This window comes from Povalibacter sp. (genome assembly GCF_036520495.1).
Lineage (GTDB): Bacteria > Pseudomonadota > Gammaproteobacteria > Steroidobacterales > Steroidobacteraceae > Steroidobacter.
Map to the genome: position 1 here is coordinate 115,344 of NZ_DATDJO010000018.1, position 57,671 is coordinate 173,014.

General features: G+C 63.0%; 47 protein-coding genes and 3 riboswitches (2 of these 50 cut by a window edge). Of the genes, 33 read left to right on the forward strand and 14 right to left on the reverse strand.

The window, feature by feature from the left end; all coding sequences use genetic code 11:
• Window positions 1–2,210: the 3' portion of a phosphoenolpyruvate carboxylase gene (gene ppc / locus VIZ63_RS05795; protein ID WP_331608581.1), read on the forward strand. The gene continues 469 nt to the left of window position 1, outside the view; the window shows 2,210 of its 2,679 coding nt (coding positions 470–2,679); its start codon lies off the left edge, out of view; the stop codon is at window positions 2,208–2,210.
• Window positions 2,211–2,427: 217 nt separating this feature from the next.
• Here the strand turns inward: ppc and VIZ63_RS05800 are convergent, their stop codons facing one another.
• From VIZ63_RS05800 to VIZ63_RS05815, 4 genes are all read right to left on the reverse strand, one after another.
• On the reverse strand, window positions 2,428–3,090 hold the full coding sequence (locus VIZ63_RS05800; protein WP_331608582.1) for an ABC-type transport auxiliary lipoprotein family protein: 663 nt from the start codon (window positions 3,088–3,090) through the stop codon (window positions 2,428–2,430).
• Window positions 3,087–4,022, reverse strand: a complete 936-nt coding sequence (locus tag VIZ63_RS05805) for an MlaD family protein (protein WP_331608583.1) — start codon at window positions 4,020–4,022, stop codon at window positions 3,087–3,089. Before VIZ63_RS05805 ends, VIZ63_RS05800 begins: the two co-directional genes overlap by 4 nt.
• A gap of 18 nt (window positions 4,023–4,040) precedes the next feature.
• Window positions 4,041–4,799 carry an ABC transporter ATP-binding protein gene (locus VIZ63_RS05810; protein ID WP_331608584.1) on the reverse strand — a complete coding sequence of 253 codons (759 nt, stop codon included), beginning with the start codon at window positions 4,797–4,799 and terminating at the stop codon, window positions 4,041–4,043.
• Window positions 4,800–4,930: 131 nt separating this feature from the next.
• Complete coding sequence (locus VIZ63_RS05815; protein ID WP_331608585.1) at window positions 4,931–6,049, reverse strand: MlaE family lipid ABC transporter permease subunit; 1,119 nt, start codon at window positions 6,047–6,049, stop codon at window positions 4,931–4,933.
• A 138-nt stretch (window positions 6,050–6,187) separates the two neighbouring features.
• Between VIZ63_RS05815 and VIZ63_RS05820 the strand changes: the two genes are divergently transcribed.
• Window positions 6,188–7,276, forward strand: coding sequence for a mechanosensitive ion channel family protein (locus VIZ63_RS05820; protein ID WP_331608586.1), 1,089 nt, complete (start codon window positions 6,188–6,190; stop codon window positions 7,274–7,276).
• Here VIZ63_RS05820 and VIZ63_RS05825 read toward each other — a convergent pair.
• Window positions 7,273–8,685 (reverse strand): alpha,alpha-trehalose-phosphate synthase (UDP-forming), encoded by a 1,413-nt coding sequence (locus VIZ63_RS05825; protein WP_331608587.1) that lies wholly within the window; start codon window positions 8,683–8,685, stop codon window positions 7,273–7,275. The genes VIZ63_RS05820 and VIZ63_RS05825 overlap by 4 nt on opposite strands.
• A gap of 337 nt (window positions 8,686–9,022) precedes the next feature.
• Between VIZ63_RS05825 and VIZ63_RS05830 the strand changes: the two genes are divergently transcribed.
• The 4 genes from VIZ63_RS05830 (at window position 9,023) to VIZ63_RS05845 (ending at window position 14,588) form a co-directional block, all read left to right on the forward strand.
• Window positions 9,023–10,000, forward strand: a complete 978-nt coding sequence (locus VIZ63_RS05830) for a malate dehydrogenase (protein ID WP_331608588.1) — start codon at window positions 9,023–9,025, stop codon at window positions 9,998–10,000.
• Between the two features lie 313 nt (window positions 10,001–10,313).
• Entirely contained in the window at window positions 10,314–12,722 is a 2,409-nt protein-coding gene (locus VIZ63_RS05835; RefSeq protein ID WP_414703776.1) for an acyl-CoA dehydrogenase, read from the forward strand.
• A gap of 137 nt (window positions 12,723–12,859) precedes the next feature.
• Window positions 12,860–13,282, forward strand: coding sequence for a DUF4399 domain-containing protein (locus VIZ63_RS05840; protein WP_331608590.1), 423 nt, complete (start codon window positions 12,860–12,862; stop codon window positions 13,280–13,282).
• A 118-nt stretch (window positions 13,283–13,400) separates the two neighbouring features.
• Window positions 13,401–14,588, forward strand: a complete 1,188-nt coding sequence (locus VIZ63_RS05845; RefSeq protein ID WP_331608591.1) for a DNA polymerase IV — start codon at window positions 13,401–13,403, stop codon at window positions 14,586–14,588.
• Between the two features lie 4 nt (window positions 14,589–14,592).
• Here VIZ63_RS05845 and VIZ63_RS05850 read toward each other — a convergent pair whose 3' ends face one another.
• The gene (locus tag VIZ63_RS05850) at window positions 14,593–15,297 is read right to left on the reverse strand and encodes a hypothetical protein (protein ID WP_331608592.1); all 705 of its coding nucleotides are present in this window, start codon (window positions 15,295–15,297) and stop codon (window positions 14,593–14,595) included.
• 152 nt (window positions 15,298–15,449) lie between these two features.
• On the opposite strand from VIZ63_RS05850, the gene VIZ63_RS05855 reads away from it, so the two are divergent.
• From VIZ63_RS05855 to VIZ63_RS05880, 6 genes are all read left to right on the forward strand, one after another.
• On the forward strand, window positions 15,450–16,052 hold the full coding sequence (locus tag VIZ63_RS05855; protein WP_331608593.1) for a FlhC family transcriptional regulator: 603 nt from the start codon (window positions 15,450–15,452) through the stop codon (window positions 16,050–16,052).
• A gap of 209 nt (window positions 16,053–16,261) precedes the next feature.
• Window positions 16,262–17,221 carry an NAD(+) diphosphatase gene (gene nudC, locus VIZ63_RS05860; protein WP_331608594.1) on the forward strand — a complete coding sequence of 320 codons (960 nt, stop codon included), beginning with the start codon at window positions 16,262–16,264 and terminating at the stop codon, window positions 17,219–17,221.
• 106 nt (window positions 17,222–17,327) lie between these two features.
• Window positions 17,328–18,176, forward strand: a complete 849-nt coding sequence (locus VIZ63_RS05865) for an NRDE family protein (protein ID WP_331608595.1) — start codon at window positions 17,328–17,330, stop codon at window positions 18,174–18,176.
• Entirely contained in the window at window positions 18,173–19,987 is a 1,815-nt protein-coding gene (locus tag VIZ63_RS05870) for an autotransporter assembly complex protein TamA (RefSeq protein WP_331608596.1), read from the forward strand. Before VIZ63_RS05865 ends, VIZ63_RS05870 begins: the two co-directional genes overlap by 4 nt.
• A gap of 30 nt (window positions 19,988–20,017) precedes the next feature.
• A complete protein-coding gene (locus VIZ63_RS05875) occupies window positions 20,018–23,800 on the forward strand; it encodes a translocation/assembly module TamB domain-containing protein (protein WP_331608597.1) in 3,783 nt (1,260 codons plus the stop codon).
• A gap of 135 nt (window positions 23,801–23,935) precedes the next feature.
• Complete coding sequence (locus VIZ63_RS05880; protein WP_331608598.1) at window positions 23,936–24,811, forward strand: alpha/beta hydrolase; 876 nt, start codon at window positions 23,936–23,938, stop codon at window positions 24,809–24,811.
• Between the two features lie 105 nt (window positions 24,812–24,916).
• Here the strand turns inward: VIZ63_RS05880 and VIZ63_RS05885 are convergent, their stop codons facing one another.
• The gene (locus VIZ63_RS05885) at window positions 24,917–25,531 is read right to left on the reverse strand and encodes an NUDIX hydrolase (protein WP_331608599.1); all 615 of its coding nucleotides are present in this window, start codon (window positions 25,529–25,531) and stop codon (window positions 24,917–24,919) included.
• Window positions 25,532–25,674: 143 nt separating this feature from the next.
• Between VIZ63_RS05885 and rarD the strand changes: the two genes are divergently transcribed.
• The 13 genes from rarD (at window position 25,675) to VIZ63_RS05950 (ending at window position 39,437) form a co-directional block, all read left to right on the forward strand.
• Window positions 25,675–26,595, forward strand: a complete 921-nt coding sequence (rarD, locus tag VIZ63_RS05890) for an EamA family transporter RarD (RefSeq protein ID WP_331608600.1) — start codon at window positions 25,675–25,677, stop codon at window positions 26,593–26,595.
• Window positions 26,596–26,684: 89 nt separating this feature from the next.
• Window positions 26,685–27,137 carry a hypothetical protein gene (locus tag VIZ63_RS05895; protein WP_331608601.1) on the forward strand — a complete coding sequence of 151 codons (453 nt, stop codon included), beginning with the start codon at window positions 26,685–26,687 and terminating at the stop codon, window positions 27,135–27,137.
• 68 nt (window positions 27,138–27,205) lie between these two features.
• Complete coding sequence (argG, locus tag VIZ63_RS05900; protein ID WP_331608602.1) at window positions 27,206–28,429, forward strand: argininosuccinate synthase; 1,224 nt, start codon at window positions 27,206–27,208, stop codon at window positions 28,427–28,429.
• Between the two features lie 33 nt (window positions 28,430–28,462).
• A complete protein-coding gene (locus tag VIZ63_RS05905; RefSeq protein ID WP_331608603.1) occupies window positions 28,463–29,545 on the forward strand; it encodes a hypothetical protein in 1,083 nt (360 codons plus the stop codon).
• A gap of 4 nt (window positions 29,546–29,549) precedes the next feature.
• Complete coding sequence (argC, locus tag VIZ63_RS05910; RefSeq protein ID WP_331608604.1) at window positions 29,550–30,611, forward strand: N-acetyl-gamma-glutamyl-phosphate reductase; 1,062 nt, start codon at window positions 29,550–29,552, stop codon at window positions 30,609–30,611.
• A 7-nt stretch (window positions 30,612–30,618) separates the two neighbouring features.
• Window positions 30,619–31,803, forward strand: a complete 1,185-nt coding sequence (locus VIZ63_RS05915; protein WP_331608605.1) for an aspartate aminotransferase family protein — start codon at window positions 30,619–30,621, stop codon at window positions 31,801–31,803.
• A 21-nt stretch (window positions 31,804–31,824) separates the two neighbouring features.
• Window positions 31,825–32,823: an N-acetylornithine carbamoyltransferase gene (locus tag VIZ63_RS05920; protein WP_331608606.1), complete on the forward strand. Its 999-nt coding sequence runs from the start codon at window positions 31,825–31,827 to the stop codon at window positions 32,821–32,823.
• A 99-nt stretch (window positions 32,824–32,922) separates the two neighbouring features.
• Entirely contained in the window at window positions 32,923–33,843 is a 921-nt protein-coding gene (argB, locus tag VIZ63_RS05925) for an acetylglutamate kinase (protein ID WP_331608607.1), read from the forward strand.
• A gap of 175 nt (window positions 33,844–34,018) precedes the next feature.
• Window positions 34,019–35,206 (forward strand): argininosuccinate lyase, encoded by a 1,188-nt coding sequence (gene argH, locus VIZ63_RS05930; RefSeq protein WP_331608608.1) that lies wholly within the window; start codon window positions 34,019–34,021, stop codon window positions 35,204–35,206.
• Between the two features lie 112 nt (window positions 35,207–35,318).
• Window positions 35,319–35,738: a hotdog fold thioesterase gene (locus tag VIZ63_RS05935; RefSeq protein WP_331608609.1), complete on the forward strand. Its 420-nt coding sequence runs from the start codon at window positions 35,319–35,321 to the stop codon at window positions 35,736–35,738.
• A gap of 48 nt (window positions 35,739–35,786) precedes the next feature.
• Window positions 35,787–36,062, forward strand: coding sequence for an LPS translocon maturation chaperone LptM (gene lptM, locus VIZ63_RS05940; protein WP_331608610.1), 276 nt, complete (start codon window positions 35,787–35,789; stop codon window positions 36,060–36,062).
• A 3-nt stretch (window positions 36,063–36,065) separates the two neighbouring features.
• The gene (gene polA, locus VIZ63_RS05945) at window positions 36,066–38,798 is read left to right on the forward strand and encodes a DNA polymerase I (RefSeq protein WP_331608611.1); all 2,733 of its coding nucleotides are present in this window, start codon (window positions 36,066–36,068) and stop codon (window positions 38,796–38,798) included.
• A 108-nt stretch (window positions 38,799–38,906) separates the two neighbouring features.
• The gene (locus VIZ63_RS05950) at window positions 38,907–39,437 is read left to right on the forward strand and encodes an outer membrane beta-barrel protein (protein WP_331608612.1); all 531 of its coding nucleotides are present in this window, start codon (window positions 38,907–38,909) and stop codon (window positions 39,435–39,437) included.
• A 345-nt stretch (window positions 39,438–39,782) separates the two neighbouring features.
• On the opposite strand, the gene yihA is transcribed toward VIZ63_RS05950, so the two are convergent.
• Entirely contained in the window at window positions 39,783–40,367 is a 585-nt protein-coding gene (yihA, locus tag VIZ63_RS05955; protein WP_331608613.1) for a ribosome biogenesis GTP-binding protein YihA/YsxC, read from the reverse strand.
• Between the two features lie 140 nt (window positions 40,368–40,507).
• Here yihA and VIZ63_RS05960 point away from each other — a divergent pair, with 140 nt between their 5' ends.
• From VIZ63_RS05960 to VIZ63_RS05975, 4 genes are all read left to right on the forward strand, one after another.
• Entirely contained in the window at window positions 40,508–41,110 is a 603-nt protein-coding gene (locus tag VIZ63_RS05960; protein ID WP_331608614.1) for a c-type cytochrome, read from the forward strand.
• 31 nt (window positions 41,111–41,141) lie between these two features.
• A complete protein-coding gene (locus VIZ63_RS05965) occupies window positions 41,142–42,023 on the forward strand; it encodes a DsbA family protein (RefSeq protein WP_331608615.1) in 882 nt (293 codons plus the stop codon).
• An 87-nt stretch (window positions 42,024–42,110) separates the two neighbouring features.
• On the forward strand, window positions 42,111–43,091 hold the full coding sequence (locus VIZ63_RS05970; RefSeq protein WP_331608616.1) for a magnesium transporter CorA family protein: 981 nt from the start codon (window positions 42,111–42,113) through the stop codon (window positions 43,089–43,091).
• 134 nt (window positions 43,092–43,225) lie between these two features.
• Window positions 43,226–44,062, forward strand: coding sequence for an NYN domain-containing protein (locus VIZ63_RS05975; protein ID WP_331608617.1), 837 nt, complete (start codon window positions 43,226–43,228; stop codon window positions 44,060–44,062).
• A 3-nt stretch (window positions 44,063–44,065) separates the two neighbouring features.
• Here the strand turns inward: VIZ63_RS05975 and VIZ63_RS05980 are convergent, their stop codons facing one another.
• Together VIZ63_RS05980 and VIZ63_RS05985 are read right to left on the reverse strand one after the other, a co-directional pair.
• Window positions 44,066–45,034 (reverse strand): endonuclease/exonuclease/phosphatase family protein, encoded by a 969-nt coding sequence (locus VIZ63_RS05980; RefSeq protein ID WP_331608618.1) that lies wholly within the window; start codon window positions 45,032–45,034, stop codon window positions 44,066–44,068.
• Between the two features lie 80 nt (window positions 45,035–45,114).
• Window positions 45,115–45,591 carry a hypothetical protein gene (locus tag VIZ63_RS05985; RefSeq protein WP_331608619.1) on the reverse strand — a complete coding sequence of 159 codons (477 nt, stop codon included), beginning with the start codon at window positions 45,589–45,591 and terminating at the stop codon, window positions 45,115–45,117.
• A 504-nt stretch (window positions 45,592–46,095) separates the two neighbouring features.
• On the opposite strand from VIZ63_RS05985, the gene VIZ63_RS05990 reads away from it, so the two are divergent.
• From VIZ63_RS05990 to VIZ63_RS06005, 4 genes are all read left to right on the forward strand, one after another.
• Complete coding sequence (locus VIZ63_RS05990; RefSeq protein ID WP_331608620.1) at window positions 46,096–48,393, forward strand: ATP-binding protein; 2,298 nt, start codon at window positions 46,096–46,098, stop codon at window positions 48,391–48,393.
• 45 nt (window positions 48,394–48,438) lie between these two features.
• Complete coding sequence (locus VIZ63_RS05995; protein ID WP_331608621.1) at window positions 48,439–48,858, forward strand: response regulator transcription factor; 420 nt, start codon at window positions 48,439–48,441, stop codon at window positions 48,856–48,858.
• Window positions 48,848–49,297, forward strand: coding sequence for a chemotaxis protein CheX (locus tag VIZ63_RS06000; RefSeq protein WP_331608622.1), 450 nt, complete (start codon window positions 48,848–48,850; stop codon window positions 49,295–49,297). Before VIZ63_RS05995 ends, VIZ63_RS06000 begins: the two co-directional genes overlap by 11 nt.
• A gap of 65 nt (window positions 49,298–49,362) precedes the next feature.
• A complete protein-coding gene (locus VIZ63_RS06005) occupies window positions 49,363–51,270 on the forward strand; it encodes a TonB family protein (RefSeq protein WP_331608623.1) in 1,908 nt (635 codons plus the stop codon).
• Window positions 51,271–51,378: 108 nt separating this feature from the next.
• Here the strand turns inward: VIZ63_RS06005 and VIZ63_RS06010 are convergent, their stop codons facing one another.
• From VIZ63_RS06010 to VIZ63_RS06025, 4 genes are all read right to left on the reverse strand, one after another.
• Entirely contained in the window at window positions 51,379–52,665 is a 1,287-nt protein-coding gene (locus VIZ63_RS06010; RefSeq protein ID WP_331608624.1) for an NTP/NDP exchange transporter, read from the reverse strand.
• Between the two features lie 173 nt (window positions 52,666–52,838).
• A complete protein-coding gene (locus VIZ63_RS06015; protein WP_331608625.1) occupies window positions 52,839–54,686 on the reverse strand; it encodes a putative Ig domain-containing protein in 1,848 nt (615 codons plus the stop codon).
• Between the two features lie 171 nt (window positions 54,687–54,857).
• Window positions 54,858–54,942, reverse strand: a riboswitch (cyclic di-GMP riboswitch).
• 160 nt (window positions 54,943–55,102) lie between these two features.
• Window positions 55,103–55,190: riboswitch (cyclic di-GMP riboswitch) on the reverse strand.
• Between the two features lie 191 nt (window positions 55,191–55,381).
• Window positions 55,382–56,587: a fibronectin type III domain-containing protein gene (locus VIZ63_RS06020; RefSeq protein ID WP_331608626.1), complete on the reverse strand. Its 1,206-nt coding sequence runs from the start codon at window positions 56,585–56,587 to the stop codon at window positions 55,382–55,384.
• A 109-nt stretch (window positions 56,588–56,696) separates the two neighbouring features.
• Window positions 56,697–56,785: riboswitch (cyclic di-GMP riboswitch) on the reverse strand.
• A gap of 170 nt (window positions 56,786–56,955) precedes the next feature.
• Window positions 56,956–57,671, reverse strand: partial view of an HD domain-containing phosphohydrolase gene (locus VIZ63_RS06025; RefSeq protein WP_331608627.1) — the final stretch only. The gene runs 1,618 nt beyond the window's last position; the window shows 716 of its 2,334 coding nt (coding positions 1,619–2,334); its start codon lies off the right edge, out of view; the stop codon is at window positions 56,956–56,958.

The window sequence follows — 57,671 nt, forward strand, 5'->3', positions numbered from 1 at the left end:
ACCTGGGCCGCGAGGAAACGCCCGAGGGCGATGCCATCGATGCCGCGATCCTGCGGCAGATCGCCCTGTTGTGGCAGACGCGACCGCTGCGGCGCGAGCGGCTCTACGTGGCAGATGAAGTCGAGATCGCGCTCACCTATCTGCGCGATGTCTTCATGCCGGTGCTGCCCGGACTTTACGCGCGCTGGGAGCGTGCGCTTGCGCATCGGCCGAAAAGCTTTTTGCGTCTCGGCAGCTGGATCGGCGGCGATCGCGACGGCAATCCGAATGTGACCGCCGCGTCGTTGCTGCTGGCACTGGGTCGTTCGTCGCAGGCCGTCCTGGAAAGCTATCTCGATCAACTGCACGCACTCGGACAGGAGCTGTCCCTGTCGACCGAACTTGCGAACGCCAGTGAAGCCGTACTGGTGCTGGCGAAGAACAGCGGCGACACCAGTCCCGGGCGCGCCGACGAACCCTACCGGCGCGCCGTCATTGGGATCTACGCCCGGTTGACCGCTACTTATAAGAAGCTGCTCGGGCATGCACCGCCGCGTCCGGCATCCTCGACTGGCGAACCGTACGAGAACGTCGAAGCGCTGCGGACCGATCTGGTGTCTATCGCAGTGTCGTTGCGCGAAGGTGGTGCAGGCCTGCTGGCCACGGGCGGCGCACTGGGACGATTGATCCGCGCCGTCGAAACGTTCGGCTGGCATCTGGCGACGCTCGATCTGCGACAGAACTCCGACGTGCACGCACGCGTCGTCGCCGATCTGCTCAAGGTCGCCGGGGTCGAACAGGACTACCTCGCGCTGGACGAAGCGGCGCGCGTGACGCTGCTGCGTACCGAACTGGCAAGCGAACGGTTGCTGGCCAGTCCCTTTGCGACGTACGCCGATGAGACGCGATCGGAACTCGCCATCGTGCATGCCGCCGCAAAGGCGCACGAAATGTACGGTGCGGCGGCCATCACGACGTACATCATCTCCAAGTGCGAAAGCGTCTCCGACATGCTGGAGGTGAATGTCCTGCTGAAAGAAGCGGGGCTGTATCGACCGAATCAGCCGGGCTCCGCCGGGATCATGGTGGTGCCGCTGTTCGAGACCATCGGTGATCTGGAGCGCGCCGCGAACATCATGCGTGCCTGGCTGGCCTTGCCCGAAATCCGGCAGGCGGCCGACCAGCGCGGTTACCAGGAAGTCATGGTCGGCTATTCCGACTCCAACAAGGACGGCGGTTATCTCACTTCGGTCTGGAGCCTCAATCGCGCCACGCGTGAACTGGCCGCGGCCTTCGAGGAAACGCAGACAGCGATGCAGATCTTTCACGGCCGCGGCGGCGCCGTCGGTCGCGGCGGCGGATCGTCGTTCGCCGCGATCCGTGCGCAGCCGGCTGGCACCGTGCAAGGCAGGATCCGCATCACCGAACAGGGCGAGGTCATCGCGGCCAAGTATGGAACCCGCGAAGGCGCAGCGCTGAATCTCGAGTCGATCGCCTCCGCGACCTTGCTGAGCTCGTTCAAGCAGCCGCTCGCATCGAGTCCCGAGAAGGCGCATTTCACGCGGGCGATGGAGGAAATATCCGCCGTGGCCTTCAAGAGTTACCGCGGCCTGGTGTACGAGACCGATGGCTTCAAGACATTCTTCCGGCAGATGACGCCCTTGCTCGAGATTGCCGAATTGAAAATCGGCTCGCGCCCCGCATCGCGGACGAAGTCGGATCGCATCGAAGATCTGCGCGCGATTCCCTGGGTGTTCAGCTGGGCGCAGGCACGCGTCATGCTGCCGGGCTGGTACGGCGTGGGCCACGCATTGAAGACGTTCCCCGATCAGGCCCTGTTACGCGAGATGGCGCAGGCCTGGCCGTTCTTCAAGGCGACGCTCGACAACCTGGAAATGGTGCTGGCGAAATCCGACATGGCGATCGCACAGCGTTACGCGACGCTGGTGCAGGACCAGACCCTGGCGACGCGAATCTTCGACCAGATCCGCGCTGCCTGGACCGAAACCCACGATTGCCTGCTGAGCATCACGCAACAATCGCGATTGCTGGAGAAGAACCAGGTGCTCGATGAATCGATCCGGCTGCGCCTGCCGTATATCGAACCGCTGAATCTGCTGCAGGTGGAGCTACTGAAGCGTCATCGCAGCGGCGAGTCCGATGCACGCGTGCGCGAAGGCATTCAGCTGTCGATCAACGCGGTGGCAACCGCGCTGCGCAACAGCGGCTGACCCAGGAGTATCAAACGGAAGATCTCCACGGGGTAACACGGGGCAAGGAGAAGGCTACGAAATCCAAGGAATCTCTGATTGATCCGTCACTCCCGTTACAACGGGAATCCCACGGGGCGCAGGCGGCCCGCGGGAATGACTGATTTGGAATAATCAGACCGTCCCTGATTTCTTCCACCCCGTGTTTCCCGTTCTCCGGCTCCAGCTCTGTGATCGTCTATGTTCTTTCGGGAGCCTGCTCGCGATCCGCCGCGATGATGGCCGCGGTCTTGCTCGCAATCTCCAGGGACACCTGTTGCATCGCCGCTTCGAACGCAGTGGCGACGGCTGCCAATCGGTTCTCGGTCGCCGGGCGGGTGGTCGTGACGGCGATGGTATCGATCAGCTTCCGGTCGCGAATGCGGATCACACGACCGATCAGGGTCACGCGCACGGTCGGGATGGCGGCGCCATCGACATACTCGGCCTGGAAATCACGCACTTCAGTATCGAGAAGATACTCGCCGCCGATGCGGGCCTGTTCGGAGGCGACATTGCGAAACAATTTCTGGTCTTGCAGGGTGGTGACGAGGAAAGCCTGCACCGTGTCGAGCACCGTGCCGCGCCACAGGGCAGCGCGGTAGTAATCGAGTTCGTGACCGCGAATCACCGCGATGCGATCGGTGTCCAGACCCGGCGCGACATCGGGACGGCCCACCGCAAGACCCACCTGCGAGGCAGCCGACACAGAGGCGCTGGCGGCAGGCGGCGGCGTGGCGATCACATAGCGCGTCACTGCCGGCAACTGGCTTTCGAGCAGTGAACCGCAGGCGGACGTCGTCATCGCCACGATGGCGACGGCGGCGAGGCTGCGCCATCTCACTGTAACCCTCTGACTCATTTCGCTATCTCGATGCCGCTCACCGGCGGCTCATACAGAATCTGGGAGGGATTTTCCTGCAGGCTGCGCGACAGGTCGCGGAACTCGCGCGCGGCCGACCGTGTCTCGCGGACCAGACGCTCCACTTCGAACAGGCCGTTGGTGGTGAAGTGACCGAGCTGCACTTCGCTGTCGGCAGCGAAACGATCGATGCGGGTCGACACCTTCTCCAGGTTCTCCGCCACCCGACCGATGCGCTCGACGGCAGCACGCAGCTCGGGCCGAGCGTCGGTGGTGATGCCGCGCAGACCTTCGGCAGCCCCGTGAATCTCGACGACCGTAGCGTGCATCTCTGCGATAAGCTTCTCCACGTTGCGTGAGCTTTGTGGCAATCCGGCCGACGCGTCGCGCAAGCTCGCCATCGTCTGTGACAATGCATTGAGGTTGTCGTCCGACAACACCCGGCTGACACGCTCGAGCAGGGAGTTCGCCTTCGACATGAGCTCGGGCACGCTGGCGAGGAAGGCGTCGAAATCGGACGCGACCGACTCGATCACCCGATAACGTTTGCCCTTCTTGAGATCGGCCGTCTTGTTGACGTCCGGCACTTCCTTGAGATTGATGTACAGCAGACCCGTGACGCCCTGTAATCCAAGGCTGGCGCGCGTCGCCGAGGAAATCGGCGTGGCGCCATTGATGTCGACCGTGATCGCGACGCGGCCGGGATTCTCACGATCGATGTCGATGCGCCGCACGCGCCCTACATCGACACCCAGGTAGCGAACCGGCCCACCGCGCTCGAGGCCGCTGACGCTGCCTGCAAAATAGATCTCGTACGTTTCGTAGTCGCGCGAATCGCTGGCATCCGTGTACCAGAGCACGAAGCCCACCCCCATCGCGATGACGAGCAGGATGAAGGCACCGACGGCAACGTAGTTGGCTTCGCGTTCCATGGGGTTACCAGCCATCCTTCATTGCTTTTCCTTCGGCGCCTGCACCGCCCGGGCGCGGGGACCGTGAAAGTATTCCTGAATCCAGGGATGCGGGTTCGCCATGATGCCTTCGAGCGTATCGACCACGATTTTCCTGTCAATGAGCACGGCTACCCGATCGCAAGTGGTGACCAGTGTGTCGAGGTCGTGCGTAATCATCACCACCGTCAGGTTCAGCCCCCGCTGCAGGTAGAGCACCAGCTCATCGAACTCGGCAGCCGAGATGGGGTCCAGACCGGCGGTCGGCTCATCCAGGAACAGCAGCGTCGGATCGAGCGCCAGGGCCCGCGCCAACGCCGCACGCTTGATCATGCCGCCCGACAACTGCGACGGCAGCTTCGGTCCTGCATCGGGCGACAGACCCACCATCCGCAGACGCAGTTCCGCCAGGGCTGCGAGCGTCGTCTCCGACACATCGAAGAATTCGTTGATGGGCAGCTGAATGTTCTGCGCGACCGTGAGCGAACTGAACAGCGCGCCATGCTGGAACGTCACGCCGTAGCTGCGTTTGACCGCCAGCAACTCGTCGGCGGACATCTGCGTGATGTCCCTGCCTTCGATGATCACCTGACCAGCGCTCGGACGATGCAATCCAAGCATGGTTCGCAGCAGCACCGACTTGCCGCTGCCCGAACCACCGACGATACCCAGCACCTCGCCAGGGAATACATCAAGGCTCACACCGTCGTGCACGACCTGCGAGCCGAAGCGGTTGACGACGTTGCGGACGGAAATCACGGGAGAAGCCGACTGGTCGCTGGCAACGGGCTGCTGGCCAGAAGAAGCACGATTGGGTGTCTGCGACGGCATCCTGGTCCTACCGATTTGCGGCTCTGGCCAGAGCCCGGTTTGCCAGTTGGCCAGTCGGCCTAGAAATCGAGCTGTACATACACCACCGCAAAAATCGCATCGGCGAAGATCACCAGGAAGATCGACTGCACGACCGCAACGGTCGTCAGGCGGCCAAGTTCCTTCGACGAATCCCGCACCTGCAGGCCGCGGTACGTGCCGACCATGGCAATCAACAACGCAAACACCGGCGCCTTGATGAAGCCTGCCCAGAAGGTCGTCGGCGCAAGCGCGGCCTGGACCCGCGGAATGAATTGCGTCAGCGAGATGTCGAGCAATGCCGACGACAGCAACGCGCCGCCAGCGAGTCCCATCGCATCGGCAATGATGGTCAGCAATGGCAGCGCGATCACCAGACCGATGAGGCGCGGCAGCACCAGTACCTCGTAGGGATCGACTCCCATCGATTGCAGCGCGTCGACTTCTTCGTTGAGCCGCATTACGCCGATCTCGGCAGCAAACGCGCTGCCGGAACGGCCCGCAACGATGATCGCGGTCAGCAACACGCCCATCTCGCGCAGCACGGCGATGGCTACGAGATCCACCGTGTAGATCTCGGCCCCGAACTGGCTCAACTGTTGCGCGCCGAGGTAGGCGACGATGACGCTGATCAGAAAGGCGATGAGCGAGACGATCGGGATCGCCTGGATGCCGGTCTCGTAAATGTGTCGCGTGATCGATGGCAGCCGCAGACTGCGCACGCTGCGCATCGATCGCAGCATCGTGGCGGCGACGCGCCCGAAAAAGCCGACGGCATCGCGGGTCTGCGTCGCCTGCTGGACGGCGCGACGGCCGATCCATGCCACACCATGCAGCAGTGTGGTCGATTCTTCCTCGGTCTTGCGGGGCTTGCCCTGACCACGCTCGGACATTTCCACCAGGAAGCGAAAATGACGCGGTTCATCGCCGGCGAATTCCACGTTGCCACCAGCGGCACGGATGGCCTCGAGTCGACGCTGCAGCATCCACGCGCATGAGAGGTCCAGCGTGTTCACGCGCGAACAGTCGATCTTCACCCGCCTGGAACCTGCGTCGATACCGGCCAGCGCCGCGTCGACTTCACCGATGTTCTCGATGCACCAGTCGCCGTTGAGGCGCAAAGCCAGAGTGTCGCCGGTTTGTTGTGATTCGAGCAGCACGTTGCGCCAGATCCTAGCAGAGTCCTTCCGCAGCGGAGACCGGAACCCCGCCGGCCCATCCTCTCTTGTAACGACGCCTTCAGCGTTTATGATCCGCCGCCGTCCTTATCCTTATCCTTATCCTTGCGGAGACAATGAATGAACGAGGTCGGAAGATTCCTCGACCAGAGCTATTACGGTAATTCCGTGTGGCAGTGGATACTCGCCGCCAGCGTAATGATCGGGGTGCTACTGATCACGCTACTGACCCGACGCGTCATTCGCGGTCGCTACAAGACCCTGGCGGCCACGCCGCAGATCGAATTGCTGGAACTGCCACTGAAGGTGGCCAGCAATACGGGTGCTCTGTTTCTGTTCATTGCGTCGCTTTATGCGGGTTTTTCCCTGCTGACCCTGCCCGAGAAACCGGCAAAGCTGCTGCTCACGGCACTCACCATCTCCGCGTTCTGGCAGGTCGGCGTCTGGGTCAGCACGGCCGTAACGTCATGGTTGTCGCGCAAGCAACAGCAGGCCATGGCCAACGATCGCGCCGCTGCCGGCTCCTTCGGCATCATCGGCTTCGTAGCCCGCGCCCTGATCTGGGTGATCGTGCTGCTGCTGACGCTCGACAACCTCGGCGTCAACATCACGGCGCTGGTCGCCGGTCTGGGTATCGGCGGTATCGCGGTCGCCCTGGCGGTTCAGAATGTCCTCGGCGACCTGCTCGCGTCGCTGTCGATCACCCTCGACCGGCCCTTCGTCGTCGGCGACGCCATCGCCGTCGGCGACTTCAATGGCACGGTCGAACAGATCGGCATCAAGAGCGTGCGTCTGCGCAGCGTGAACGGCGAACAGATCGTCATGTCGAACGCGGACCTGCTCTCCAGCCGGGTGCGGAATTTCGGCCGGATGCGCGAACGCCGCATCGCCTTCACCGTGGCCGTGGCGCTGGATTCGCCTCCGGAGAAACTCAAGAGCATCCCCGCTGCACTACGCGCCATCGTCGAGTCGGAAAAGAACACCCGCTTCGATCGCGCGCATTTCTCGCGCATCGGCGCCGGCTCGCTCGATTTCGAAACGGTGTACTACGTGACTACGGCCGACTACGGCGTCTACATGGATATCCAGCAGGACATCAACCTGCGCGTGATCGAAATGCTGGACAAGGAAGGTCTCGAACTCGCCGTGCCGGTTCAGCGCGTGTGGCAGCAAAGCGCAGCGCTGGATGCGGGACCGGAGAGGACTTAAACACTGTTGCCGATGGCACGCACTCGCGATTCTGCGGCGTCGACTTTCTCCAGCGCTTCGACGAAGCGCCGTGACCATGCCGCAATGTCGTTGCGTTTGAGAGTCTGCAGCATCGCAGCGTGACGTTCGCGGCGCTCCGGCAACGCCATCGATAGCGCCGCCTGCAGGGTGTTGCCGACGGCGCGCGTGTCGTAGGGATTCACCAGCAACGCCGAACTCAGCTCGCGGGCGGCGCCAGCGAGATTCGACAGGATCAGCACACCCGGATCGTCGGGGTTCTGCGCGGCGACGAATTCCTTCGCGACGAGATTCATGCCGTCGCGCAGCGGCGTGACGATGCCGACGTGGGCCGAGCGCAGCAGGCCCATGAGGGTCGCGTGCGGGAAATTGCGGTTCAGATAGCGGATCGGCGTCCAGTCCGTATTGGCGAAGCGGCCGTTGGTACGTCCCGAGGCCTGTTCGAGCGCCTGCCGGATCTCCACGTATGCCTTCACGTCGGAACGCGAGAGCGGCGCAATCTGCAGGTAGGTGATGCGGCCGACGTTTTCCGGATAGGTCTCGAGAAAGTGCTGATAGGCAGAGAAACGTTCGACGAGTCCCTTGCTGTAGTCGAGACGATCGACGCCGACCATCAACTGGCGGCCCATCAGGCTGTCGTACATGCGACGCACGACGTCGGACGACATCGCTTCCATCGCTTCGTTCTGTGTCGTCGCGACATCGACGCCAATCGGAAATACTTCGGCACGGATGACCCGATCACCGACACGGATGCGTCCATCGCCACGGATCGCTTCTGCACCGAAGAGATGTTCGATGCCTGAATAAAACGCCTGGAGGTCGTTCTCGGTCTGGAACCCCACGACGTCATAACAGGTGAGGTCGCGCAGCAGCTCGGCATAGGGCGGCAGCACCCGCAACATCTCGATGTTCGGAAACGGGATGTGCAGAAAGAATCCGAGCGGTCGTCGCACGCCGGCCTCACGCAGATACCGGCCGAGCGGGATCAGATGATAGTCATGCACCCAGATCAGATCGCGCGGCTCCAGCAGCGGCAGCAGCTTTTGCGCGAACATCCGGTTGACGTCTTCGTACGCATCGCGCTCGTCGACGTTGTAACGCATGCTGCGCAGGAAGTAGTGAAACAGCGGCCAGAGCACCTGATTGGCGTAGCCGTTGTAATAAAGCTCGAATTCGCGCCGTCGCAGGTCGACGGTCGCGTAGGTCACGCCGTCGCGGATGTGCAGGTCGGGATCGCCCGGAACCTCATCGACGGTCTCGCCGCCCCACCCGAACCACAGGCCGCCCGTGCGTTTGAGCGCGTTCAGTACCCCCACCGCCAGCCCGCCGGGGGCTGCGGATTTGCGCGGCAGACTGATTCGATTGGAAACGCAGACCAGACGGCTCATGCCCGTGACAACCTCCAACGATCGATGGCGCGAGCGATGATGCATCGCGCCCATCCCCTTATAAGGCCCGAGGACGGTGCAATGTTCCCAAGTGACGACAGTGGCGCCGCTCGGCGGTATTTTTCCCGCTGATCGCGACTCAAATCGACAAGTCGTCTCACGATCGAGACAAAAGCCAGCAATTCGATGTCCCCGGATCCCGTCGCTGGCGAGTCACCCTGCTCGTGGTATCGCGCCCGGACGCCATGACAAAAGCCGCAGGCCCGAATCGCCGCTTTGTTGGGTAGAATTCGCGCCCCTTCGAAGCCGTATACAACTGCTGGAGAGCTGAAGTCCCATGAAGAGTCCTGTCAATATCGCGATCACCGGTGCTGCCGGTCAGATCGGTTACGCCCTTGCCTTCCGCGTTGCCTCGGGCCAGATGCTCGGCCCCGATCAGCCGATCAATCTGCACCTGCTGGAAATCACCCCGGCTCTCGGCGCGCTACAGGGCGTGGTGATGGAACTCAACGACTGCGCCTTCCCGACGCTCAACAAGATCGTCGCGACCGACGATGCCAAGGTCGCCTTCAAGGACTGCAACGTCGCATTGCTGGTCGGCGCCCGCCCGCGCGGCCCCGGGATGGAACGCAAGGATCTGCTGCTGGCCAATGCGCAGATCTTCTCGGCACAGGGCAAGGCGCTCGAGGCGGTCGCCGATCGCAACGTCCGCGTACTCGTCGTGGGTAATCCCGCGAACACGAATTCACTGATCGCGCAGCGCAACGCGCCGAACCTGAACCCGCGCAACTTCACCGCGATGGTTCGTCTCGATCACAACCGCGCGTTGTCGCAGCTGTCGGAAAAGACCGGCGTGCACTTCAACAAGATCCGCAAGGCGATCATCTGGGGCAATCACTCGGCGACGCAGTATCCCGATCTGCATCACGCACAGGTCGACGGCAAGCCGGCGCTGTCGCTGGTCGATCAGCAGTGGTACTCGGATACCTTCATTCCTGTCGTGCAGCAGCGCGGCGCAGCGATCATCAAGGCGCGCGGTCAGTCCTCTGCCGCATCGGCCGCTTCTGCCGCCATCGATCACATCCGCGACTGGGTCAAGGGAACACCGGAAGGCGACTGGGTCAGCATGGGCGTGCCATCCGATGGCAGCTATGGCATCCCGGCAGGCGTGATCTACGGTTATCCCGTGACCTGCAAGAACGGCGACTACGAGATCGTGCAGGGACTCGACGTGAATGACTTCAGCCGTGCGCGCATGGAAGCCACGCACAAGGAATTGCTGGAAGAGCGTGATGGCGTGAAAGAGCTGATCTGAGCAAGCCCAGCCCGCCGCTCGCCACCAGGCGAGCAGCAAGACGGCGAGCGTGACGCAGGTCACCTCGCCGTTTTTCATTTGTGATGCGAACGACGTTCGGACGGATTGTCCGACAGTCTGCGCTTCGCACCTGCGCTTGCCGCACGCGAGATCGCGAGCTAGTGTCGCCCTCTGTAATTCAGCTGCGGCAATCGGCCGGCAGTTCACCAGCCAGGCTTCGCGACGCGAAGCCGATCAGAGGTTTTCCTCCGTGAGCAGCGTTATCTGGGTTCTGTGTTTTGCCATCGGTGCGCTGGTTCTCGCCTACCGGCGTATGTCGTTGCTGACTGCGACTTTTACTTATGCCGCAGGGCTGCTGACCTACACCTGGTTCGGCGCCGGCAGCTTCGGCTGGCTGATCACGCTGTGGGTCGTGCTGGCATTTCTGGTGCTGCTCAATCTCGATGCGTTGCGCATCCGCTTCGTCAGTCGCCCGTTCCTGCGGACGTATCGCCGCATGCTGCCGTCGATGTCGCAGACCGAGAAGGATGCACTCGAAGCCGGCACGGTGTGGTGGGACGGCGAACTGTTCACCGGCGGTCCCAACTGGGAAAAGCTGATGGCCGCCGCTGCGCCGCGGCTCTCGGCCGAAGAACAGGCGTTCCTCGACGGCCCCTGCGAAGAGCTGTGCCGCATGGTCGACGACTGGGACATCACGCACCGGCGCGCCGACCTGCCGCCGCACATCTGGGACTACCTCAAGAGCAAGGGTTTCTTCGCGATGATCATCCCGAAGAAATATGGCGGCCTGGAATTCTCGGCCTACGCACATTCGTGCGTGCTGGTGAAGTTGTCGAGCCGCTCCGGCGTGGTGGCATCGACGGTCGCCGTGCCGAATTCGCTCGGCCCCGGCGAACTGCTGCTGCACTACGGCACCGACGAACAACGCAATCACTACCTCCCGCGTCTGGCGCGCGGCGAAGAAGTGCCCTGCTTCGCGCTCACCGGCCCGCGCGCCGGCTCCGACGCCGGCTCCATTCCCGATACCGGCGTGGTGTGCAAGGGGATGTACGAGGGTCGCGAGATCGTTGGCATCCGCCTGAACTTCGACAAGCGCTACATCACGCTCGCTCCCGTCGCGACAGTGATCGGTCTCGCCTTCAAACTCCTCGATCCGGACAAACTGCTCGGCGACCGCACCGACTACGGCATCACGTGCGCGCTGATTCCGCGTAACACCGCAGGCGTGTCGATCGGCCGACGTCACTTCCCGCTGAACAATCCGTTCCAGAATGGACCGCTCCACGGCAAGGATGTGTTCGTGCCGCTCGACGTTCTGATCGGCGGCATGAAGATGGCGGGTCAGGGCTGGCGCATGCTGGTCGAGCAACTGTCCGTCGGCCGTTGCATCTCGCTGCCATCGAGCGCCACCGGTGCAGCGAAGGCAGCGGTGTTTGCGTCTGGCGCGTATGCGCGCATCCGCCGCCAGTTCAATACCTCCGTCGGCAACTTCGAAGGCGTCGCCGAGTTGCTGGCGCGCATGACGGGGCACACCTACATCATGGACGCCGCCCGCTCGGTGACTGCGGGCGCGATCGACGGCGGTGAGAAGCCCTCGGTGCCGGCAGCCATGCTCAAGTATCACGCCACGGAAATGGCGCGCAGCGTCGGTAACGATGCGATGGACGTGCATGGCGGCAAGGGCATCTGCCTCGGGCCGAAGAACTATCTCGGTCGCGGTTACCAGATGGTGCCGGTCGCCATCACCGTCGAAGGTGCGAATGTGCTGACGCGCAGCCTGATCATCTTCGGCCAGGGCGCCATCCGCTGCCATCCCTTCGTGCTGAAGGAAATGGAAGCAGCGCGCGACAAGGACAAGCGCCGCGGCGTGAAGGAATTCGACAAGGCGCTGTTCGGCCACATCGGCTTCACCATCAGCAATGCAGTGCGCTCACTGGTCATGGCGCTCACGCTGGCCCGCTTCTCACGAGTTCCCGAAAGCAGCACACAGCGCTACTTCCAGCACATCAATCGCTTCAGTGCGTCGTTCGCCTTCGCCACTGACGTTGCGATGCTGTCGCTCGGCGGCTATCTGAAGAAGAAGGAAAGTCTCTCGGCACGACTGGGCGATGTGCTGTCCAGCATGTACCTGGCCTCGATGGTGCTGAAGCACTATCACAACCAGGGCCAGCCTGAAGAAGATCTGCCGTTGGTGGAATGGGCCTGCCGCAGCCTGCTGTACCGCGCCCAGGAACAACTGCACACGTTCCTGCGCAACTTCCCGATCCGCTTCCTGGCGGCGTTCATGCGCTTCTTTATTTTCCCGCGCGGCCAGACCTATCACGCGCCGAGCGATCCGCTCGGTCAGCGGGTGGTCGATGCGATCCTGCATCCGACCGCGCTGCGCGACCGCGCGACGCATGGCATCTATCGCACGGTCGAACCCGGTAATCCGCTGGGCCTGCTGCACGAAGCGCTGGTGCTTGCGGATACCGCCGAACCGCTCGAGAAGCGCATTCGCGTGGACGGCGTGAAGACCGGCAGGATCACAGCGCTCGATCTGCCCGGTCAGATTCAGCAGGCGCTCGCTGCAGGCATTCTCTCCGAGACCGAGGCAGCCGTGCTGCGCGACTACGATCGACGCGTGATGGACCTCATCCACGTGGATGACTTCGACACCAGCGACCTGGCCGCCGGTGCAGCCCGGGAAGACGTTCGACTTGCACGGGTGGGCAACGCCTGATCAGGCGTTGTTGCCATCGGTTCACGGTAGAGACTCCATCGGCTTTGCCCGCCATACCGGCTGCGCCAACGGCTATCCTGCGGCGCGGTCCGGTGAGCGTTAGAATCTCCGGGCCTTTTCCCCAATCCGGAGATCTCATGAAACGTCTGTTCGTCGCGGGTGCGATTGCGCTCAGTCTCTCAGCCATCGCCGTAGCCCAGATCAAGCGTACCCCGTCGCCCGCAGGCGCTGTCGCATACATCATTGCGCCCGCCGATGGCGCAACCGTGACGAGCCCGGTAACGGTGCAGTTCGGGTTGAAAGGCATGGGCGTCGCGCCCGCCGGCATTGCCTTCGACGGCGCCGGTCATCATCACCTGATCGTCGACGCCGATCTGCCGGCGCTCGACAAGCCGATTCCGGCCGACGCCAACCACATTCACTTCGGCAAGGGCCAGACGGAAACCACGCTCGAGCTCAAACCCGGCAAGCACACGCTGCAGTTGCTGCTCGGCGATCAGTTGCACGTGCCGCACGATCCGGCGGTCGCGTCCAGGAAGATCACCATTACGGTGAAGTGACGGGCGAAATCAGCCCGTCATCCCCACACAGGTGGGATCCATCTGAGTCCGCCCCTCGCGGAATCGAGATGCGACGCTGTGAACTTTGGATGGACCCCCGCCTGTGCGGGGGTGACACATGAGCCAACCCCCCCAAGGCACCCGCGCCATTCTCCACGTCGACATGGACGCCTTCTACGCGTCCGTCGAGCAGCTTGACGATCCGCAGCTGCGCGGCAAGCCGCTGATCGTGGGCGGCACCGGCAATCGCGGCGTGGTGGCCGCCGCGAGCTACGAAGTGCGCAAGTTCGGTGTCTACTCGGCCATGCCGATGCACGATGCACTACGACGCTGTCCGCACGCGATCTGTGTGCCACCGCGTTTCGACCGCTACAAGAGCATCTCGGCACAGGTCTTCGAGGTGTTCCGCGAGTTCACACCCCTGGTCGAGGGCTTGTCGCTCGACGAAGCGTTTCTCGATGTGACCGCGAGCCGCACGGCCCTGGGCTCAGCCGAGGACATCGCGGCGCGCATCAAGCACCTGATCCGCGAGCGCACCGGCCTCACCGCATCGGTGGGCGTCGCACCCAACAAGCTCGTCGCCAAGATTGCCTCCGATCTGCGCAAACCGGATGGCCTGGTGATCGTTGCCCAGCATGACATCACCGCGCTGCTCGATCCGCTGCCGATTCGCCGGCTGTTCGGCATCGGCAACAAGACGGCACCGCATCTCGAAGGCATGGGTATCTGCACGCTCGGCGAATTACGACGGACTCCCGAGTCCGTGCTGCTGCCGATCTTCGGACGGTATGCGGGCCGCGTGAAAGCACGTGCCGCGGGCATCGACGATCGCCCGGTCATCGCTGACTGGGATGAGAAACAGATCAGCGCCGAGGAAACGTTCGATACCGATCTCACCGACCGACGGCAGCTGCATGCGCAGCTCGCAGAACTCACCGATCGGGTGGCTGCACGATTGCGCTCGCGCGGCTGGACTGCCGGACTGGTGGTAGTAAAGATCCGACGCAAGGATTTCCGCACCTATACGCGCCAACGCACGGTGAAACCCGCCACACAGGAAACGCGTCCGCTGGCCGAGGCGGCTGCAAAATTGCTGGACGAGTGGCTGGAACAGCAACCGCATGCCGCCATTCGCCTGCTGGGGGTCGGTGCGCGCGACCTGACCGAGACGTCGCAACTCGACCTGTTCGCGGTGCCGCAATCGCAACGCAATCAGGAACTGGATGCTGCCATCGACCATATTCGCAAACGCTTCGGCGCCGGCGCCTTGTCTCGCGGCAGCTCGCTGCGCCCCGGCCGCTCCTGAGCAATCACCCGCGGACAGGCTGGGGACGCAGAGCGACTCGCCGACGCGTGGAGCGCGGCAATGTCCCATCGAGTTCCGACGCAATCAGCTGACTTCCCAGCAGGCGCGCAGCCTCGAGACGCGAGTCATCGGCCTCGGCGAATCGCACCAGGTCCGGCCAGAACGCCGGGTTGCGCGGCCAACGCGGCGCGAGCAGCCCTGGATAATCGAGCGCGACGCGTCGGATCTGCCAGAGCGGCGCCCGCGCCAGCAAATGCGCGATTGTGTCAGGCATGCCGAACAGGAAACGGGCCGCAAGTCGTTGTGACTGGGCCGTATGCCAGGCAAGAAACACTGCCGTTTCGCAAAACGCTGCCTGCATCGGCGCGGGGCTGATCGCTCCGTAACGCGCCTCGATGGATCGGTCGTGGCCCTGCGCCGCGGTGCCATCCAGCGCCGCACTCCAGAATCGCAGGTCATCGAACGCTAACGCGTACAGCGAGTAGGGACACGCTGCCAGTGCGGATCGCGCCTCGGATGAGAGATCGTCCAGGGCGCCCAGGATTTTGACGGGCAGCGATTCTGCGACGATGCCCGGCGCGGGCAGCGATCGTTCGGCGAGCAGCAGCTCGACATAATCCCTGTTCAGCTCGCGGGTGCGCTCCAGAAGGGCACGGCTGAGTACGGACGCCCGGGTTCCGGGCACAACATCCTTGTTGCGATCGGTCATGCAGATCCCTGCAAATAAAATGTGACAGTTCGATTAAACAGAGGCTTTACGTGCCGGTCAATCGCGCCGCACACTAGCCCCGCGTCTCAAGGCGCGCGCGCTCAGGACGAGCGACGCATCGAAAAATCACGACAGGGGTCAAGGAGGAGTCCATGCAAATCAGTAACGACTGTTATTTCCGCGACCGACAGCGCCACGACCTGGCGTTGCGCATGATTCGTCACGAAGCCCGTACCTGCACGATTCGCGCGTGCACCGGACTCACCGACGATCGCATTCGTCGGCTCTACAAAACCTTCACTCGCCACGAAGCGCACGTGGAGATCCGGCGACATCGCGGCAAATCGCCGCGACAGGTGGCGTACTTCACTCGCAGCATCCGCATGCAGTTCGAGGCGTCGTGTCTCGGCAATGTCTTCGCCGCATTCGACCTGCTGCGACGCCAGCGCATGGAGACGGACGACAACACATCGCTGGAATACGGCGAACGCTTCTGCGACGCCTACGAAACGCATCGCCAGCTCGTGCAGGGTCCGCGCATTTCGTTCGAACACGCCTGGTTCCTGCTGCATCTGCTGAGTCGCAGTGCACTGCTGCATTCCAGCCGTTGTCGTCACTGCAGCAGCCGCTATCTGCGCGACCAGCTCAACGCCGCCCGCAAGCATTGCCCCTTCTGCGAACTCAAATCGTACGAACCCATGTGCATCGGACGGGAACCCCGCAGGCCGGCGCGCGCATTGCGGCAGCCGGAGTGATCCGGTTGTGGGTCCGGCTTCCCCTTGAGATTCCCTGCGCATAGCAACGGAGATTTCACACGGAGGTCACGGAGAATTTATTTTCCGTTCTGAGTCTCCGTGTTCTTAAGTTGATGTCATCGGGCTATCACCGGGAATCCCGGCGGGAAAGCCGGATCCACAGTCCGCGGCTGAGCCTGCCGACGTCATGACCGCGCTACACTTCGGTCATGGCGTTGCCGCGCTCCGCTCCCAACCACCTCGCCGGTCCTTATCTCGAGCGGCTGGCACAACTGCGCAAGGACGAAGCGCGTCTGCACGCGGCGCTCGAGAATCCGGCCACGTTGTTCGTGCCGATCTGGCGCTCACACAGTTTCATAGCGCATGTTCCGGGCGGATTGACTGCGCAGTTCGTCCATGGGCTGCAGCAACTGCGCGCTCTGGGGACGGCAGATCCCATCCTGCTCGGCGAGTTCCGCGGACAGCTGTGTTTCGCGGCGGAGCTGTCGTCCGACGAACCTCCTGTCGTGGACCCCCGTGCGGAATTCGTCGACCTGCGCGGTGTCGCCGGCAACCTGATGCGAGATGAGGCGGGGTTGCTGGCGTATGCGCGGGCCATGGTGCTCTGGCGCGAACGCCATCGCTTTTGTGGACGATGCGGCGCGCCAACCCTCGCCGCGGAAGGTGGTCACGTGCGCCGCTGCAGCAATGAGCGCTGCGGCAATCAGCAATTTCCCCGCATCGACCCGGCCGTGATCGTTCTGGTCACGGATGGCGATCGCGCGCTGCTCGGCCGACAAGCGGCCTGGCCGGTCGGTCGTTATTCGACGATTGCAGGCTTCGTCGAGCCCGGTGAGAGTCTGGAGGATGCCGTCGCACGGGAAGTCCACGAAGAAACCGGCATCGAAATTGCGTCCGTCGACTATCACTCCTCGCAGCCCTGGCCCTTCCCGTCGTCGCTGATGCTGGGATTCAGCGCCCGCGCCGCGACGACCCGGATCCGCCGCATCGATGATGAACTCGAGGATGCCCGCTGGTTTACCCGCGGTCAGATCGCCGCCGGTGAAGTGTCCCTGCCGACCACCCACTCCATCTCGTTCCGTCTGATCGAGGACTGGTACGACGCGGCGTCGGCAATTCCTCTGCGCGAGGAACCCGCCGCGCGCTTGTGGACGAGCCCCGCCCGCTGACTGACCGTTCAGCGGGCGTGTAAAGTGCGCCGTGTAAAATGTAATGTGCCTTGTTGCACAGCTCCCGCGCCCTCGACGTCATGCCTTACACGACAGACCTTCTGCAATGTGCCTGCTAGTCCTCGCCTGGAAATCACACCCGCGTTACCGCCTGGTTCTGGCCGGCAATCGCGATGAGTTTCATGACCGCACCGCGGCGCCGCTCAACTGGTGGCAGGACGATCCGCGCATCCTCGGTGGCCGCGATCTGAAGGCGAACGGCACCTGGCTGGGTGTCGCACGCTCGGGCCGCTTCGGCATCGTCACCAACTACCGCGACCTGCAGGCTCCCGTGGAAGGCGCACCGTCTCGCGGCAGCCTGATTCCGCGGTTTCTGACAGGAGCCACGTCGCCGAAGGAATTCCTCGACGACCTGCGTGGCGCGGCGCTGCGCTATTCGGGGTTCAATCTGCTGGTCGGCGGCACGCGCGCGTTGTACTACTTTTCCAATCGCGGTCCGAAGGCGCCTACCGCGCTGCCCCCCGGTGTCTACGGCTTGAGCAATCACCTGCTCGATACACCCTGGCCCAAGCTGTCGCGCACTCGCGAACGCTTCAGCAAACTGCTGGCGGAGCCGGAGCTGCAAGCCGACGACGTCTTCGCCATGCTGTCCGACCGCGAACCAGCACCTGTCGACAACCTGCCGTCCACCGGTTTGCCTGCCGACTGGGAACGCGTCGTCTCATCGCCGTTCATCGTCAACGAACGTTACGGCACGCGTTGCTCGAGCCTGCTGCTGGTCGAGCGCAACGGTCGCACGGTGCTGCACGAGCGGCGTTTCGACGCCGCGGGCGTACAAACCGGCACGACTCGCTTCGAGTTCACCAGCGCCGAGGTTCCCGAGGTCTGGTTCGAGGCCGAGGATCCTGATGCCGTCGCGTCCATCGACACGTCGTTCGATTCCTCGCCGGAATGAATTCGCGGCGCATCCTGCGACGGTTCGCCATCGCCGGGATGCGCATGGCCGAGATTGCGGCTCGCGTGCGACCGCGGCGTCAGTGGCTGGCACTGCCGCTGCTGGTCGTGGCGTCAGCGCACGCGAAAATCGCCATCGAGATTCCCGAGACCACCCCCGTCATCGAGAACAACGTTCGGGCGTTCCTCAGCCTGACCCGCTATGCCGATCGCACCGACGTGTCGCCCGAGATCATGTCGCGACTGCAGCGTCGCATCGTTGCCGAAACGCGCCGCGCTCTCGAACCGCTCGGTTACTACGAGCCGGAAGTCACTTACGAAACCGTGCAGAAAGGCGACGACTGGCAGGTGACGATCCATGTCACTCCGGGCCGGCCCGTGCGGCTCTCCGAGGTGTCCGTCGAGGCGATCGGTGCTGGCAGGAACGAACGGCCGCTGCGCGAGGTCATCGAAGCGCAGGATCTCAAGCCGGGGCTGCGCCTCAATCACGGCACCTACGACAGCGTGAAAGGAGCGCTGCTGCGCGCCGCCCGTAACGACGGTTTCCTCGACGCCAGGCTGACGAAGAGCGAACTGCTGATCGATCGGCAGGAACGCCGCGCGACTGCGACGCTCGAGATCGATACCGGCGAGCGCTATTACTACGGCCCGATCACGACCGAGCAGACGGTCATCACGGACGATGCGATGCGTCGCTTGTTGCGCATGAAGGCAGGCGATCCGTATACGCTCGACTCGCTGCTGCGCACGCAGTACGTGCTCGACGACAGCCAGTACTTCAAGGTGGTGGACATCGATAGCGGCGAACCCGACCACGAGTCGCATACCGTGCCGGTCACCGTGCTCGCGACGCCGAACCGACGCCATCGGTATGGCGCCAGCATCGGTTACGCCACCGATACGCGTGCGCGTGGCCAGTTCACCTGGGACGATCGCCGCGTCAACGAGCATGGCCATCGCGCCAAAGTGGAACTGACGGCCTCCTCGGTGCTGAACGAAATCGCGGGGCGCTATGTGATTCCGGTGATGGATGTCGCACTGGAGAAACTCGAGTTCACCGCGCGCCTGCGCGACGAGGAACTCGGCGACACACGCAGCGAGCGCGCCGAAGTCGGCACCGGACTTACGCAGGTGAAGGGCCGCTGGCAGCGTGTCATGTTCCTGACGCTTTCCGAGGAACGCACGACGTTGCCCGCCACGTCCACGGAGCCGGAAACGAAGAACAAGGCGTTCCTCATCATCCCGGGCATCAGCTACTCGACGCTGCCGAGTTATGTGGTGGGCGGCAAGCCTCGCCCTTACAGCGTCTATGCGGAACTGCGCGGTTCACCGGCGACGCTCGGATCGGATGCGTCATTCCTGCAGTTTCGTACCCAGCTCGAACGCATCTACCGGATCTCCGACCTGTGGAGCCTGCGCGGACGATTCGAACTCGGCACCAGCTGGGTGGACGACTTCTCGGAGCTGCCCGCATCGCAACGCTTCTTCGCCGGCGGCGACCGCAGTGTGCGCGGCTTCGGCCTGAACGAGCTCTCGCCCAAGGACGATGAGGGCAACAGCATCGGCGGCAGGAACCTGATGACCGGCACACTCGAGGTGGAGCGTGCGCTCCCGAAGAATTTCGGCCTCGCGGCGTTCTCCGATGTCGGCAACGCCTTCGACGACTGGGGCGATCCGATGCTGCAATATTCGGCGGGCCTCGGCGTTCGCTGGCACATCGCAGTGGCAAGCATCGGCATAGACGTTGCGCAACCGCTGTCCGAATCCGGACGCGGGCCGCGGGTCCATCTCTATATGTCCACCCTGTTCTGACGGACATCGAGACGAGAGACACCAGTTATCGTGCGGAAGTTGCTCCTCATCCTCCTGCTGACCGTGCTGGTCGCCGTGCCGATCGCGCTGATCGCCACACTGCTGTACACGCCGCTGGGGATGTCGATGATCGCGGCGCAGCTGCATCGGCTCGAGCCGATGGGCGTGCGTATCGAAGGGCTCTCGGGCACGGTGCTGGGAACTTTACGCATCGCGCGCTTCGAGCTCGATCACCCCAGCGTGCACGTCGTATCGCACGATATCGTCGCCACCATCGATGGCCGCGAACTGCTGCTGCAGACGATCCGCGTCTCGTCGCTGACGGCCCGCGACACGCTGGTGGAAGTGCGCAGCGCGCCGCCGACACCGCCGTCCGCGAAGCCAATGCGCTTTCTTCCGAACTTCATGCGCATCGATATCCGCAACGCCGAGCTGACCGGACTGCGCTATGTGAACATCGACGGCACCGCTATCGACGCCACGACCCTGCGCACCAGCGCGAGGATGTCTCCACGGCGCCTGCGCATTCGCGACTTCCGCATCGAAGCCCCGCAATTCCAGCTGGCCGGCAATGGGCGACTGCTCGCCGCCCGGCCTTTGGGACTCGAAATACGCGTCGACGGCAACGCCCGTCTCGAACGCGGCACTGAACTTGCGGCCAGCGCACAGGCGAACGGCACCCTCGAAGAACTGACGATTCGTGCGACGCTGCTGAAGCCGGACGTCATCAATGTCGATGCCCTGCTCACACGTCCGGAGGATTCCTGGCGAATCCACGGCAGCATCGCATCGCCACTGGTGTCGTTGCAGCCATGGATGGAGAACCCGCCGTTCTCGTTCCGCAACATCGCACTCACGGTGGACGCACAGCCCGATGGCATCCTCGCGCAGGGCAACATCGGTGTGCCCGAGTTGTCGGGCCGCGATCTGACGATCGACCTCGCCGGAAAATTCGCGCAGCGTGTGCTCGAGTTGCGCAAGGGCGAGATCGCGGTCAACGACACGATGATTCGCCTGCATGTCACGGGCAAGGCGGATTTCACCGATGGCACACCGAGACTCGATACTCAGGCGAACTGGACGAATCTGCGCTGGCCGCTCGATGCGGCATCCGTCGTGTCGAGCAGCGCCGGAGATCTGACGCTGCGCGGTGCACTGCCTTACGACTACACGGTGAAGGCGCAGGTAAGTGTTCCGGCGGAACTCGCCGCAACGGCTGATCCCATCGCCGGCGACGTTCAAGCCGACGGTGTGCTCGATCGCGACAGCATCACGATGCGCGCGTACACGCTCTTCGCCCTCGACGGTTCGATAACCGGCAATAGTTCGTTGCAGTTCACCGCGCCACGGCGCTGGTCGCTGGCCGCGAATGCCGACAACCTGAATCCTGCACATGTTCACGCGGAGTTTCCGGGCAGTGTGTTCTTCCAGCTCGATGCAACAGGCGAGGGCTTCGACAAGCAGGCGATCTTCAACGCGCGACTGGCCGCTCTCTCCGGCACGCTGCGCGGCGAGAGAATCAGTGGCGGCGGCCGACTGCAACGCGACCGACAAGGCTGGGCGGCACAGGAAGTGTCGCTGCGCATGGGCGAGGCCCATCTCTCGGCGAACGGCACGGTCAACAAGCGTGTGGATGCGGAAGTCTCACTGCGCGCCAGAACGCTGCAGACCTTTCTGCCCGATGCACGCGGCAGCGTGAACCTGACGGCGAGTGCGCGCGGCCCCGTAGACGCGCCCCGCATCCTGGCGAACGTGCAGGCGGAGAACCCCGGCTATGCGCAATGGCGTGCAGCCTCGCTGGCTGCGGACGCCGACATCGATCTTGGCGGGCAGAACGCCTCGCGACTGTCGGTGATTGCGCAGACACTGGGGCGGGCGCAGCCGGTGATGGAATCGCTGCGCATCACGGGCAATGGCGTCGCGGCAGATCATCGCATCGACGTCGCCATGGTGGGCGTCGGCGATGCCGGGACGGCCGCGCCGCGCACGACCTTGCGTATCGATGGCAACTACACCGATGCGACGTGGTCGGGCACGCTGCAGGCAACGGAGATCAGCGAGGGACGCAGGAGCGGCGAAGCACTGACGATGAAGGAGCCCGGCAACTTCGTCGTCTCGCGCGATCGATTGGCGCTGGAAAAACTCTGTCTGGTCATCGGCAACGGGCAGTTCTGTGCGGACGGCAAATGGCAGCGCAATGGTCCATGGGAAGGAACTGTCTCTGGCTACGAAATTCCTCTCGCCGTCGTGCTGCCGCCGTCGGGACCCGAGGCCGAATACTCAGGACGCATCGAAGGTCGTGTGCATGTCTCCGGCGCCCCCAATCGGCCATGGCTGGTCGATGCAGGCGCACGCATCATGGACGCTGCCGTCATCTACCGTCCGCCTGGCGCGGAGCCCGAAACATTGAATCTCGGCAACGGCGGTCTGTCGTGCACGGCGACCGCAGAACGCATCGACTTCTCGCTCGGCGTGCAGGCCTTCGAAGATACATTCCTCTATGCCAACGCCAACATCGACCGCAATGGCAGCAACGATCTGATGCACCTGCCCCTGACGGGCGATGTGCGCGCACGCGCGGCCGACGCGAACATCCTGCCGATCCTGTTCACCGAGATCGACAATGCTGCCGGATTGCTCACCGCCAATGTCGACGTTCGCGGCACGTTGGCGCAGCCCGAGATCAACGGCCACATCGAACTGGCGAACGGCGCCTTCGATTCGTATCGCGTCAATCTCGCGCTGCGACAGCTCAATCTCGCCGCGGACCTCGCGAACAACAGCCTCGACTTCCGTGGGTCTGGCGCTGCGGGCGATGGCACGCTGAAGGTCGGCGGCAAGTTCACGTGGACCGGTGGTGAGCTGCGCGGCAATCTGTCTCTCAATGGCGAGAATCTGCTGGTCGCAGATCTGCCCGAGTATCGGGTGGTCGCGTCACCCGATCTCAAGTTCGCCATCGACGGCAAGGACATTGGTGTCGCGGGCGACGTGCTCATTCCGGAAGCCAGCATCAAGCCGGTGAACCTGGGAGGCGCCGTGCAGGCGTCCGATGATGCCCACTACGTCGGTGACACCGAGGCCGAGCAGAAGGGCCAGTATGTCGTGAACAGCGAGGTTCGCGTGAAGATGGGCGACGATGTACGCGTCGACGCCTTTGGTCTGCAGGGACGTATCGTCGGCGGCGTGGGAACGACGGTACACACCGGCAACACTCCGGTCGGCCGCGGCGAACTCAGCGTAGCCGACGGCCGCTACGAAGCCTACGGACAGAAGCTCGACATCTCGCGCGGTCGTCTGCTGTTCGATGGCTCGCCGCTCGAGGACCCCGGTCTCGACATCGAAGCGCAACGCAAGATCGAGAACATCAAGGTCGGCCTCAACGTGCGCGGCACCCTGAAGGATCCGCGACTCACGTTCTTCTCCGAACCGTCGATGTCGCAGACGTCGATCATGTCGTACCTGCTCGTCGGCAAGGGCATCGACGACATGCAGAACGGCGACGCGGTGAGCATGAGCTCCGCGAAAGACACGCTGGCGCTACAGGGTGGCGGACTGCTGGCGTCGCAACTCGGGCGGCGCATGGGTCTGGAAGAAGTCGGCGTCGAAAGCACCACCAGTTCGGCGGGTCAGACCAACACATCGCTGGTGCTCGGCAAGTTCCTGTCGCCGCGACTGTTCATCAGCTATGGCATTTCGCTCACGGAATCCATCAACACCTTCAAGCTGCGCTACACCATCAGCGACAAATGGATACTCAAGATGGAAGCCGGCGAGGTGCAGAGCGCGGACGCGGAGTACACGATCGAACGGTAACGGGCAAAGAAGGAGCCTGGCCTCCACGGGCATACGAATTGCAAGAATGCGTTTATCCGTTCGCTCGACAGAACCAGTGCATCTTGGCGGCGCTCCCGTCACACTGCGTGCTCCAGACGCAGCCAACCGTTCCTCATGACAGAACTGACTCCTGCCTGGTTCAGCAAGGCCGTCGCCCATCCCACGCAATCGCATTTCGTCGATATCGACGGGACACCGATTCACTACCTCACGTGGAATGCGCATGAGACGACCAAGCCCGGTCTGCTCCTGGCACACGGCTTTCGTGCCCACGCACGTTGGTGGTCCTGCATCGCGCCGTACCTGGTCGATCGGTTCCGCGTGGTCGCGCTGGATTTTTCGGGCATGGGCGACAGTGGGCAGCGCGCGCATTACAGTCACGAGTGCTTCGTGAAGGACGTCGCAGGGGTGATCGATAACGCGGGATTCGAGCAGGTGACGCTCGTCGGTCACAGTTTCGGCGGCTCGCGCGTGCTGGGCACGTGCGCTGCGCATCCGCAGCGAGTCGAACACGCAGTCATCATCGACAGCTATATTCCCATTCCCGAATTTCCACGGCGTGAACGTTTCCCGGACCTGCCCAGAACCAAGAGGACCTACGCCACCTACGAGGCAGCGCGCGAGCGCTTCAAACTGGTACCGGAACACAACTGTTCAGCGCCCTACGTGCTCGACTACGTGGCGATGCATTCGATGAAGCAGGTCGCCGACGGCTGGACCTGGAAATTTCACGAAGACTATGCACGCACGATCGACGACCCGGCTGCCGAAGCGGCGCACAACGCCGCGCTGATCGGGCAGGTCGCGATGCCCGTCAGTGTCATCTACGGCGATCAGAGCATCGTCATGACAAAACCGCTCGCCGAGGCGCTCACACGCCGGCTGCAGCAAGGCCGCGGCCCGATCGAAATTCCGGAATCGCACCACCACGTCCTGCTCGATCAGCCGCTGTCGCTGGTGTCGGCGTTGCGGGCTGTGCTTTGCGACTGAAAGAAGGAAGGGACAGCCGCCAAAGACCGCATAAAAGAGGTTAGGTGTTCGCAGAGTCCGATCCCGAACACTCGATGTATGCGGTCTTTTGCGGCCGCTCTCCTTCTAGTCAAACTCCGTCGGCCACTCCCGATGCAGATGATGTTCGTACATGCGGCGGATCTGTTTCGCCGTCGAACGTCCGGTCGAGAGTTCGGGCAGGGCATCGAGCGGAAAGAATTCCACGCCATCGGTTTCGTGACTGAGGCGGGCTGCGCCACCGGTGATCTCGCAGATGAAGAACGCCTTCCAGGAATGGAACAGGTACGCCGGGTGATCGTGCAGATTGCGGTCGTACAGCGCCGCGAGTTTGATGGCGCGCGCGGTGAATCCTGATTCCTGCTCGATCTCTTTCTCGATGGCGCGCGATGGCGTGTCGTTGATGTCGGCCCAGCCGCCGGGCAAGGTCCACTTGCCGTCGACCGTCTCGCGCACCAGCAACACGTGATCGTCGCGAAATACGGCGCCGCGGACGTCCATCTTGGGTGTCGCGTAACCGTCTTCGACGAACCACGTCTTTCGCAGTTGCTCCGCCGGCAGCCGTGATTCCGCGGCGAGCAATCCAGTCGCGATCTCGACTATCTCGCGATAGCGCTCGCGGTCGTACTCCTCGTGCGTGAAGTGCAGGCCGGTTTGTGACAACGCTAGCAGGCGTCGTGCGAAATCGAGAGTGCTGGACATGGCGTGACCGCTGGCAGGGATGCAGCAAGCTTCACCTGCGGCGAATCGTCAGGCAACACTGTATTGCAGCGCCTGTCACCAACTGAGCGCGGACGGCGTTGGACAAGTGTCTTATTCTCCCGCCTCGTCATGCTTCGTGATTCATGAGCATTCCCGCCATCGCAACACCCGCCTCGCCCACCGATACACGCGGTCTCGCTGCCGCGGCGGGCGCGTTCTTCATCTGGGGCTTGCTGCCGCTTTATCTGAAGCTGCTGCAGACTGTTCCCGTCCTGCAAGTGACGGCGCACCGCCTGGCCTGGGGTTGCTTGTTTGCATTGGGCTGGCTCGCCCTGCGCAAGGAACTCGGCGGCGTCGGTGCGGCGCTGCAAGATCCGCGCGTGCGGTTGCGACTGTTCACCAGCGCGGCGCTGGTCAGCACCAACTGGATCACCTACGTCTGGGGTATCGCCAATAACCGAGTGGTCGAAACGAGCCTCGGCTACTTCATCAATCCACTGGTGAACGTGCTGCTCGGTGTGGTCCTGCTGTCGGAACGACTGAACCCGGTTCAATGGATCGCCGTGGCCATCGCCGGCAGCGGCGTCGCCTATCTGACCTGGAGCGCCGGCCAGCCACCGTGGATTGCGCTCATCCTGGCGGTCACCTTCAGTCTCTATGGATTCGTGCGCAAGGTGGTGCAGGTGGCTGCATTGGCCGGATTCGGGGCGGAGACGCTCATGCTGCTGCCGATCGGCCTGGGCTACGTGGTCTGGTGCGAGATCGCCGGCACCGGAGTGATCGGGCACACTGGCCTGAAGATGGATCTGCTGCTGGTCTTCGGCGGCCCGCTCACTGCGATTCCCTTGGTCCTGTTCGCCTATGGAGCGCGACGCCTGCCTTACTCAACCGTCGGACTGATGCAATACATCGGACCGACCCTGCAGTTGTTGCTGGGCGTGCTGGTATTTCACGAGCCTTTCCACGGTCCGCGCGTCATGGGTTTCGCCCTGATCTGGTCGGCGCTGGTGATCTATGCGGCGGACGGCGCGTGGAGGAATCGCAAGCTGCTGGGGGCAAGCTGATCGGGGCGCAGAATGCTATTGACGCGCGCTGCATATTTATGCAACATGCGCGCGTTTTTATGCAAAGGTGAATCCCTGCTCCAGTCGCCATGGCCGCCGAAATCCGCCAATCCATTTCCCGTCGTGCCGCGATCGTCCGGATCATCCGGGAGTCGACCGTGCGCAATCAGGACGAACTGGTGAAGGCGCTGCACAAGCAGGGAATCGACGCGACTCAGTCGAGCGTCAGCCGCGATCTGCGCGAACTCGGCGTGGCCAAGGCCGGCGATCACTACATTCTGGCGGCCGAAGAACCCCTGGCAGCGGGCCATTTCGCCGCGGTCGCGAGCTTCGTGGTCGATGTACGCACGGCGGGCGATTCGCTCACCGTCGTGAAAACCACCACGGGCACCGCACAGAGCGTGGCCGTCGCCATCGACAAATCAGACTGGCCCGAAGTCGTGGGGACGATTTCCGGCGATGACACCATTTTCATCGCCACCGAAGACTCACGCGCCCAACGCAAATTGCGCGAGCGCCTGCGCGAAAATTTCAGGATCTGAACCAGCTCCTCCTGCCCTCCCTCGCGGAGCGGGGGAGGGAATGAACTTCATTTAAGTCAGTACGCACCATGACCGACACACTTGCTCCCGGCTCCGAACCCATCCTGCTCGCCTTCTCCGGCGGCCTCGACACGTCGTTCCTCGTTCCCTGGTTGAAAGAGAACTACGGCCGACCGATCGTCACCGTCACTGTCGATACCGGCGGCATCGATGCCGAGGCAGCGAAAGTGCTCGATCAGCGTGCCCGCGCACTCGGCGCGCAGGACCACATCCTGGTCGAAGCCAAGCAGGGTTATTACGACCAGGTGCTCAAGTACCTGATCATGGGCAACATCAAGCGCGGCCAGATGTATCCGCTGTGCGTCGGCGCAGAGCGCGTGATGCAGGCGCAGACCATTGCGGAATGGGCGCGCAAGCTCGGCACGAAGATCGTGGCCCACGGCTGCACCGCCGCCGGCAATGATCAGGTGCGTTTCGAAGTCGCCCTGCGCACGCTCGCGCCGGAACTGACGATCCTCGCACCGGTGCGCGACAAGGCGTTCAAGCGTCCTGAGCAGCTCAAGTATCTCGAAGATCGCAAACTCACCGTGCCGCCGTACGGTGCCGCCTATTCCGTGAATCGCGGCCTGTGGGGAGTGACGATCGGCGGCAAGGAAACGCTGACCTCCGATGGCAGCATTCCCGACCATGCCTGGGTGTTGTCGAAGGATGCGTTCGCGAAGCCGAGCGCGCCGCAGTCGCACACGATCGGGTTCGAGCAGGGCGTGCCGGTCCGTCTCGATGGCGCCACGCTCGGTGCGGTCGCCGTGATCGAACAACTGGAAACCATCGGCGCGAAGTTCGGCATCGGCCGCGGCATTCACCTGGGCGACACCATCATCGGCACCAAGGGTCGCGTCGCGTTCGAGGCACCGGCGGCCGAAGTGCTGATCAGCGCGCATCGCGAACTGGAGAAGCTCGTCATGACGGGCCGCCAGCAGCGCATCAAGGAAATGGTGGCAGGCCCCTATGGCGATCTGGTGCACGAAGGCCAGCATCTCGACCCGGTGTGCCGCGACATCGAGACTCTGTTCGTGAACTCACAGGCGCGCGTAACCGGCGATGTGAAAGTGCTGTACCGCCCCGGCAATGCCTTCATCGAAGGCGTGACCTCGCCCTACTCCATCATGGCGGCATCGAAAGGCGTGTACGGCGAAGCCGCCGGCGAGTGGACTGCCGCCGATGCGCTGGGCTTCTCGAAGATGGTCGGCCTGCCGGGAATGTTCTGGACCCGGGCCGGTAAAGATCAATAGTTCGTTTCACAACCTCATAGGTGCAATCCGCAAATGAAGACCGTTGTCGTCGACAAGATCGCTTCCATCACCCAGGCGCTGAACCTGGGTCGTGAACTGCGCGTCGCCACCACCGACATTCCCTGCGAGGAAGGCGTGGTGCTGGTCGTGGAAATCCTCACCAACAAGTCGACGTACAACACGCTCGAACTGACCAGTGGCCGCATGGCGAAGGTTGCCAAGGGCGATGTCATCGTCGGTGCGCTCGGTCATCGGCAGGCGCTGTTCGGCTACTCCGGCCATCTGCCGGAGTCGGTGAAGGAAGGCGACATCATCCAGGTACTGAACATCGGCGGCGTGCTCGGCGTGGTCGATTCGGCCAATCCCGAAAAGGGCCGGCCGTTCGATGCGAGAGTCATCGGTGTCGTGCTGCAGTTCCCCTACCTCGGCGAACGCATCGGCGTGCCGGCGCGCGTCGGCTATCGTCGCCTCGACTACAACATCGCGGTGAACACCCGCAATGTGCCGGTCGTCGCGCTGGCCGGCACCTGCATGGAAGCCGGCAAGACAGCAGCGGCGTGCGCCATCGTCTCGCGCATGCGGCATCGCGGCCTGACCGTGCATGCCTTCAAGGCCACAGGCGTTTCCCTGCGTCGCGACATTCTCGCGATGGAAGACGCCGGCGCCCGGCGCAGCATGATTTTCACGGATCTGGGTGTCGTGACGACGACGGGGAAAAACGGTCCCGCCATCACGCGCGCCTTGCTCACCGAAATGTCGGAAGGCGAACCGGATGTGATCGTCTTCGAACTGGGCGACGGCATCCTCGGCGCCTACGGCGTCGAAGCGATCCTGTCGGCGCCGGACATCCGCACCGTTCTGACGAGCGTCGTGCTGTCTGCCAACGACCCCGTTGCCGCGTGGGGCGGCGTGAAGCTGCTGCGCGAACAGTTCGGCATCGAACCCTCGGTGGTCACCGGCCCTGCGACCGACAATGCCGTCGGCGTGAACATCATTCGCGACAAGTTCGGCGTGCCCGCATTCAACGCCATCACGGATGGCGCCGCACTGGGTGACCGGGTGATCGAGTCGCTGAAGCTGGTGCCGAAAGTGGCCGCCCAGGCGGACACGGAGTAAGGCGATGAGTCAGAAGATTCCTGCAATCGTGCTTGGCGGCACCGGCTATGTGGCCGGTGAACTGCTGCGCCTGATCGCCATTCATCCGTCGATCGAATTGCGGGCCATCCTGTCCGACAGTCAGCCCGGCGCATCGGTGGCGAAGTCATTCGCGCATCTGGCACCCGTGTATCCGGACCTGCAGTTCTCGAGTCTCGACCAGATCAAGGAACTGGTCGGTTCATTGCCGCAGTGCGCGATCATCTCCGCCGCACCGCATGGCGTGGCCGCACAACTCATCGACGATCTGCTGAAAGTCGCCGAGGCCAGGGGCACGAAGCCGCGCGTGATCGACATCTCCGCGGACTATCGTTATTCGACGGCCGGCGCCTACGAGGCCGTTTACAAGCATGCGCACGGCGCACCGGCACGGCTCACGCAGTTCAGCTGCGCGGTGCCGGAACATCTCGCCACACTGACGACGCCGCATGTGGCCCATCCGGGCTGCTTTGCGACCGCCGTGCTGTTGTCGAGCGTGCCACTGCTGAAGCTCGGCCTGGTCGAACCGCGCCTGTTCGTGAGCGGCATCACTGGCAGTACGGGCTCGGGCCGTTCGCCCGTCGCCGGGACGCATCATCCGCAACGTCACAGCGATCTGTACGCCTACAACCCGTTGGCACACCGTCACACGCCGGAAATCACGGCACTGGCGCAAACGGCCAGCGATGTCGCGGCTGAGTTCAATTTCGTACCGCATTCGGGGCCATTCGCCCGCGGCATTCATGTCACCGTGCAAGCCGTGGCCAAACGCCCGCTCAAGACTGCCGATGTCGTCGATGCATTGAAGCAGTTCTATGCCGGCAAGCCCTTCGTGCGTGTGAACGCGGAGATGCCGCACATCAAGGACGTCGCGACCAGCAATTACGCGTTCCTGAGCGGCGCCGCCAACGGCAGCAGCGTCGTTGCGACATGCGCGATCGACAATCTCACCAAGGGCGCCGCCGGCGGTGCGATGCAATGGCTGAATCGCGTCTTTGGATTGGACGAGACCACCGGGCTACTGACGCCGGCCGCAGGCTGGACCTGAGCACATCATGAGCAACGTCATTCCGCTGAGAGAACCGAAGGCCCCGCTCGCGCCATTGAAGGATCACCTCGCGCCCGTCTTCGCGCATTTCCCGCTCGAAGTCGTGGACGCGCAAGGCGTGTATCTGCACACACCCGATGGCCGCAAGGTGTTGGACCTCTACGGCGGTCATGCCGTCGCCGCGCTGGGCTACAACCACCCGCGCTGGGTGGAAGCACTGACGCAGCAGGCGCGCCAGCTCTGCTTCCAGAGCAACGCCGTGCCGCTCGATGTGCGGCGTCGTGCAGCAACGAAACTCGCCAATTTCTGCGGGCTGGGCCTCGACACCATTTTCTTCGTCAACTCCGGCGCGGAAGCCAACGAAAATGCCCTGAAGCTGGCCTTCAAGATGACCGGCGGCACGGAAGTGATTGCTGTCGAAGGCTCGTTCCACGGTCGCACGGCGGCTGCAGGCGCAGTCACGTGGGGCGCGGAAAAGAAATGGTACGGCTTCCCCAACAAGCCATTCGACGTGACGTTCATCAAGCCGACCGACGCGGGCAAGCTCGCGACGCTCGTCAACGACAAGACCGCGGCGGTCATCGTCGAGCCCGTGCAGGGCGTTGCGGGTGCACTCGATCTGCCGCCGGAATTCCTGCAGGCGCTGCGCACGCGCTGCAGCGAGAATGGCTCGATCCTGATTTTCGATGAAGTGCAGTGTGGCGTGGGCCGCACCGGCTACCCGTTTGCGGCCAACATGTATGGCATCACTCCGGACATCATCACGACTGCCAAGGCGCTCGGCGCAGGCTTCCCCGTGTCAGCCGTGCTGGTGGCCGATCATGTCGCGCAGTACATGAAGCTTGATTCGCTCGGCACGACGTTCGGCGCCGGTCCGATGGCCTGCGCCGTCGTGGAAGCGGTCATCGACATCATCGAATCCGAAAAACTGCTCGAGAACGTTCGCGCACGCTCCGCGGAGATCCGCGAGAAGTGCATGGTCGGCCCGGTCATTGGCGCGCAGGGCGCCGGACTGCTGCTCGGCCTGCGCACGTCGCGCCCCGCGAAGGATGTGCAGGCCGAACTCCTGAAGCTCGATATCCTCACCGGCACCAGCGGCGATCCGAATGTCGTGCGCATCCTGGCGCCGTATGTTCTGGAAAGCGCGCATGTGGACCAGCTGGCCGAGGCACTCAATCGCATCGGCAAGTAATCAAGTCACAAGAAATCACCTATGAACCGTTTCCTCGACCTGGCCGATTTCCCCCGCGAGCAGATCAGAGATCTGCTCGGGCTTGCTTCACGGCTGCAGCAGCATCCGCAACCGAAAGCGCTCGCAGGCAAAGTACTCGGCCTGCTGTTCCTGAACCCGTCGCTGCGCACGCTGGCGTCGTTCCAGAGCGCAATGATGCGCCTGGGCGGCAAAGCCGTCGTCATCACGCCGGGACAGGGCACGTGGCAGATGGAAACGCACCTGGGCGCCGTCATGAACGGCGCGGCAGCGGAACACGTGCGTGAAGCCGTGCCGGTGCTGGCCTCGTATTGCGATGCCATCGGCATTCGCATGTTCGCCGAAGGCCGCAATCTGAGCGCGGATCTCGCCGAGACGGGTTTCAGGATGATGGCGGACCTGTGCGACAAGCCACTGGTGAACATGGAATCGGCCATGAATCATCCCTGTCAGGCGCTTGCCGACTGGCACACGATGGATGAACTGCGAGTGCCCGAGCGCGGCAAATTCGTACTGAGCTGGGCGAATCATCCGCGTGCGCTGCCGCTGGCCGTGCCCTCGGCCACCGTTCACATGGCTGCGCAGCGCGGCATGGAAGTCGTGGTGCTGCGACCTGATGGCTTTGCGTTGCCGCAACCCATAATGGAAAAAGCTCATCAGGCAGCGAAAGCCTCCGGCGGTTCCGTGCGCGAGACCAACGATCGCAGCGAAGCGCTCGCAGGTGCCCATGTGATCTACGCGAAGGAATGGGGTTCGCCGCAGCACTACGGTGACGCCGAAGCCGAAACGCGCCTGCGCGAGTACCTGGGCGACTGGTGCATCAAGGAAAGCTGGTTCAAGACGGCGGACAAGGATTGCCACTTCATGCATTGCCTGCCGGTTCGGCGTAATGTCGCCGTGGCCGATGAAGTGCTGGACGGTCCGCGCAGCGTCGTGATCCGCGAAGCGTTCAATCGAATGGTGGTGCAGATGGCGGTGCTTTATCGCCTCTTGCGAGGCTAGGCGCTAGGCGCTAGGCGCCAGCATGAATACTCGATGGTTTTTCTAACTAGAGCCTAGCGCCTAGACCCTTCTCTTCTTCTACTCCGAGGTATTCCTCCCGTGCTCCGTACCGATCCTTCCGTTGCCGTTCGTGCGCTGCGCCGCGCAGCGCCGTACATCCGCATGTACAAGGGCAAAGTGTTCGTCATCAAGGCGAGCGGCGGCGTATTCGCGGATGTGGCGTCGACGCGCACGCTGATCGAGCAGGTCGCGATCCTGCACCAGGTCGGCATCCGCGTCGTGCTGGTTCATGGCGGTGGCCCGCAGCTAACGCAGATCCAGGAAACGCTCGGCATCAAGCCGCAGATCGTCGCCGGACGCCGCGTCACGGACGAGAAGTCCATCGAAGTCACCAGCATGGTGCTGAATGGCCTCGTCAACACCCAGATCCTCGGCATCTGCCGTGAACTGGACATCGCCGCAGTCGGCGTCAGCGGCGTCGATGCCGGCCTCGTGCGCGCGCACAAGCGTCCGCCGGTGCAGGTCGAAGGCACCCTCATCGACTACGGCTTCGTGGGCGACATCGACCTGATCGACGCCCGCGTCCTGCAGCAGCTGCTCGACGACGGTCTGATGCCGGTCGTGAGTCCGGTATCGGCCGATGACTCGGGACAGTTGCTCAACATCAACGCCGACACGGTTGCAGCGGCGATCGGCGGTGCGCTCAAGGCCGAGAAGCTGATGCTCTGCACCGGCGCGCCCGGCATTCTCGAATCCCTCGAAGATCCGCGTTCGATCATTTCCTACACCGATCTGCGCGGCCTGAAGCGCCTCAAGGATCAGGGCAGCCTGAAAGACGGCATGCTGCCGAAGGCGAAAGCAATCGAAGATGCGATCCGCGGCGGCGTCCGTCGCGTGCATGTGATCTCGTACAAATCGCCCGACAGCATCCTCGCGGAAGTGTTCACGAACGAAGGCACCGGCACGCTGGTCGTCGACGACATCAGCGGTCTGTCGAAGGCGGAACAGCAAGCGGGCTGACGCCGCTTGCGGAAGGCTGTAGGCCCTGGGCTCCAGGCTGTAGCAAGAGACCGAAGTCACCTCATCCTCGAGTCATGCCCCTGATCCAAGATACGCACGCCATGCGCCTCAACTCTTCTTTCCGACCCATAGCCTACGGCCTACGGCCTACGGCCTCTCGCCATGGAGTTGCTCCATGACGAGACTCTGGGACAAAGGCGCCCCGCTCGACGAACGCGTTCTGCGTTACACGGCGGGTGACGATCACGCGCTGGACAATCGACTCGTGGCGTATGACGTGCGCGCGTCGATCGCGCACGCGGAAATGCTCAGTGCCCAGGGCCTGCTCGATAAGCAGGATCTCGACGCGATCCGCGATGGATTGAATGCGATCGCCGCAGAGCACGCGCGCGGCGATTGGAGCGTATTGCTCGAACACGAGGACGGGCAGACTGCCCTCGAGAATCTGCTGACTGCGCGGATCGGTGACGCCGGCAAGCGCGTGCACCTGGGCCGCTCCCGCAACGACCAGGTGCTGACCGCGTTGCGGTTGTACCTGCGCGATGCCATCGACGAATTGCAGTCCGGCGTTACCGCAGCAGCCGGTTCACTCGATGAACTCGCGCAGCGCGAAGGCGAAATCCAGCTGCCGGGCTACACGCACATGCAGCAGGCGATGCCCAGCACGGTCGCTCTGTGGGCCGGCGGCTTTGCCAGCGAACTGCGCGACGATGCCGAAGCCCTCGCCAGCGTGAAGCGCCGGGTGCAGAAAAGCCCGCTGGGCTCCGCGGCCGGATATGGCTCACCGAATCTGCCGATTGATCGCGAAGACACACGCAAGCGTCTTGGCTTCGACACCGTGCACGACCCCGTCACCGCAGTGCAGCTGTCGCGCGGCAAGGCCGAAGCACAGCTGCTGTTCGAGATCGCGATGACCATGCAGGACGTCGGCCGGCTGTCTGCCGACCTGATGCTGTTCTATACGCAGGAGTTCTCGTTCGTCGAACTGCCGGATGCGTTCACGACCGGCTCGTCGATCATGCCGCAGAAACGCAATCCCGACGTGTTCGAGCTGATCCGCGGTCGCACGGCAACGGCGCACGCCTGCCTGCTCGAAGTCATGGGCATCGTCGCCAAACTGCCCTCGGGCTATCAGCGCGATCTGCAGCTCATCAAGGTGCCGTTGTTCCGTGGCATCGACCTGTGCCTCGATACCCTCGCCATTCTCCCGTCTGCGCTCGCGGGTGTGCGCTTCCGCAAGGATCGCATTCGCCTGGATCCGTCGATTCATGCCGCGGCGGACGCGAATGAACTGGTCGTGAAGGAAGGCATTCCGTTCCGCGAGGCCTATCGCCGAGTTGGCGAGAAGCTGAAAAAGAAGTGACGAAGGTCACGAAAGTGCCGAAGGTTGGGCCTGCGGATAAAGGCGTTCGCTGAGTGATTCCAGCGTACGCAGCCGCTACTCTTGAGCCCTCGCCACCTTCCTCACGTTCATCATGATCTGGTTCCAACCCACCACCCTCGAGCAGGTTCACGCGCTCAACGTCGGCATGCCGCGGCATATCGGCATCGAGTTCACCGAGATCGGTGCTGATTTCGTGCGCGCACGCATGCCAGTGGACGATCGCACGCGCCAACCTTTCGGCATTCTGCACGGAGGCGCATCGGTGGCGCTGGCCGAGACGCTGGGCAGCACCGGCGCCGGACTGGTCATCGATCGATCGACGCAGCGCGGCGTCGGCCAGGAGATCAACGCGAATCACGTGCGTGCGATCAAGGACGGCTTCGTCATCGGCACGGCGCGGCCGTTGCATATCGGCAGGCGCAGTCATGTCTGGGAAATCCGCATCACGGATGAGCAGGATCGGCTGGTCTGTATTTCGCGCATCACGATGGCGATCCTCGATATCGCGTAGCAGTTCCTCAGACCGACAGGGTCCACGCTCGTTGGCTATACTGCGGCGATGCGCACCTCGTCGTTTTACTTCGCTCGCATCGCCTGTCTGTCGTTGCTGACAACCTCTGCGGTACTCCAGGGCTGCGGCCAGAAGGGTCCGTTGTATCGCCCGGACGATCAGGCGCAGACGGTCGGCGAAGAATCCATCGTCAACGGCAAGAAGAAGTCCGTCCCTGCACAACCTCCGGCGCCACAGAGCCAGAAAGTTCCTGCACCGACCGAACCTGCGACCCCGCCGTCAATCGATCCCGATCGCCCGGCCACGCCGCCGTCGGGTAATTGAGTCATGAGCGATCGTCGCAAGCTCGTCCTCGTCGACGGCTCGTCCTATCTGTATCGCGCGTTTCATGCGCTGCCGCCCCTGAGCAATTCGCGGGGCGAGCCGACCGGTGCGGTCTACGGCGTGATCAACATGCTGCAGAAGCTGATCAAGGAAGAGGCACCGCAACTGATCGCCGTCGTCTTCGATGCGCCCGGGCGCACGTTCCGCGACGATCTGTTCGAGGCGTACAAGGCAACGCGCCAGCCCATGCCCGACGATCTGCGCTCGCAGTTGCAGCCGCTGCTCGATTGCGTGCGTGCCATGGGATTGCCGTTGTTGCGCATCGAAGGAGTCGAGGCCGATGACGTCATCGGCACGCTCGCCAGGCAAGGTGCGGCGCAGGATATCGACGTGCTCATCTCGACCGGCGACAAGGACATGGCGCAGCTGGTCAATGAGCGCATCGCGCTGGTCAACACGATGACCGGCTCGCGACTCGATCGTGCCGGCGTGAAGGCAAAGTTCGATATTTTTCCGGAACAGATCGTCGACTACCTCGCCCTGGTCGGCGACACGGTCGACAACATTCCCGGCGTACCAAAGGTCGGGCCGAAGACGGCCGCCAAGTGGCTCAACGAATACGGCACGCTCGATGCCCTGGTGAAGAACGCCGAGGCCATTTCCGGCAAGGTCGGCGAGAGCCTGCGTGCGAGTCTCGGCAGCCTCGAACTGTCTCGCAAGCTGGCGACACTCCACTGTGACCTCGAGCTCGAAGCGACGCTGGAATCCCTGGTGGCGGTCGAGCCGGATCGCGAAAAACTTCGGGAACTGTTCACGCGTCTGGAATTGCGCTCATTGCTGCGCAGCCTCGCCGGCGTGGAAGCGGATACGCCTGCCGCAACGGCAACCGCCATCCCGGCGACGGACGCTCCGGTGCTGCCGCGCCCGCCGCACCATTACGAGTTGCTCACGACGCTCGAATCGCTGCGCGCCTGGATTGCCAGGCTGCAACACGCAAGCGTCATCGCGTTACGTACAGAGACAACGTCGCTCGACTACATGGCGGCGGATATCGTGGGTCTCGCCCTGGCTACCGAGCCCGGCAGCGCGGCTTATATCCCCGTTGCGCACAACTATGCGGGCGCGCCGTCGCAGTTGTCGCTCGACGACGTCCTGCGCGAATTGCGCCCGCTGCTGGAAAGTACAACGCCCGCCAAGCTCGGGCATCACCTGAAGTACGACGCTCACGTATTGAAGCGCCACGGCGTCGAACTGCGCGGACTGCGCTTCGACTCCATGCTCGAGTCCTATGTGTGGAACAGCACCGCGACGCGCCATGAGCTCGACGCGATTGCGAGAAAGTATCTCGGCATCGATCTGATCGAGTACGGATCGCTCACCGGCAAGGGAGCCAAGCAGATCGGCTTCAACCAGGTGTCGCTCGACCAGGCGCTGGAGTACGCCGGCGAGGCCGTCGACATCACGCTGCAACTGCATCGACACCTGTGGGAAAAGATCGAGGCGGTTCCGGCACTCAAGCAGCTCTACGAGACCATCGAGCAGCCGCTCGTCGATGTGCTGCTGCGCATGGAGCAGACCGGCGTGCTGATCGATGGCGGGCAACTGCGGCAACAAAGCAGCGAACTGGCGCTGCGCATGCGCGACATCGAGACCCAGGCTCACGCCGCAGGCGGCGGGCCCTTCTCGCTCGAATCGCCGAAGCAGCTGCAGGAAATCCTGTTCGGCAAGCTCGGCCTGCCCGTGCTCGCGAAGACTCCTACCGGACAGCCGTCCACGGCCGAAGCGGTGCTGGAAGAACTCGCCGCCAGCTACGAGCTGCCGAAGCTCATCCTGGACTATCGCGCCTGCGCGAAACTGAAATCGACCTACACGGACAAGCTGCCGCTACAGATCAACCGCTCCACAGGTCGCGTACACACGTCCTATCATCAGGCCGTCGCTGCAACGGGGCGCTTGTCATCGCAGGATCCGAATCTGCAGAACATTCCGATCCGTTCGCAGGAGGGGCGCCGCATACGCCAGGCGTTCGTCGCGCCACCGGGCTACTGCATCGTCGCCGCGGACTATTCGCAGATCGAGCTGCGCATCATGGCGCACCTGTCCGCGGATGCCGGACTGCTGGCGGCATTTGCCGACGACCGCGACATCCACCAGGCCACGGCGGCCGAGGTATTCGGCAGGCCGCTCGCGGAAGTGACCGCGAACGAGCGGCGCTCGGCGAAGGCGATCAATTTCGGCCTGATCTACGGCATGTCGGCGTTCGGGCTGGCTCGCCAGCTCGGCATCGGACGCGGCGAAGCACAGAAGTACGTGGACTTGTATTTCGAGCGCTATCCCGGTGTGCGCCGCTACATGGAAGAAACGCGGCAGCTGGCACGCACACGCGGCTATGTCGAAACCGTGTTCGGCCGCAGGCTCTATCTGAACGACATCACGTCGCGCAATGCCGCGCTACGTCAGGCCGCTGAGCGCGCGGCCATCAATGCGCCGATGCAGGGAACCGCCGCAGACATCATCAAGCGCGCCATGATCGAAGTGGATCGCTGGCTGTTCGAATCCCGCTTCGATGCGCGATTGATCATGCAGGTGCACGACGAACTGGTCTTCGAAGTTCGCGAGGCGGCCAAGGACGAACTCATGTCGCAAATTCGAACTCTCATGAGCAGTGCTGCTGAGCTGCACGTCCCCCTCAAGGTGGACGCGGGCTCAGGCCTCAACTGGGACGAGGCGCACTGAAGGATCGAGAGATCCCTGCCGGCGCGCGGTTCCGCCCACCACGCAACCCTTCGCCCCTGCCGCGCATTGGAAGGCGATCTTCCTGACTACACACAATGGAGAGAATGAATGCGTAAGTCGCTTCTACTGGCTGCGGCCCTGGCGGGTCCGGCGCTGCTGCTGGGGCCAGGGGCCCAGGCCGCGGATAATGGGTTCTATCTCGGCGCAGGCGTTGGCCAGGCCAACGTGGACATCGATGCGGGGCCCGTCGACGTCGATGGCGACGACACTGGCTTCAAGTTGATCGCTGGTTTTCGCCCGCTGGACTTCCTCGCGGTGGAGCTCAACTACATCGACTTCGGCAAGGTCAAGGACGCCGGAGCTCAGGTGGATGTCAGCGCAATCGCTGCTTTTGCAGTCGGTTTCCTGCCAGTCGGCCCAGTCGACCTGTATGCCAAGGCCGGCGTCGCCAACTCCGATGCGTCACTGAGCAGCCCGTTCGGCGGGGCGGACAGCGACAGCACGGACTTCGCGTACGGGGTTGGCGTCCAGCTGCGCTTCCTGAGCCTCAGCGCCCGCCTCGAATACGAAAAGTTCGATCTCGATGATGTCGATGACCTCAACATGCTGACCCTGGGGTTCACCTACACATTCCTGTGAAGCGCTGCGTGGCTCTCGGGCCATTTTTTCTTCGCGACGCGAAATCCCCTGCAAGCTGTTGCCCCATTGCAACAAACCTGACATCGACGCAGTAAAAATGCACCCTTTTCTGTGGCCCACGGCTCACGCCTAAGCAGCTGAAATTCTGAAGATTTCTTAATGCCCGGGGATGCGAATTCCGGCGGAACTTTCGCGGTGGGGGAGCGTCTCAACTATCGAGCGTCGGCCAGGACGCTCCTGTTCGCTGACCTCCCTGAGCGAACGGTAGCCCGGTCCATCCCCATGCCGGGTAACAACTACCCCGATGGTTCTGCCATCGGGGTTTTTTTTGACTCAGGTTTTGACTTAGGCGTTCAGCGTTCCCAGTACCCAGCCCCGCGCCTGGTCCACGCCGATCTTCGTAACTGCTGAAAACAGCTGTGCGGTCGCGACGCCCTCCGCTTCCGCCTGGACTTCCTTGAGGGTACGCGCCGCTTCGCTGCGACTGAGCTTGTCGGACTTGGTCAGCAACAGGCGGGTCGGCAGCTCCCGTTCGCCGCTCCAGATAAGCATCTGACGATCGAAGTCCGTCATGCCACGGCGTGAATCCATCACTACCACCAGCCCCACCAGCGAGGTGCGTTTCTCGACGTACCGGCTCAGCAGTTCGCGCCAATGCCGCTGCATTTCCGCCGGCACCTTGGCGTAGCCATATCCCGGCAGGTCCGCCAGCCGGTGGCCGTTGTTGAGGGCAAAAAAATTGATGAGCTGTGTCCGGCCCGGCGTCTTGCTGGTGCGCGCCAGATCCTTGCGACCGGTAATCGCATTCAGGGCGCTCGACTTGCCGGCATTGGAACGACCGACGAACGCCACTTCGCGCCCGTCATCGGGCGGAAACTGACCTGGCTGCCAGGCGCTGAGGAGGAATTGTGCTTCAGGGAATTGCGGCATGAGGGTCTTCGAGGAGGCCTGGTGGAGCCGCGTTGGCCGCAGCGGCGCGTAGTGTACAATTCTGCGCCTTTTAAGCCTCATGGCGCGCGTGCCTGGCCACGTACCGCGCCCTCCGAATAAATGGTCCTGGAGTGTGACTGATGAAGTTTCAGCCGATCGTCGTGTTGTCTGCGCTGTGCCTGAGCGCGTCTGCGTTTGCCGAGGGCTCCGTCGACGCGGGCCAGGCAAAGTCTGCAACCTGCGTCGCGTGTCATGGCGTTGACGGCAACAGCGTCAACCCGGAATGGCCTTCGCTCGCCGGCCAGCATAGTCAGTACATCGTCAAACAGCTCAAGGCATTCAAATCCGGCGCACGCCAGAACGCCTTGATGAGCCCGATGGCTGCCACACTGTCGGACGCCGACATGGAAGATCTGGGCGCTTACTACGCCGCGCAGACCGCCAACGGCCTCGAAGCCGACTCCAGCAAGGTGGCGCTCGGCGAGCGTCTGTTCCGCGGTGGCAATACGAAGGAAGGCATCGCCTCCTGCGGTTCGTGCCATGGCCCCTCGGGTCACGGCAACCCGACCGCCCTATATCCGTCGATCCGCGGTCAGCACACCAGCTATGTGGAAGCGCAGCTGAAGGCGTATCGCAATGGAACCCGGCAGACGGATCAGAATCAGATGATGCGCGACGTAGCGGGTTCGCTCAGCGACGAGGAGATCTCCGCGGTTGCTGCCTACGTACAAGGTCTGCGCTAAAAATCATTAATTCTTCCGTCGAGGTCACTTCATGAACAGATCCGGTGCTTCGTGTGCAGCTCTGCTGATGCTCGTCACGCTTGCGGCCTGCGGCAGCAAGCAGTCGCCTACGCCAAGCGAACAGGCGCCGGCGGCCGAGTCCGCTGTCCCGGCACCCATCGTTCCCGAAGCCTCGCCTGCCGAACCGACGGACGCAACCCCGGCTGCTGAATCCCCAGCCGCGACGACACCCACCGAAACGATCAGCGAAACGGACGATGGCGGCGAAACGGTCGCTGACAACACGCCGTCGACGACGCAGCCCATGCTGCGTATGGGCGGCCCCGCAACGACGCCACCGACGTCCTCGCAATTCAAGGAAGGCGCCAACTATTCGAAAGTCGTACCGGCGCAACCAACCAGCGTCCCACCGGGCAAGGTCGAGGTCGTCGAAGTGTTCTGGTATGGCTGTGGCCACTGCTTCGCGCTCGATCCGGCGATCGAATCATGGCGCGGCAAGGGCAAGGCGGCGTACGTCGACTTCGTGCGCGTGCCGGCCATGTGGAACGAAATGACGCGGATGCACGCGCGGGTGTATTACACCGCCGAGCTGCTGGGCAAGCTGGAAGAGCTGCACGCGCCGATCTTCCGTGCGATCAACGTCGAGGGGAACCAGCTCAACACCGTCGACAAGATCACAGCGTTCTTCCGCAAGCACGGCGTGAGCGCCGACGAGTTCCAGAATGCCTTCTCTTCCTTCTCGGTGGAAAGCAAGCTGCAGCGCGCGGACTTTCTCAATCGGCGCTACCGCATCGAGTCCGTACCCACGCTCCTCGTGAACGGCAAGTACAAGACCGACGTCGGCATGGCTGGCGGTGAACCGCAATTGTTTACGCTGATCGGCGAGCTGGCCGCCTCCGAGCACGGCGGCTGATACGCGGCTTCCTGCGGAACGCGACCCCTGCGTGGCGCGTAGACTGGCGGAGACATCCCGTCGCCGGCATAGCAGGGCTCGTTCTTCATGCTGAAAGTTTTTGCCTCCAGCCCGCACGGATTGATCAGTGTCGATGCCGCGGCGCAGGCTCCCGTTCCTCCGGAAGTGATCTGGATCGATCTGCTCGAACCGACGCTCGAGGAAGAAAAAGCCGTCGAGGCGCTGTTGCCGATCGACGTGCCGACGCGCGAGGAAATGAAGGAGATCGAGACCTCCAATCGCCTCTACGAAGAAAACGGCGCGCTGTACATGACGGCAACGGTGGCCGCAAAGCTCGATACCGGGAGGCCCGAGATCGCCGCAGTCACGTTCATCCTCGCGAACGGCCGGCTCATCACCAACCGTTACGTGGATACGAAGCCGTTTCAGCAATTCATCGCGTACGCGCAGAAGCATCCGAATTCCTGCCAGTCCTCACTGGCCATCCTTGCCGGCCTCATCGAAGCATTCATTGAACGCATCGCCGACGTCCTCGAACGGGTCGGCAACGATCTCGATCAAGTCTCGGGCACGATTTTCGTTGTCAACAGCCAGGGCGGCACGCCCACGAGCCGCGATCTGCGCGGACTGATCGAACGTATCGGCTTCAACGGCGAGCTGAACTCCAAAGCGCGCGAGAGTCTCGTGAGCCTGGGCCGCCTGGTGATGTTCGTACAGCAGACCGGTTTGCCGGAAATGACGCAGGAGCAGCGTGGGCGCTTCCGCTCGATCAGCCGCGACGTCACCTCGCTTTCGGATCACGCCAGCTTCCTCGGCTCGAAAGTCTCGTTCCTGCTCGAAGCGACGCTCGGCCTGATCAACGTCGAGCAGAACAACATCATCAAGATTTTCTCGGTCGCTGCGGTGATGTTCATGCCACCGACCTTGATCGCCAGCATCTACGGCATGAATTTCCACCTGCTCCCCGACCTGCCGGGCAACTACAGCAATTTCTTCTTCTCCCTCGGCCTGATGCTCGCGTCGATGGGAGTGACGTATGCTGTGTTCAGACGGAAGGGATGGTTGTGAGCAAGGGCCCACTGATCTGCTGGCCAACTGGTTCGCTGGCCGGAAATGAACCACCATCAACCTTCCCGCACCGACTTCCTTTTCATCTGGCCAGCAGACCAGTCGGCCAGTCACTCAGTTAGCCCCTACATTCTATGTCCCACCCAATTACCAGCATGGCGCTGTTCTGCGATTTCGAGAACATTGCGCTCGGTGTCCGCGATGCGAAATACGCCAAGTTCGACATCGATCGGGTGCTCGAGCGGTTGCTGTTGAAAGGCAGCATCGTCGTCAAGAAAGCGTACTGCGACTGGGATCGCTACAAGGAATTCAAGGGACCGATGCACGAGGCGTCGTTCGAGCTGATCGAGATTCCGCACGTGCGCATGTCGGGCAAGAACTCCGCCGACATCCGGCTGGTCGTCGATGCACTGGATCTTTGCTACACCAAGGCGCATGTCGATACGTTCGTGATCATCAGCGGCGACTCGGATTTCTCGCCGCTGGTGAGCAAACTGCGCGAGAACAACAAGACGGTGATTGGCGTCGGCGTGAAGAGCTCGACGTCGGACCTGCTCATCGCCAACTGCGACGAGTTCATTTTCTACGACGATCTGGTGCGCCAGAACGAGAAGAAGCAGCAGCGCGCCCGTCGTAAGACAGCGCCCAAGCAGCCTGCCGCCACCGGCACCGGGCCCGCACCCAAGGAACTGCCGAAGGCAGAGAAAACCGACGAGGACCGTCGGCAGGAAGCCTTCGACCTCGTGCTCGACACCATCGAAGCGCTGGCGAGCGAACGCGACCAGGACGAAAAGATCTGGGGATCGATGGTCAAGCAGACCTTGAAGCGTCGCAACCCGGGATTCAACGAAACGTACTATGGATTCCGCACGTTCAGTGATCTGCTTGAAGATGCGCAGCAACGTAAACTGCTGACGCTGGAGCCCGACCAGAAGTCCGGTGGCTACATCATCCGGCGGGTCAGCGAATAGCGCTCAGCGTTTCAGCTCGAGATCGTTGATCATCGCCAGGTGATCCGAGCCCAGTGCGGGACCCGCGGATAGATTCATCACTCGCCAGTGATCGCTGGCGAGGCAATGATCGATACGAATGCCCACGGGCCCCAAAATCGATGGCCAGCTCGTCACCAGTCCCTGGCCGTGCGCGCAATCGCTCAGACCGGAATCGACGAGGGCCTCGCGAAACACCGGCGACCACGGTGTGATGTTGAAATCACCACCGATGAGCAGCGGACCCGGCGTTGCGCGCGCCAGGACGCCCAGTTCATGCAATTCCGAGTTGCGCAGTCGCGTGACCTCCGGTCCCAGCGGCCAGTGCAGATGCACACCGATCAGCGTGATCGGCTCACCATTCCAGTCGATCACCGCCTTCGTCACCTGCGCGCCGCCCGGCGAGAGTTCGATGAGATCGGCACTGCGGATCGGCCAGCGACTGAAAATTGCGACGTCGGATTCGGCATTCAGCCCGGCATGCCAATGCGGATAGTCGGGCAGCACGGCCGCGAGCTTCTGCACGATCAGCATCGAATCCAGTTCCTGCAGAACCACCACATCGGCCCTGGACTCCTGCAGCCATGCGCCAACCTCGGCAATCCTGTCGTTGTGGTAGTAGCGATTGAACGTGACGAAGCGGAACCCGCCGCTGGCTGCCTGGGCTTCCTGTGAGGGCCAGCCGGTGTAGCCGACAATGCTCGCCGCGATGAGTCCGGCAGCTGTCAGCACGGCCGCCGCACTCCGGAAGTGGCGCAGCATCATGAGCGCCAGGCCGCAGATGCACAGGATCGCCGCGTACTGCACGCGAAAATGCGCGAAGAGATCCAGCACCCAGGACCGGCGACCGAGCAGGCCGAACAGGAATGCGCACAGCACAGCCGTCACTACGAGCGCGACGGTCTGAGTAGCAATGGTGGCGGATCTCGAGCCGCGTGGCCGATCGATGTTCACGGAAAGCGGGAGCCGTCTCGATTCGAGGAGAGGCTTTATACAGCGGCGAATTCGACGCCGCCAGCGACGGAACGCAGTATTCAGCCGGTGGCGAGAGCAGCCTCGGCATCGCTCCAGCGGGGTGTCCGGTTACGCCCGTAGTACAACTCGAGGCGGCGTACGCCCTTCATGCGGCGCGTCGAACGCCTCACCTCACGCAGCAGGCGCAGCAGCAGGTGTTCGTCAGAGAACAATCCGCCGCTGGCGTATTCCGCCGCGATGCTCAGGTGCAGAACGGTAATGTGTTCGAGATCCGGGCGGATATAGATCGCCACACCCACCGGCTTGCCGGTTTCCTTGTCAACGGCGAACAGGCACTGCGCTTCCTGCATGCCGGCGATGCGCAGACGCAATCGATCCGGATCCTCCGGCACGATCTCAGGGGCGCCGAACATCTCGACGGCGTCAGCGATACAAGCCGCCACACGCGCCTGACAGGAGTTGAAGAAGACCAACCCTTCGAGCGCGACCCGGTGCTTTCTGGAAACGTGGGAGCGGAATTCTATTTCGTTGCGCATGCCCTGCCACACCCGTGTGAGTCCTCACCCGCGCCGATCATGAACGCCTCGCCGACCTGTTGTCGAGCAACTTCATAGTCACGGAGGCGCCATAACCCATTGCAACCACAACGAAAAATCTACATGTTGCCAAAAGAAGACAGGCCTTCGCAGTGCTAAGTCACGGTCGGATAACTGCAATTTCTCAGCGGGCGGCCACTCCATGCTGCACTGTCGCACGGGTGTCACGCCGCACGGCACCAACGGTTCCGCCTCCCGTCGGCTTGCACCGACAGCCGGCTGAAAACTTTGAACTGGCGCAAGGTTCCGATCTTCAAAAACGGGAACTGGTTCGAGCGTCAGGATTCGCCTTATTGTCATATACACGCACAGCTTGCCCGCCGCTGGCCTCGCGTTCGGCTCCTCGAGTCGTTCTGCGCCGTGCGGCAGGCTCTTGGCGTGTGCATCGCAACCAGCACGTCTTGCGATCGACGCCGGAAACTCAAGGTCACAGGGGAATCGTCAATGGGCATCCTAGATCTCGGTCGATACAAGGGAATTGTGTTCGCGATCACCGGCTTCCTGATCGCCTTCATCGCCATCCTGGCACTGAACCACAGCATCGCAGGCCGCTTCGCGGACAACGTTGCCGGCGTCAAATTCCTGTCCACCCTGCGTTCTCAGCCCGCTGAAATACAGGGCAGCATCGCCGCTATCGCCGCACGCCTGCAGGCGGGAGAGAGCGTCGACGAGGCCATCGAATCGCTGCGCACTGCGGCCACCTCCTTCGATCACGCCATCATCAGTCTGAGTGGCGGCCTGGTATCGGACAGCTCGGGCGCCACCATCAGCGTGCCTGCACTCGACTCGGAGGAATCGCGCACGCTGGTCGCGGATGGCAAGAAAGTATGGGAAGGCTACAAAGCCAAGCTGGATCCGGTGCTGCGTTTCTCCGGTTCACCGTATGCCGCTGAAGCCGCCCCTGCACCGACACCCGCTCCTGCGGGCAAGAACGCTGCGGCGGCGCCAGCCGTCGAGAAAGATGCCGGCGTGCAGCTCAGTCCCCGCGGCCGCCGACTGAGCAGTGCACTCGCCGATCTGAGTACCTATGCCATCGCGTCGCAGACGCAGTTGTCGCGCATCGCGAACGAACTCTCATCGCAAGTGGAAGCCGAGAGCAACGGCAAGGCGGGCGTGCTGCGGGCCATCCAGATCATCGGTCTGGTCGCGGCCCTGGGATTGCTCGGCATGCTGTTCTTCTACTTCGCGCGCAACATGCGCAAGGAAGAAATGGTCTCGACGCGGGCCCGCAAGGAGACGGCGGACATCCTGCGCACGGTGAACGAAGGCCTGTTCCTGCTCGACAAGGAGCTGAAGCTCGGTAGCGAACGGTCGATGGCGCTGAACACGATCTTCCGCCGCGAAGATTTCCTCAACCTGTCCTTCGACAACCTGCTCAAGGACATCGTGCCGGAGAAAACCCTCAAGACGGCGATGGACTACGTCGCGCTGCTGTGGGGCGAGCGCGTCAACGAAAAGCTGGTCAAGACCATCAATCCGCTGAACGAAGTCGAAGTTCACTTCGACAATCCGGCCGGCGGCTTCGATACGCACTACCTCGAATTCGATTTCAACCGCGTGAAATCCGAAGGCTCGCTGTCCCATCTGCTGGTGACGGTGAACGACGTGACCAAGCGCGTGATGCTGTCGCGCGAATTGCAGGAATCCCAGGAAAAGGCGCAGGCCCAGCTCGATCTGCTGTTGCGCATCCTGCACGTCGAACCGGACAGCCTCACCGGCTTCCTCACCGACGCCGACGTATCGCTGAAAATGGTGAACTCGATCCTGAAGGAGCCGGCCCGCGAAGAGTCGGCCTTCCGCGCGAAGATCGACGGCATCTACCGTCAGGTGCACGCGGTCAAGGGCGAATCCGCGGCACTCGGCCTCAAGACGGTCGAACAGCGTGCCCACGCTTTCGAGGAATCGTTGAGCGACCTGAAGGGCCGGCCGACGCTCTCGGGCAGCGACTTCCTGCCGCTCGTCGTCAAGCTCGACGATCTCTTCAACCATCTGGCGCAAGTGCGCGAGATGCTCGGCCGACTGGTCGATCTGCACCACGCGATCGCTGCGCGTCGTACCGCCGGCGGCGGTCACACCGATGCCGCCAAGGTCGATGCCTGGCTGGCGGGCAAGCACGATCAGACCATGCAGATGCAGGCGCTGCCACAGCAGCAGCCAGCAGAAGGCGAAGTGGCCGCGGGCCTCGAGCGTACGCTCGAAGATCTCGCCGCGAAGGTCGCCTCGTCGCATTCGAAGCAGGTCACGGTCAAATGCAGCGGCCTGTCGGAAGTACCCGAAGCCTATCGTCGCGCCGTCAAGGACATCACCATCCAGCTCGTGCGCAACGCGGTGGTCCACGGCATCGAGTCGCCGGAGGATCGCGCCAGAGCACAGAAAGCGGCGACGGGTTTCCTCGGCGTCGAATTCACACAGCGTGGCAATGAAGGTTTCGAACTCGTCGTACAGGACGATGGTCGCGGCCTGCAGCTCGATCGCATCAAGGAAGTGGCTGTCGAACGCGGGTTGATCACACCGGCGCAGGCTTCGCTGCTCGATCCGCGCCAGACCATGGCACTGATATTCCGCCCCGGCTTCTCGACGGCGGATCGTGTCACGACGGATGCGGGTCGCGGCGCCGGCATGGACCTGGTCCGCATTCTGGTGGCCGAACTCGGGGGTCGCGTGGGACTCGCCTCGGCCGGCGGCCGCTTCTCGAAATTCAAGATCTGGCTACCCGCCTCGGCGCGCGCGGTCGCTGCATGACAAACGTGCCTTACAACCCGAACAAGGACATCAAGAGGTTTCTCAATGGCGCTTGCAAACGCAAAGGCTGACCCGTTGACGAACGGTAAGCTCAAGCTCATGATTTGCGACGATTCGAACATAATCCGTCGCAAGATCGAGCGTGAACTGAAGATCGACCGTCTGCAGGTCATCGCTACCGCGGCAAACGGCAAGCTGGCCGTTGAGGCGTTCCGCAAGGAGCCAGCGGATGTCGTGACGATGGACATCACGATGCCGGAAATGGACGGCATCGAGTGCGTCGAGAACCTGGTCAGGATCAAGCCCGACGTGTTGATCCTGGTCATCTCCGCCCTGTCCGACAAAGCCACCGCGATCGAAGCGTTGAAGAAGGGTGCCAATGGCTTTCTGTGCAAACCTTTCACCGATCGACAGTTGACTGAGGCGCTCGAAGAGCTGCTGAGGGGCGCCGGCAATGATGACTAAAGTCGAACTCGAAACCTTCGTTGACGGAACGACGAATTATTTCGCCACTGCAGCCAATCAGCCCGCATCGGTCGGCTCGCCGTACATCGTCCAGGAAGGGCGCCCGACGGTGCAGGAATTCACCGGCCTCATCAGCATCGCCGGCAAACGCCGCGGCATCGTGTACTTCACGGCTTCGCGTCCCATGCTCACGGTCATGCTGATGCGCATGGGCGAAACCGAGCTGACTCAGGAGAACATGTGCGATCTCGTGGGTGAAGTCGCCAACACGATCTCCGGCAATGCACGCCGCGATTTCGGCAAGGACTTCATGATTTCGGTGCCGACGGTCGTCGCCGGCGAACCGGAGAAAGTCGTCACCCCGGACAACACACGTTCATTCGTCATCCCGATCAACTGGCGCAGCCATTCGGCGCAGCTGGTCGTCTGCCTGGAGTGATCGGGCCTGGGATAGCGGCGGCGTCCCGCGTCGTCTGAAAGCCTCCAGCCCGATTCATCAATGCCATGCAACGCCGGCAACGGGACGCCACCTTTGGAGCGCTCAGTGTTGCCGGCACGCTGAGCGGCGACGCTGTGGATCTCGTCGTAGTCAGCGCCGATGAGGCGCTGATTGCGACGCTGCAGGCTGCCGGCGCCTCGCACACGCTCTGGCATGCACCTTCCATCGAAGCCGCCGTCGACCTGCTCGTCGGTGGGCATTGCGGCGTCCTGATCGCCGACATGGAGCTGCTGCGCGCCGATGCCGCGGCATCGCTCGAACGGCTGCAAGTGCAATTTCCCGAACTCGTGCTGCTCGCGGCCGGGCGTCGCGAAGAAGAAGGGCGAGTCGCAGCTCTCATCAGCAAAGGCAGCGTATACCGCTTCCTGCACAAGCCAGTCTCACCGGCGCGTGCGAATCTGTTTCTTGCGACCGCCACTCGACGTCATTACGAACTTTCCGGAAATACGTCGCCTGTACTCGCCAGCGTCATGGAACTCGGTGCGCCCGGCAAGCGAATTCCACTGATCGCCGGCGGCGCCGTTGCGGTGCTCTTCGCCATCGGCGCAGCCATCTATCTGCAGCGATCCGGACCTGACGACGTCACGCCGTCGCCCATACCCGAACCCGTCGCCACCGCACAACCAGCAAAGCCGGCCATTGTCATTCCTGACGTCCTCGCTGCGGCTCAGGCGGCCATGTCGGCCGGTCGCCTGTCAGCACCGGTCGGCGACAACGCGCTCGATCGCTTTCGATCTGTGCTCACACTCGAACCGGACAACGTGACGGCTCTAGCCGGCGTACAGGACGTGCTGGATGCGCTGGAAACGCAGGTGACCCAGGCGCTTCAGGCGCGTGATGCGGCCGCCGCTTCGCGTGCCTTCACCGTCCTGCAAAAGGCGCAGCCCGATCATCCGCAACTCGCGACGCTGACCGAACAGCTGCTCTCGCTATCGCGTTCCGTCCGACCGATACAGACCAACCCGCCTGCCGCCGCCGTTCAGCCAACGCAACGCGCAGCGCCGAACACGCTGCGGGTTCGGGAGCGCATTGCCGCGGGACGACTGCTGGAACCCGAAAACGACAGCGCAGTGTTCTATCTGCGCGCTGCACGCGATCTCGGGGAAGACGAGACGGCCAATCGAATCCTGGCGACCGACATCGGTTCGCGCCTGCTGGAGCAGACGCGCCAGGCGATCGCTACCAACGATGCCGCTCTGGCGCGAGTGCAGTTCGCTGCGGCGACAGCCCTGGACAGCGAATTCGAGCTGACGCTACCGGACCTGCCGGACGTCGGTCGCGAACTCGATGCCGTCCATGCAGCCGCTGCGAGTGCAGCGATCGACGCGCAGCTCGCCCCCGTCATTCGGCTGCGCGAGAGCGGTCAGCTGATCGATCCCGCCGGCAACAACGCGTTCGAACGATTGCAGGCGCTGGCAACTCAATCGCCCGAGGTACCAGCGATCCGCTCGGAGCAGCAACGGTTGGCATTCACCTTACTGGACCACGGCCGGACGGCGCTGGCGCAAGGCAACCTGGATCGCGCGGAGCTGCTGACCGGCAGGGCAGAAACTCTGGTGCCGCGCATGTCGAATGCACGAACCCTCCGCGAACAGATCACGAGCGCCAGGGAAGAACGGGATGCGGCAAACCGGATGGTGCAGGCTCGCGACGTACCGCGCACGCGCGAAGTCCCGGCCGCCTATCCGTCCGACGCCGAGCGTCGTGGCATCGAGGGCTGGGTCGATATCGAGTTCATCATCGCCGCCAATGGCACGCCCCAGAACCTCGCCGTGCGCGAATCGCAGCCCGCGGGCGTTTTCGACAGATCAGCGCTCGATGCGCTCGGCAAGTGGCGTTTCGAGCCGGTCATGCGCAACGGCAAGGCCGTCGATCAACGGGCGATCCTGCGGGTGCGGTTTGCGCTGAAGTAGCAAGCCGGCAGGGCAAAGAGAAGACCTCCACGGGGGAACACGGGGCGGGAGCAGAAGATCTTTATTTCTTCTTCCCCGTGCTCCCCCATGGAAAATCTTCTTTTCTCGTTATCCGGTCTTCGCCACGCCTTTCTCGAAGCGTCGCCCCAGCCACCAGCCGAGCAGTGCCCAGACCGCCGCGACACCCGCACCGAGCATGGCGAGCGCCGCCGGGCCCCAGCCCATGCCTTCCAGCCCCTTGTTGAGCTGAGCCGATAGCGCATCGGCCCCGCGATACACCGGCACATCGACGGTGCTCTTCGCCTTGTACTTGGTTTCCTTGTCGAGCGGACTCCAGAGCATTTCGCGGCCCGGGCGCACGAAGGCGTATTCCATCGCCCGGCGCAGAATGAACACGACGGCGAGCACAACGAGCGTCCCGGAGGCCGCCAACGCGAGGAAGCCACCCACCATGATCAAGGGAATGACCGTGACCAGGGCGATGACACCAAAACGCTGCGCAATGCGGCCCGTCAGGAAGATCTGCGACAGGACGGTGAGGGTCTGCACGATCCAGTCGAAGCGCGCGAAGATGCGGGTGCGATCCGTGATCTCAGGATAGTTGACCTCGACCAGCCGCAGCTGCTCGAAGTACAGCAACGTGTTCACCGCGGAGATGAGCACAACGAATCCCGCGATACCGAGGATGTACGGGGACTTCAGGATGAGCGTGACGCCGGCGAACATATTGCCGCCGATCGGCCGATCCTCCGTGACGACTTCCGTGCGGTCGCGCCAGATGTTGAGCAGCAGCCGCTGGCAGACGATAGCGGCGACGAAGAGCGCTGCACCCAGAAACAGCAGGCCGTTGTTACCGATCGTGCTGACACTGAGATCCGAAATCAGCGGACCGACCAGAGCGCCGGCGCTGCCACCCGCAGCGATGACGCCGAACAGCCGCTTGCTCTGGCCACTGTCGAACAGCTCGAGCAGGAAGCTCCAGAAGATGGACAGCAGGAACAGATTGACCACGCTGATGAAGACATAGAAGAACTTGCCGACCAGCGGATCGATCTGCTCCCCATGCAGGGCCACGCCGATCATGGCGAGCACGACCGCGACGAAACCGTACATCGCAGGCAGAAAGACGGTGCGACGCAGGCGGGCCACGATGATCCCGTACAAGGGAATGATCAGCAGCGACACGGCCCAGGTCACCATCCACAGATCTGCCACCTGATCGCGCCCGATGATCGTGCCGATCGTTTCCCGTAGCGGTCGCACGGCGAAGTAACCGGCCCACATGAAGAAGAAGAGGCAGAACGCAGCGACAACGGCGCGAACTTCGCGGGTTTCGATGGGGGCGAGCCGGCCCAGCAGCCTGCCCAGCCACGAGTCTGTTGAAGTTTCGGTCATCGACAATCCTCACCGTGATAGGGGCCGATCGCGCGTCCAGGATGAACGCGCCGGGCGAGGATACTAAATGCGGGTGCCGCAAACGCGGTTACGAAGTGGTCAACGGCAACAGCCGTGGAATGCAGGGGATCGAGTGCAGCGGAGCCCGGCAGTGCACCGGGCTCCGCTGGATATCAGGGGATCGTCTTGCTGGCGACGTTCGATTGCGAACTCTCGGCGCCTGCGGATGTGTAGGCCTTCACCGCGAAGTACCAGGTGCCCGAGGCGAGGTCGTCGACGACGTAGCTCATAACACTCGGGTTCGATATCTCAATCGTCTGATTGAGGGCCGAGGAACTGGTGCCGTAGACGATGCGATAACCGGCCAGATCGTTCAAGGCGCTGCCATCCGTGTTCTGGGTCGGTGCAGCCCACGACAGGGTCGCACTGCCCGACGTGGCAGAGTTGGCGGTGATACTGAATGCCGGCAGCGAGACTCTCGTCGTGCCATCGCTGACGCTGATGACGATGTTCGAGGTCGCACCTGCGGCCGTCGGCGTGCCATTCAGACGCCCTGTGGTCGTGTTGAACGTTGCCCAGCCCGGCTTGTTGTTGATGCTGTACGTAAGCGTCGCACCTTCCGGGTCGCTGGCCGTCGGCTGGAAGCTGTAACTGCTGCCCACTCGCACGGACGTCGCCGGTGTTCCGGAGATGGCCGGCGGACTGTTGGTGGGCGGCGGCGTCGAGACCGCGCTCACGGTGAGCGTGAACGCAGCGAGCGAGGCAGTGGCCTTGCCGTCACTGACGCTGATGATGATGTTGCTGAAGCTGCCAGCGGCGGTTGGTGTGCCGCTGAGCCGACCGTTCGATGCGGTGAAGGTCGCCCAGGTGGGCTTGTTCTGGATGCTGAAACCGAGAGTATCGGCGCTATCGCTGTCCGATGCGGTTGGCTGGAACGAATAGGCCGTACCGACCTGCGCCGTCGTCGCGGGCGAACCGCTGATCTTCGGTGCGCTGTTTGGCGCCGCCTGGACCGCGATCGCGAAGGCGGCGAGTGATGCCGAGAGCTTGCCGTCGCTGACGCTGATGATGATGTTCGAGAACGATCCAACGTTCGAGGCAGCCGGAGTGCCCGTCAGACGACCGCTCGATGCGCTGAAGGTGGCCCACGAGGGCTTGTTCTGAATGCTCCAGGTCAGCGCGTCGCCGTCCGCATCCGTGGCGGTGGGCTGGAAGGAATATGCCTGGCCCGTCTGCACCGAGGTCAACGGCGTGCCGCCGATGGCGGGCCTGTTGTTGGTCGGTCCCTTCACGCTGATGGCAAAGGCCGGCAACGCCGTCGAGACGACGCCATCGCTGACGCTGACGACGATGTTCGCAAAGTTGCCGATGTTGGCCGTGGCCGGCGTGCCGCTGAGGATGCCCGACGACGTACTGAATCTCGCCCAGGAAGGACGGTTCGAGATCGCGTACGTCAGCTTGTCGTTGTCAGCATCGGCAGCAGTGGGCGTGAAGCGATAAGCAGCGCCGACATCCACCGATGTCGCAGGCGTGCCGCTGATCGTCGGCGCATTGTTCGCGGTGGGTGCCGGCTGATCGCGCGGGCGAACGCGGATACGGAACGGGCCGACTGCGCGCTGGTCGCGGCCATCGGTCACGCTGATCGTGATGTCCGACGTTTCACCGACGTCTGCGTCCTGCGGGGAGCCGCTCAATGCACCGGTTTCGGTGTTGAACTGCGCCCAGCCCGGCTTGTTGGTGATCACGAATTCGAGGAAGTCGTTGTCCGCATCCTTGGCTTTCGGAACGAACGTGTAATCCTGTCCGGCGTCGATCGCGGCGCCCGGTGTGCCTTCGATTTCGGGCGGGTGATTCGGTGTCGGTGTTGGATCCGGAGCGGGACTGGTGGGGACGGCCGGCGGCGGAGCATCCGCGGCATCGTCATCGCCACCGCCGCAGGCCGCGAGCACCCCTGCAGCAAGCAGAACGATGGTCATTCCGGTGAAGCGTCGAATCATCGTGCTCCCGAATCCTGGTTTCATTGCTTGCACCTGCTCTCTACACGTCGCGACAACTGTCGCGAGCGTTGTGGACATTCGGCCAAGGCAATGACGCGTTCGTCGATGTGTGCTGACGCCGTTGCGCCACCGATCGACTGCCTGAACCAGCGCTTCATCGACAGGGTGAGTCGATGCGTGCACAGATTCATTTTTGCTGGCAACCCCGCTATCCCGCGCAGCGCGCGTCGGACCGGAGGCTTTGCGTCCCCGCCTTTCAACGGGTTTGCCCTTTTCATCTTCCGCAAATTCTCGCCGTTACTTCCCCATCATCAGGACACTCGGCAGAAACCCGCTGCGTGCGATCGAGCGGTAACAGCTCGACTACCAAGGGCAGCCAGCGGCGGTAAACATCAGGAAAGGAATTGCAGGTGTGACGACGGAGGAACAGAAGTCCTCTGGCCGGCAACCCCGCTATCCTGCGCCTGTGCGCTTACCGGACCGGAGGCTTTGCGTCCCCGCCTTGCGGCGGGTTTGCCCTTGAGCGTGTTCGAGTAGACCTCACCGAAAATGTCTTGGCAATTGTCGTTGTGCACAGACAGCTCAGGTGATTTTGCGGGTTCACATAACAACGTCGGAAAACATAATGATCGCGAACTTATGGACTGCGCTTGCAATCGCTGCGTCGTTCCCTGCCGCAGCGATTGTGTTTGCAACTCGGATGCAATTTCGCGCACGCATCATTGCAGCGTCTTGCTCGCAACGTTCGAGTTCGCGCTCTCGGTACCGGCAGTCGTGTACGCGCGCACGGCGAAGTAGTAAGTCGCCGGCGCAAGACCATCGATTACGTAAGTCGAGACACTCGGATTGGCAACCTGGATCGTCTGGTTCAACGCCGACGATGACGTGCCGTAGTAGATGCGATAGCCAGCCAGCGTCGTCAGCGACGAACCATCGGTGTTCTGTGTCGGCGCAGTCCAGGACAGCGTCGTGCTCGCCACCGCCGCCGTCTGCTTCACCGCGATCGTGAAGGCCGCGAGGCTGCGCGATGCCTTACCGTCACTCACGCTGATGACGATGCCCGAGTAGTTGCCTGCATTGGTCGCCGAAGGCGTGCCGGACAACTGACCCGTCGAGGTGCTGAACGTCGCCCACGAAGGCTTGTTGCTGACGCTGAAGGTAAGCGTGTCGCGGTCGGCATCGGCAGCCGTGGGGCGGAACGAGTACGCGCTGCCCACATCGACGCTGGTGGATGGTGAGCCGCTGATCGTCGGCGCGTTGTTCGCAGCTGCGCTGACGGCGATGGCGAATGCCGGCAGAGACGCCGATGCCTTGCCGTCGCTCACCGAGATGACGACGTTGCTGAAGGTGCCGGCCGCAGTGGGTGTACCACTCAATGCGCCCGTGGTCGTGTTGAACGTGGTCCACGAGGGCTTGTTCTGGATGCTGAAGGCCAGTGTGTTGCCATCCGCATCGGAGGCGGTCGGACGGAAGCTGTAGGCCTGATTCACTGCCGCCGTCGTCACTGGCGAGCCAGAGATCATCGGTGCGCGATTGGCGCTGGCGGCCTGCGCCGTAATCGAGAAAACCGGCAGCGCCTTGGTGACTCTGCCATCCCAGACGGTGATCTTGATATTCGACGAGACACCGGCCTTCGTGGGCGTACCGCGCAGCTGGCCAGTGGTCATGGAAAAGCTCGCCCAGGATGGCTTGTTCGCCACGTAGAACCGGAGCGTGTCACCGTCCGCATCGCTGGCGGTCGGCGTAAAGGAGTACTGCGTACCGACCGACACAGTGACAGGCGCTGTGCCCGAGATCACTGGCGCGCGATTCGCGGCGGCCGCAACCTCGGCCGTGCCGACGCACATCAGACCGGCGGAACAGATGACGGAGGCGAGCCATGTTCTGGCTGGCGTGACGCGAAGAGAAGAAGTCGCTGCGACCATTTCGTAACTCCCGAGTGAGACAACACCTGTCTTCAACAAGGGAGCGAGCCGCACTCGACCGCTGACAGCGGTCCGGTACGCATCTCTCACGACGAAGCTGGTTGGCTTCGCCGGCAACCCCGCTATCCATGGCTCATCTGAACCCTTGGACCGGAGGCTTTGCGTCGCCGTCTTTCGACGGTTATGCCCTTGTTCGACCGGCGCAGTGTGCAGTGTCCGTCGAATGCAACCTATCGGGCACCCCCGTATCGCCGACCGGACGATGGAGGTACCACGCATCAGGCGGAGGATTAATCAATGCGCGGTGAATCGCCCTGTCTGGAATAGCAGACGGCAATCGGGACCGATGTCCGGGCGGAGCGAGACGGTCAGTCGGGGAACGTAAACCCGTGCTGGCGCACGAGTCGCGTGCAGGCGGTTGCGAGGTGCAGATCGTATGTCACCCCGGCGCCGCGATTGATCTCGTCCATCGCCGCATCAACGCCGGGAGGTGCGCGCCAGGGACGAGCCGACGACATGGCCTCCACGACATCAGCGATGGCCAAGATGCGCGCCTCGATCAGGATTTCCTCACCCTTCAGGCCGCGCGGGTATCCGCTGCCATCGAGGCGCTCGTGATGCTCGAACAGGATTTCGGCCACCGGCGCGCCGAAATCGATGTTGGCGAGCAGCTTGCAGCCTTCTTCCACGTGCGTACGCATCAGCGCCATCTCCGCAGACGTCAGCGGGCCCGGACGCGACAGGAGCGATGCCGGCACGGAGATATTGCCGACGTCATGCAGCAACGCCGCGATACGCAGCGCGTGCTGACGCTCGCCGTCCAGCCCGGCCTCGCGCCCTAGCGCCACCGCGAGTGCGGCCACACGACGGGCTGATCCCGCCGTGCCTGGATCATGTTTCTCGCTCAGAGTGAGCAACGCATCGATCATGCCCTGCAACGCCACGTCGGTACGCTGCAACGATCCCAGCGTCTGCGCATGCGCGCGCTTGGCGTGGAGCATGCGCCAGACGCCATCGCTCAACGCCGCCAGTGCCTTCTGATCCTGTTCGCCATAACCCGCATCGCGGTTGGCGACCCCCAGCA

Coding starts and splice junctions, on each gene's coding strand:
- VIZ63_RS05880 (WP_331608598.1), top strand. CDS start 23,936: ATGACAGAACTGACTCCTGCCTGGTTCAGCAAGGCCGTCGCCCATCCC.
- argC (WP_331608604.1), top strand. CDS start 29,550: ATGAGTCAGAAGATTCCTGCAATCGTGCTTGGCGGCACCGGCTATGTG.
- VIZ63_RS06010 (WP_331608624.1), bottom strand. CDS start 52,665: ATGACCGAAACTTCAACAGACTCGTGGCTGGGCAGGCTGCTGGGCCGG.
- VIZ63_RS05805 (WP_331608583.1), bottom strand. CDS start 4,022: ATGGAACGCGAAGCCAACTACGTTGCCGTCGGTGCCTTCATCCTGCTC.
- nudC (WP_331608594.1), top strand. CDS start 16,262: ATGGCGTTGCCGCGCTCCGCTCCCAACCACCTCGCCGGTCCTTATCTC.
- VIZ63_RS05965 (WP_331608615.1), top strand. CDS start 41,142: ATGAACAGATCCGGTGCTTCGTGTGCAGCTCTGCTGATGCTCGTCACG.
- VIZ63_RS05985 (WP_331608619.1), bottom strand. CDS start 45,591: ATGCGCAACGAAATAGAATTCCGCTCCCACGTTTCCAGAAAGCACCGG.
- VIZ63_RS05840 (WP_331608590.1), top strand. CDS start 12,860: ATGAAACGTCTGTTCGTCGCGGGTGCGATTGCGCTCAGTCTCTCAGCC.
- VIZ63_RS05825 (WP_331608587.1), bottom strand. CDS start 8,685: ATGAGCCGTCTGGTCTGCGTTTCCAATCGAATCAGTCTGCCGCGCAAA.
- VIZ63_RS05950 (WP_331608612.1), top strand. CDS start 38,907: ATGCGTAAGTCGCTTCTACTGGCTGCGGCCCTGGCGGGTCCGGCGCTG.
- VIZ63_RS06020 (WP_331608626.1), bottom strand. CDS start 56,587: ATGGTCGCAGCGACTTCTTCTCTTCGCGTCACGCCAGCCAGAACATGG.
- VIZ63_RS05995 (WP_331608621.1), top strand. CDS start 48,439: ATGGCGCTTGCAAACGCAAAGGCTGACCCGTTGACGAACGGTAAGCTC.
- lptM (WP_331608610.1), top strand. CDS start 35,787: ATGCGCACCTCGTCGTTTTACTTCGCTCGCATCGCCTGTCTGTCGTTG.
- VIZ63_RS05905 (WP_331608603.1), top strand. CDS start 28,463: ATGAAGACCGTTGTCGTCGACAAGATCGCTTCCATCACCCAGGCGCTG.
- argG (WP_331608602.1), top strand. CDS start 27,206: ATGACCGACACACTTGCTCCCGGCTCCGAACCCATCCTGCTCGCCTTC.
- rarD (WP_331608600.1), top strand. CDS start 25,675: ATGAGCATTCCCGCCATCGCAACACCCGCCTCGCCCACCGATACACGC.
- VIZ63_RS05820 (WP_331608586.1), top strand. CDS start 6,188: ATGAACGAGGTCGGAAGATTCCTCGACCAGAGCTATTACGGTAATTCC.
- VIZ63_RS06005 (WP_331608623.1), top strand. CDS start 49,363: ATGCAACGCCGGCAACGGGACGCCACCTTTGGAGCGCTCAGTGTTGCC.
- polA (WP_331608611.1), top strand. CDS start 36,066: ATGAGCGATCGTCGCAAGCTCGTCCTCGTCGACGGCTCGTCCTATCTG.
- VIZ63_RS05975 (WP_331608617.1), top strand. CDS start 43,226: ATGTCCCACCCAATTACCAGCATGGCGCTGTTCTGCGATTTCGAGAAC.
- VIZ63_RS05830 (WP_331608588.1), top strand. CDS start 9,023: ATGAAGAGTCCTGTCAATATCGCGATCACCGGTGCTGCCGGTCAGATC.
- VIZ63_RS05845 (WP_331608591.1), top strand. CDS start 13,401: ATGAGCCAACCCCCCCAAGGCACCCGCGCCATTCTCCACGTCGACATG.
- VIZ63_RS05960 (WP_331608614.1), top strand. CDS start 40,508: ATGAAGTTTCAGCCGATCGTCGTGTTGTCTGCGCTGTGCCTGAGCGCG.
- VIZ63_RS05865 (WP_331608595.1), top strand. CDS start 17,328: ATGTGCCTGCTAGTCCTCGCCTGGAAATCACACCCGCGTTACCGCCTG.
- VIZ63_RS05920 (WP_331608606.1), top strand. CDS start 31,825: ATGAACCGTTTCCTCGACCTGGCCGATTTCCCCCGCGAGCAGATCAGA.
- VIZ63_RS06000 (WP_331608622.1), top strand. CDS start 48,848: ATGATGACTAAAGTCGAACTCGAAACCTTCGTTGACGGAACGACGAAT.
- VIZ63_RS05850 (WP_331608592.1), bottom strand. CDS start 15,297: ATGACCGATCGCAACAAGGATGTTGTGCCCGGAACCCGGGCGTCCGTA.
- VIZ63_RS05885 (WP_331608599.1), bottom strand. CDS start 25,531: ATGTCCAGCACTCTCGATTTCGCACGACGCCTGCTAGCGTTGTCACAA.
- VIZ63_RS05970 (WP_331608616.1), top strand. CDS start 42,111: ATGCTGAAAGTTTTTGCCTCCAGCCCGCACGGATTGATCAGTGTCGAT.
- VIZ63_RS05915 (WP_331608605.1), top strand. CDS start 30,619: ATGAGCAACGTCATTCCGCTGAGAGAACCGAAGGCCCCGCTCGCGCCA.
- VIZ63_RS05935 (WP_331608609.1), top strand. CDS start 35,319: ATGATCTGGTTCCAACCCACCACCCTCGAGCAGGTTCACGCGCTCAAC.
- VIZ63_RS05835 (WP_414703776.1), top strand. CDS start 10,314: ATGTCGTTGCTGACTGCGACTTTTACTTATGCCGCAGGGCTGCTGACC.
- VIZ63_RS05990 (WP_331608620.1), top strand. CDS start 46,096: ATGGGCATCCTAGATCTCGGTCGATACAAGGGAATTGTGTTCGCGATC.
- yihA (WP_331608613.1), bottom strand. CDS start 40,367: ATGCCGCAATTCCCTGAAGCACAATTCCTCCTCAGCGCCTGGCAGCCA.
- VIZ63_RS05870 (WP_331608596.1), top strand. CDS start 18,173: ATGAATTCGCGGCGCATCCTGCGACGGTTCGCCATCGCCGGGATGCGC.
- VIZ63_RS05895 (WP_331608601.1), top strand. CDS start 26,685: ATGGCCGCCGAAATCCGCCAATCCATTTCCCGTCGTGCCGCGATCGTC.
- VIZ63_RS06015 (WP_331608625.1), bottom strand. CDS start 54,686: ATGAAACCAGGATTCGGGAGCACGATGATTCGACGCTTCACCGGAATG.
- VIZ63_RS05800 (WP_331608582.1), bottom strand. CDS start 3,090: ATGAGTCAGAGGGTTACAGTGAGATGGCGCAGCCTCGCCGCCGTCGCC.
- VIZ63_RS05855 (WP_331608593.1), top strand. CDS start 15,450: ATGCAAATCAGTAACGACTGTTATTTCCGCGACCGACAGCGCCACGAC.
- argH (WP_331608608.1), top strand. CDS start 34,019: ATGACGAGACTCTGGGACAAAGGCGCCCCGCTCGACGAACGCGTTCTG.